The 57,671-nt window shown below is 43.5% G+C and carries 46 protein-coding genes, 1 tRNA gene, 3 pseudogenes and 1 riboswitch (1 of these 51 running past the window's edge); of the genes and pseudogenes, 42 read left to right on the top strand and 8 right to left on the bottom strand.

What is annotated here, in order from left to right; genetic code table 11:
- The 9 genes from ACTNC6_RS05345 to ACTNC6_RS05305 form a co-directional block, all read left to right on the top strand.
- Window positions 1-420 carry the 3' end of an ABC transporter ATP-binding protein gene (locus tag ACTNC6_RS05345; RefSeq protein ID WP_441043393.1) on the top strand. It extends 780 nt beyond the left edge of the window, so the window shows 420 of its 1,200 coding nt (coding positions 781-1,200); the start codon falls outside the window, past its left edge; the stop codon is at window positions 418-420.
- A complete protein-coding gene (locus tag ACTNC6_RS05340) occupies window positions 407-1,270 on the top strand; it encodes an ABC transporter permease (protein ID WP_441043392.1) in 864 nt (287 codons plus the stop codon). Before ACTNC6_RS05345 ends, ACTNC6_RS05340 begins: the two co-directional genes overlap by 14 nt.
- Window positions 1,267-2,040 (top strand): ABC transporter permease, encoded by a 774-nt coding sequence (locus tag ACTNC6_RS05335; RefSeq protein ID WP_008703473.1) that lies wholly within the window; start codon window positions 1,267-1,269, stop codon window positions 2,038-2,040. The genes ACTNC6_RS05340 and ACTNC6_RS05335 overlap by 4 nt, the downstream gene beginning before the upstream one ends.
- A gap of 99 nt (window positions 2,041-2,139) precedes the next feature.
- Complete coding sequence (gene potA / locus ACTNC6_RS05330; protein ID WP_020993963.1) at window positions 2,140-3,186, top strand: spermidine/putrescine ABC transporter ATP-binding protein; 1,047 nt, start codon at window positions 2,140-2,142, stop codon at window positions 3,184-3,186.
- Complete coding sequence (locus tag ACTNC6_RS05325; protein WP_441043391.1) at window positions 3,186-4,001, top strand: ABC transporter permease; 816 nt, start codon at window positions 3,186-3,188, stop codon at window positions 3,999-4,001. The genes potA and ACTNC6_RS05325 overlap by 1 nt, the downstream gene beginning before the upstream one ends.
- Window positions 4,002-4,012: 11 nt before the next feature.
- Window positions 4,013-5,857, top strand: coding sequence for an extracellular solute-binding protein (locus ACTNC6_RS05320; protein WP_441043390.1), 1,845 nt, complete (start codon window positions 4,013-4,015; stop codon window positions 5,855-5,857).
- Between the two features lie 24 nt (window positions 5,858-5,881).
- Window positions 5,882-6,916: a polyamine ABC transporter substrate-binding protein gene (locus ACTNC6_RS05315; protein ID WP_441043389.1), complete on the top strand. Its 1,035-nt coding sequence runs from the start codon at window positions 5,882-5,884 to the stop codon at window positions 6,914-6,916.
- Between the two features lie 11 nt (window positions 6,917-6,927).
- Window positions 6,928-8,556, top strand: a complete 1,629-nt coding sequence (gene ptsP / locus ACTNC6_RS05310) for a phosphoenolpyruvate--protein phosphotransferase (protein WP_441034312.1) — start codon at window positions 6,928-6,930, stop codon at window positions 8,554-8,556.
- A gap of 7 nt (window positions 8,557-8,563) precedes the next feature.
- Window positions 8,564-9,703: a DUF362 domain-containing protein gene (locus ACTNC6_RS05305; protein WP_441043388.1), complete on the top strand. Its 1,140-nt coding sequence runs from the start codon at window positions 8,564-8,566 to the stop codon at window positions 9,701-9,703.
- Between the two features lie 120 nt (window positions 9,704-9,823).
- Here ACTNC6_RS05305 and ACTNC6_RS05300 read toward each other — a convergent pair whose 3' ends face one another.
- Both ACTNC6_RS05300 and ACTNC6_RS05295 read right to left on the bottom strand, forming a co-directional pair.
- Entirely contained in the window at window positions 9,824-10,696 is an 873-nt protein-coding gene (locus ACTNC6_RS05300; protein ID WP_441043387.1) for a homocysteine S-methyltransferase family protein, read from the bottom strand.
- A 120-nt stretch (window positions 10,697-10,816) separates the two neighbouring features.
- Complete coding sequence (locus ACTNC6_RS05295; RefSeq protein ID WP_441043386.1) at window positions 10,817-11,695, bottom strand: aldose 1-epimerase family protein; 879 nt, start codon at window positions 11,693-11,695, stop codon at window positions 10,817-10,819.
- 325 nt (window positions 11,696-12,020) lie between these two features.
- On the opposite strand from ACTNC6_RS05295, the gene ACTNC6_RS05290 reads away from it, so the two are divergent.
- Both ACTNC6_RS05290 and ppdK read left to right on the top strand, forming a co-directional pair.
- Window positions 12,021-13,277, top strand: a complete 1,257-nt coding sequence (locus tag ACTNC6_RS05290) for a 6-phosphofructokinase (RefSeq protein ID WP_303243260.1) — start codon at window positions 12,021-12,023, stop codon at window positions 13,275-13,277.
- Window positions 13,278-13,543: 266 nt separating this feature from the next.
- Window positions 13,544-16,174 (top strand): pyruvate, phosphate dikinase, encoded by a 2,631-nt coding sequence (gene ppdK, locus ACTNC6_RS05285; RefSeq protein ID WP_441043385.1) that lies wholly within the window; start codon window positions 13,544-13,546, stop codon window positions 16,172-16,174.
- A 143-nt stretch (window positions 16,175-16,317) separates the two neighbouring features.
- Here ppdK and ACTNC6_RS05280 read toward each other — a convergent pair whose 3' ends face one another.
- A complete protein-coding gene (locus tag ACTNC6_RS05280; RefSeq protein ID WP_441043384.1) occupies window positions 16,318-16,989 on the bottom strand; it encodes a restriction endonuclease in 672 nt (223 codons plus the stop codon).
- 231 nt (window positions 16,990-17,220) lie between these two features.
- Between ACTNC6_RS05280 and ACTNC6_RS05275 the strand changes: the two genes are divergently transcribed.
- The 12 genes and pseudogenes from ACTNC6_RS05275 to rsmH all read left to right on the top strand — a co-directional run bounded on the left by ACTNC6_RS05275 (window position 17,221) and on the right by rsmH (window position 31,019).
- Complete coding sequence (locus ACTNC6_RS05275) at window positions 17,221-17,898, top strand: DUF4317 family protein (protein ID WP_441043479.1); 678 nt, start codon at window positions 17,221-17,223, stop codon at window positions 17,896-17,898.
- Window positions 17,899-18,068: 170 nt separating this feature from the next.
- Window positions 18,069-19,124, top strand: a complete 1,056-nt coding sequence (locus ACTNC6_RS05270) for a Fic family protein (RefSeq protein WP_441043383.1) — start codon at window positions 18,069-18,071, stop codon at window positions 19,122-19,124.
- 1 nt (window position 19,125) lies between these two features.
- Window positions 19,126-20,631, top strand: a complete 1,506-nt coding sequence (locus ACTNC6_RS05265) for an N-6 DNA methylase (protein WP_441043478.1) — start codon at window positions 19,126-19,128, stop codon at window positions 20,629-20,631.
- A gap of 21 nt (window positions 20,632-20,652) precedes the next feature.
- A complete protein-coding gene (locus tag ACTNC6_RS05260) occupies window positions 20,653-21,822 on the top strand; it encodes a restriction endonuclease subunit S (protein ID WP_441043382.1) in 1,170 nt (389 codons plus the stop codon).
- A 12-nt stretch (window positions 21,823-21,834) separates the two neighbouring features.
- Window positions 21,835-22,566 carry a Fic family protein gene (locus ACTNC6_RS05255; RefSeq protein WP_441043381.1) on the top strand — a complete coding sequence of 244 codons (732 nt, stop codon included), beginning with the start codon at window positions 21,835-21,837 and terminating at the stop codon, window positions 22,564-22,566.
- A 25-nt stretch (window positions 22,567-22,591) separates the two neighbouring features.
- A pseudogene (locus ACTNC6_RS05250) lies at window positions 22,592-22,858 on the top strand (hypothetical protein); the annotation flags it as partial.
- A 233-nt stretch (window positions 22,859-23,091) separates the two neighbouring features.
- On the top strand, window positions 23,092-26,421 hold the full coding sequence (locus ACTNC6_RS05245) for a DEAD/DEAH box helicase family protein (RefSeq protein WP_441043380.1): 3,330 nt from the start codon (window positions 23,092-23,094) through the stop codon (window positions 26,419-26,421).
- Window positions 26,422-26,674: 253 nt separating this feature from the next.
- The gene (gene thiS, locus ACTNC6_RS05240) at window positions 26,675-26,869 is read left to right on the top strand and encodes a sulfur carrier protein ThiS (RefSeq protein WP_019161955.1); all 195 of its coding nucleotides are present in this window, start codon (window positions 26,675-26,677) and stop codon (window positions 26,867-26,869) included.
- A gap of 43 nt (window positions 26,870-26,912) precedes the next feature.
- Window positions 26,913-27,677, top strand: coding sequence for a thiazole synthase (locus ACTNC6_RS05235; RefSeq protein ID WP_019161954.1), 765 nt, complete (start codon window positions 26,913-26,915; stop codon window positions 27,675-27,677).
- 14 nt (window positions 27,678-27,691) lie between these two features.
- The gene (gene thiH / locus ACTNC6_RS05230; RefSeq protein ID WP_441034295.1) at window positions 27,692-28,951 is read left to right on the top strand and encodes a 2-iminoacetate synthase ThiH; all 1,260 of its coding nucleotides are present in this window, start codon (window positions 27,692-27,694) and stop codon (window positions 28,949-28,951) included.
- Window positions 28,952-29,186: 235 nt separating this feature from the next.
- The gene (locus tag ACTNC6_RS05225) at window positions 29,187-29,894 is read left to right on the top strand and encodes a GTP pyrophosphokinase (protein ID WP_441043477.1); all 708 of its coding nucleotides are present in this window, start codon (window positions 29,187-29,189) and stop codon (window positions 29,892-29,894) included.
- 72 nt (window positions 29,895-29,966) lie between these two features.
- Entirely contained in the window at window positions 29,967-31,019 is a 1,053-nt protein-coding gene (gene rsmH, locus ACTNC6_RS05220) for a 16S rRNA (cytosine(1402)-N(4))-methyltransferase RsmH (RefSeq protein ID WP_441043379.1), read from the top strand.
- 15 nt (window positions 31,020-31,034) lie between these two features.
- On the opposite strand, the gene ACTNC6_RS05215 is transcribed toward rsmH, so the two are convergent.
- Both ACTNC6_RS05215 and ACTNC6_RS05210 read right to left on the bottom strand, forming a co-directional pair.
- The gene (locus ACTNC6_RS05215) at window positions 31,035-32,414 is read right to left on the bottom strand and encodes an aldehyde dehydrogenase (RefSeq protein WP_441043378.1); all 1,380 of its coding nucleotides are present in this window, start codon (window positions 32,412-32,414) and stop codon (window positions 31,035-31,037) included.
- Window positions 32,411-33,640 (bottom strand): iron-containing alcohol dehydrogenase, encoded by a 1,230-nt coding sequence (locus ACTNC6_RS05210; RefSeq protein ID WP_441043376.1) that lies wholly within the window; start codon window positions 33,638-33,640, stop codon window positions 32,411-32,413. Before ACTNC6_RS05210 ends, ACTNC6_RS05215 begins: the two co-directional genes overlap by 4 nt.
- Before the next feature lie 253 nt (window positions 33,641-33,893).
- On the opposite strand from ACTNC6_RS05210, the pseudogene ACTNC6_RS05205 reads away from it, so the two are divergent.
- Window positions 33,894-34,506: pseudogene (locus ACTNC6_RS05205) on the top strand (ABC transporter ATP-binding protein).
- 11 nt (window positions 34,507-34,517) lie between these two features.
- Window positions 34,518-34,688 carry a hypothetical protein gene (locus ACTNC6_RS05200; protein ID WP_441043375.1) on the top strand — a complete coding sequence of 57 codons (171 nt, stop codon included), beginning with the start codon at window positions 34,518-34,520 and terminating at the stop codon, window positions 34,686-34,688.
- A 114-nt stretch (window positions 34,689-34,802) separates the two neighbouring features.
- Here ACTNC6_RS05200 and ACTNC6_RS05195 read toward each other — a convergent pair whose 3' ends face one another.
- Together ACTNC6_RS05195 and ACTNC6_RS05190 are read right to left on the bottom strand one after the other, a co-directional pair.
- Window positions 34,803-36,167, bottom strand: a complete 1,365-nt coding sequence (locus ACTNC6_RS05195) for an MATE family efflux transporter (protein ID WP_441043374.1) — start codon at window positions 36,165-36,167, stop codon at window positions 34,803-34,805.
- A 121-nt stretch (window positions 36,168-36,288) separates the two neighbouring features.
- Entirely contained in the window at window positions 36,289-36,702 is a 414-nt protein-coding gene (locus tag ACTNC6_RS05190) for a DUF6465 family protein (RefSeq protein ID WP_433844549.1), read from the bottom strand.
- Window positions 36,703-36,988: 286 nt separating this feature from the next.
- Here ACTNC6_RS05190 and ACTNC6_RS05185 point away from each other — a divergent pair, with 286 nt between their 5' ends.
- From ACTNC6_RS05185 to ACTNC6_RS05145, 9 genes are all read left to right on the top strand, one after another.
- Entirely contained in the window at window positions 36,989-38,089 is a 1,101-nt protein-coding gene (locus ACTNC6_RS05185) for a DUF362 domain-containing protein (protein ID WP_441034283.1), read from the top strand.
- Between the two features lie 74 nt (window positions 38,090-38,163).
- Window positions 38,164-38,982 carry an FAD binding domain-containing protein gene (locus tag ACTNC6_RS05180; protein WP_441043373.1) on the top strand — a complete coding sequence of 273 codons (819 nt, stop codon included), beginning with the start codon at window positions 38,164-38,166 and terminating at the stop codon, window positions 38,980-38,982.
- Window positions 38,972-39,439 (top strand): (2Fe-2S)-binding protein, encoded by a 468-nt coding sequence (locus ACTNC6_RS05175; protein ID WP_173743419.1) that lies wholly within the window; start codon window positions 38,972-38,974, stop codon window positions 39,437-39,439. The genes ACTNC6_RS05180 and ACTNC6_RS05175 overlap by 11 nt, the downstream gene beginning before the upstream one ends.
- Before the next feature lies 1 nt (window position 39,440).
- On the top strand, window positions 39,441-41,735 hold the full coding sequence (locus tag ACTNC6_RS05170) for a xanthine dehydrogenase family protein molybdopterin-binding subunit (RefSeq protein ID WP_433844545.1): 2,295 nt from the start codon (window positions 39,441-39,443) through the stop codon (window positions 41,733-41,735).
- 3 nt (window positions 41,736-41,738) lie between these two features.
- Window positions 41,739-42,773, top strand: a complete 1,035-nt coding sequence (locus tag ACTNC6_RS05165; RefSeq protein WP_441043372.1) for a DUF6077 domain-containing protein — start codon at window positions 41,739-41,741, stop codon at window positions 42,771-42,773.
- A 67-nt stretch (window positions 42,774-42,840) separates the two neighbouring features.
- Window positions 42,841-43,635, top strand: coding sequence for a hypothetical protein (locus tag ACTNC6_RS05160; RefSeq protein WP_441043371.1), 795 nt, complete (start codon window positions 42,841-42,843; stop codon window positions 43,633-43,635).
- Window positions 43,636-43,712: 77 nt separating this feature from the next.
- Window positions 43,713-43,879, top strand: a riboswitch (Lysine riboswitch).
- A 176-nt stretch (window positions 43,880-44,055) separates the two neighbouring features.
- Complete coding sequence (locus ACTNC6_RS05155) at window positions 44,056-45,681, top strand: Na+/H+ antiporter NhaC family protein (RefSeq protein ID WP_441043370.1); 1,626 nt, start codon at window positions 44,056-44,058, stop codon at window positions 45,679-45,681.
- Window positions 45,682-45,896: 215 nt separating this feature from the next.
- Window positions 45,897-45,968 (top strand) — tRNA-Arg (locus ACTNC6_RS05150).
- Between the two features lie 54 nt (window positions 45,969-46,022).
- Window positions 46,023-47,039 (top strand): SH3 domain-containing protein, encoded by a 1,017-nt coding sequence (locus tag ACTNC6_RS05145; RefSeq protein WP_441043369.1) that lies wholly within the window; start codon window positions 46,023-46,025, stop codon window positions 47,037-47,039.
- A gap of 135 nt (window positions 47,040-47,174) precedes the next feature.
- Here ACTNC6_RS05145 and ACTNC6_RS05140 read toward each other — a convergent pair whose 3' ends face one another.
- The gene (locus tag ACTNC6_RS05140; protein WP_441043368.1) at window positions 47,175-48,434 is read right to left on the bottom strand and encodes a polysaccharide deacetylase family protein; all 1,260 of its coding nucleotides are present in this window, start codon (window positions 48,432-48,434) and stop codon (window positions 47,175-47,177) included.
- A gap of 114 nt (window positions 48,435-48,548) precedes the next feature.
- Here ACTNC6_RS05140 and ACTNC6_RS05135 point away from each other — a divergent pair.
- The 8 genes and pseudogenes from ACTNC6_RS05135 to ACTNC6_RS05100 all read left to right on the top strand — a co-directional run.
- Window positions 48,549-49,277 (top strand): annotated as a pseudogene (locus tag ACTNC6_RS05135) (pseudouridine synthase); the annotation flags it as partial.
- A 13-nt stretch (window positions 49,278-49,290) separates the two neighbouring features.
- Window positions 49,291-51,249 (top strand): NAD-dependent DNA ligase LigA, encoded by a 1,959-nt coding sequence (gene ligA / locus ACTNC6_RS05130; protein WP_441043367.1) that lies wholly within the window; start codon window positions 49,291-49,293, stop codon window positions 51,247-51,249.
- Between the two features lie 30 nt (window positions 51,250-51,279).
- The gene (gene metA / locus ACTNC6_RS05125) at window positions 51,280-52,212 is read left to right on the top strand and encodes a homoserine O-acetyltransferase MetA (RefSeq protein WP_019161931.1); all 933 of its coding nucleotides are present in this window, start codon (window positions 51,280-51,282) and stop codon (window positions 52,210-52,212) included.
- A gap of 87 nt (window positions 52,213-52,299) precedes the next feature.
- Window positions 52,300-53,712, top strand: a complete 1,413-nt coding sequence (locus ACTNC6_RS05120) for an amidophosphoribosyltransferase (RefSeq protein WP_173743385.1) — start codon at window positions 52,300-52,302, stop codon at window positions 53,710-53,712.
- Window positions 53,713-53,936: 224 nt separating this feature from the next.
- Window positions 53,937-54,194, top strand: coding sequence for a hypothetical protein (locus ACTNC6_RS05115; RefSeq protein WP_441034265.1), 258 nt, complete (start codon window positions 53,937-53,939; stop codon window positions 54,192-54,194).
- 55 nt (window positions 54,195-54,249) lie between these two features.
- Window positions 54,250-54,480, top strand: coding sequence for a hypothetical protein (locus ACTNC6_RS05110; protein WP_441043366.1), 231 nt, complete (start codon window positions 54,250-54,252; stop codon window positions 54,478-54,480).
- 157 nt (window positions 54,481-54,637) lie between these two features.
- The gene (locus ACTNC6_RS05105) at window positions 54,638-55,213 is read left to right on the top strand and encodes a zinc dependent phospholipase C family protein (RefSeq protein WP_303243181.1); all 576 of its coding nucleotides are present in this window, start codon (window positions 54,638-54,640) and stop codon (window positions 55,211-55,213) included.
- Between the two features lie 298 nt (window positions 55,214-55,511).
- The gene (locus tag ACTNC6_RS05100; RefSeq protein ID WP_441043365.1) at window positions 55,512-57,419 is read left to right on the top strand and encodes a C40 family peptidase; all 1,908 of its coding nucleotides are present in this window, start codon (window positions 55,512-55,514) and stop codon (window positions 57,417-57,419) included.
- Window positions 57,420-57,671: the final 252 nt, after the last annotated feature.

Below are 57,671 nucleotides of genomic sequence, written 5' to 3'. Positions count from 1 at the left end.
AATGACAGGGTAATTGTAAAGCTTGAAACAAGTCAGCAGGATACAGGGGGAAAACAATACCTGTCAGCAGGAGAGAAAGTAACTCTGGCTGTGAGAAGCGAAAATATATTGTTACAGGAAACTGTTGTAATCGGTGATACCGGTACAGATTACAGAGACGCTGTTGATATAAGTGTGGCAGACGGAAGTCTGGATGCACATAATAAGAATAGTGTATCAGGTTTACAGGCGACTGTTACAGAGAAGAATTTCGCAGGAGGTCAGCTTCGTGTAACTCTGAAGCTGAGTGATGGTACACAGTTGATCGCCAGCAGATACGGAATCGACGCATCCGTCGCAGAAGGCCAGACAGTAAGATGCAGTTTTCTGCCGACAGATGCAGTACTGGTAGACAGGGAGGATATTCATGAAGAAGCGTAGAAACCGTTCTGACAGTTCTGCATGGATGGCACTTCCACTGTATATTTTTACCATTGTGTTTGTGGTATGCCCCCTTATCTATATGGTGGCGCTTAGTTTTGCTACGCCCTCCAGAGGATTTGGGGTGACCTGGAAATTTACGCTGGACAATTACAGAAATATTCTGGAACCTGTATACCTGAATACATTTGTGGAATCACTGAAGCTGGCATTTACCAGTACGATAGTGATCGCTTTGATCGGCTATCCGTTCGGGTATTTCATGGCGAGGCTGCCGGAGCACAGAAAGAAAAAGGCACAGCTTCTGTTGTCTACGCCGTTCTGGGTAAATTCCCTGATCCGTCTGTATGGCTGGATTATTATTCTGCAGAAAAAAGGACTTTTGAACTTTGTATTGATGAAACTTGGGATCATTGAGAAACCTCTGTCTATCCTGTACAGCTACCCGGCAATTGTAATCGGTATGATTTATGTACTTCTCCCGTTTATGATCATGTCTGTATACTCCAGCGCAGAGAAGCTGGACTGGTCTTATGTGGAGGCTGCCAGAGATCTTGGGGCATCCAGACTGCAGGCATTTTTTACCATAACACTGAAACTTACACTGCCCGGGCTGCTTTCGGGTGTGATTCTGACTTTCGTGCCATCCATGGGACTGTTTTTTATTGCAGATATCCTGGGCGGAAATAAAGTGGTACTTGTGGGAAGTCTGATCCAGGATCAGATGACAAGAGGAAGTAACTGGCCCTTTGCAGCAGCACTTGCTGTGGTGATGATGGTACTTACAACTATACTGATCATGATCTACAGGAAAGTGACAAATGCCAGAGAACTGGAGGGAATCGGATGAAAAAGAATTCAAGATTTGCCGGATTTTATATGGGGCTGATTTTCTTTCTGATGTATCTCCCTATCGCGGTAGTGATCGTTTTCTCCTTTAATGAATCCAAACTGCCGGTGAAATTTACGGGCTTTTCCCTGAAATGGTATCAGGAACTGATCCATGACAGGGCAATGCTGGAAGCGTTGGTGAACAGTCTGATCCTTGGGGTATTAAGCTGTCTGGTTAGTGCAGTGATCGGTACTCTGGGTGCAGTTGGGTTATCAAGGATTCACTGGAAGTCAAAAGGGGCGCTGGAATACATTTCCATATTGCCGTTAATGATACCGGAGATCATCCTTGGTATGGTGCTGATGGCGTTCTTTTATATGCTGAACCTGCCCTTTGGCATGCTGACACTGTTAATAGGTCATACGGTATTCTGTGTGCCTTATATTCTGATGGAAGTGAAGGCAAGACTGGCAGGCATGGATCCGGCACTGGAAGAGGCAGCCAGAGATCTGGGTGCAGGACCTTTTCGGGCTTTCCGGGATATTACGCTGCCCTTAATTATGCCGGCGGTAATTTCAGGTTCGCTGCTTGCGTTTGCCATGTCTATGGATGATGTGGTAATAAGTATCTTTGTAAACGGACCCCGTCTGTCTACGCTGCCGATCAAGGTGTACACACAGCTGAAAACAGGGGTGACGCCGGAGATCAATGCGTTATGTACCATTCTGCTGGCAGCTACACTGGTTATTTTTATTGTTTATTCACTGATAACAAAGAAGAAAAAATAAATGATATAGCTTTTAGGAACATTCTGAACAGCCGGTCAATGCTTTTGGAACAGCCGGATTATAAAAAACAGAGAAAAATACATTCAGAGGAAGGAAAAGATGATGAACAAACTGATTGAGTTAAAAAATCTGACCAAGAATTTTGATGATCAGCAGGTTTTGCGCGGCATCAATCTGGATATTTACGAAAAGGAATTCCTGACGCTTTTGGGACCCAGCGGATGTGGAAAGACAACCACCCTTCGAATCATTGCAGGCTTTGAAGAACCAAGTGACGGAGAAGTACTGTTTAACGGGATTGAGATTTCCAAGCTTCCCCCGTACAAGAGAGAGGTTAACACTGTGTTTCAGAAGTATGCTCTTTTTCCTCATTTAAATGTGGCGGAGAATATCGGCTTCGGGCTGAATCTAAAGAAGGTCGATAAAACTGTCATCGCCCAGAAGGTGGAGCGTATGCTGAAGATGGTTGGTCTGGAAGGCTTTGGGAAAAGAGATGTAACTCTGCTCTCCGGTGGACAGCAGCAGCGAGTGGCCATTGCCAGAGCTTTGGTAAATGAGCCGAAGGTTCTGCTTTTAGATGAGCCCCTGGGTGCACTGGATGCAAAGATCCGTAAACAGATGCAGGTAGAATTAAAGAAGATCCAGCAGGAAGTTGGCATCACTTTCATTTATGTTACCCATGACCAGGAAGAAGCCCTGTCCATGTCAGATACGGTTGTTGTTATGAATAACGGTGAGATTCAGCAGATTGGCTCTCCTACAGATATCTACAATGAGCCGGAAAACCGTTTTGTTGCAGGCTTTATCGGTGAATCTAATATTATCGAGGGAACCATGATCCGTGATTATCTGGTTGCTTTTGACGGATTTGAGTTTGAATGTGTGGATAAGGGATTTGAAGATAATGAAGAGATTGAAGTTGTATTAAGACCTGAGGATCTGGATATCGTAGATCCCGGTCAGGCAAAGATCAGGGGAATCGTGCGCAATATTACCTTCAAGGGCGTGCATTATGAGATCCTGATCGAGACAGAGCTTCGTACTTATATGGTTCATACCACAGATTATGCGGAAGTCGGAAGGGAAGTGGGACTGAAATTCGGGCCTGAAGACATCCATGTTATGTGTAAGATGGGAAGCTACTGATGAAACAGTACAGAAATCTTATCAAACCATATCTTGTGTGGGCATTTGTGATCATTGTCATCCCGCTGATACTGATCGCATTATATGCATTTACAGAAGATGGAAACGAGGTGCTGACGTTCTCCTTTACCCTGGAGAATTTCCGCAAATTCCTGGAAGCTACGTATATGAGCGTTATTTTCAAGTCCTTTAAGCTTGGAATCCTGACGACGGTCATCTGTCTGGGACTTGGCTATCCGCTGGCATATATTATTTCCAAATGTCCGGAGAAATCCCAGGGTCTTCTGATTCTGCTGGTAACTATTCCGGAATGGATCAATATGCTTCTGCGTACCTATGCATGGATGAACCTGCTGTCAGACAATGGTATCATCAACCATTTGCTTGGATTATTGGGGATTTCCCCGGTGACAATGATGTATACGGATTTTTCCGTAGTGGTTGGTCTGGTCTGTAACTTTATGCCGTTTATGATCATCCCGATCCATACATCCCTGAGCAAAATGGATAAATCCTTTATCGAGGCTGCCTATGACCTGGGGGCAAATAAATTCCAGACCTTCACAAAGGTTATCTGGAAATTGTCCATCCCCGGCGTACTTAATGGAATCATGATGGTATTTCTGCTGTCTATTTCCACATTCGTTATTCCGAAACTTCTCGGAGGCGGACAGTACATGCTGATCGGTAACCTGATCGAGTCTCAGTTTATCTCAGTTGGTGACTGGAACTTCGGAAGTGCGATTTCTCTGATTCTGGCTGTGCTCATTCTGATCTTTATGAGCCTGATGAAGAAGATGGATAAAGATGAATAAGGGAGGACGGCATGAAACGTAATAATAAATTTTTCTCAATGTTATATGTAGTACTCTGCCTTGCTTTCTTTTACCTGCCGATTCTGGTGACGATGATCTTTTCCTTTAACTCATCTAAGTCACTGACCAGATTTACAGGCTTTTCTCTGCGCTGGTATCAGGAACTTCTCGGTAACGGGGAAGTAATTAAGGCAGTTTATGTATCTGTTACCATTGCGATCATTGCGACCATTGTTTCTACAATACTTGGAACCATTACAGCGATCGGTTTATCCAAATCAAAGAAGGTAATCAAGGAACTGCTTTTGAATATTAATAATATCCCGATCCTGAATCCTGAGATCGTAACAGCCATCAGTCTGATGCTCTTGTTCTCTTCTCTGGGATTTCGAAAAGGATATCTGACTATGCTGCTGGCACATATTGCGTTCTGTACCCCGTATGTAATTACCAGCGTTTATCCGAAGGTAAGGGCTCTGGATCCGAATATGGCAAATGCAGCCATGGACCTTGGGGCAACACCTTTTCAGGCTCTGACAAAGGTTATCGTGCCCATGATCAAAGAGGGTATTTTTGCAGGCGCGCTGCTTGCATTTACCATGTCATTTGATGATTTCGTTATTTCCTATTTCGTATCAGGAAATGGTGTAAAGAATATCTCTATTGTTGTATATAATATGACAAAACGTATCAATCCGACGATCAATGCTTTGTCAACTATCGTGATCGTAGTCATTATCGTGGTACTGCTTTTGGCCAATCTGCTTCCGAAGTTTAAGAATAAAGCCAGGAAGCTGAACAGGAAAGCAGTAAAAATTGTCTCTGCAGTTCTGGTTGTTGCTGTTACGGCAGGGCTGATTAAATGGGGATTCGTGGCACAGTCCACTCATGTGCTGAAAGTTTACAATGCAGGAGAGTACATGGATCTTTCCCTGCTGGAGGATTTCGAAAAAGAATATGATTGTACCATCGTATACGAGACTTTTGAGTCAAATGAGATGATGTATACCAAGCTTTCCAGCGGTGAGACCTATGATGTGCTTATTCCTTCAGATTATATGATCCAGAGACTGATCAAAGAAGAGTATCTTCAGGCTCTTGACTGGAAAAAACTGCCCAACCGGAAAAATCTGCTGAAGGATGTGACCAATAAGAGCTATGATCCGGGCAACCGGTATTCCTGCCCTTATTTCTGGGGAACTGTGGGAATCCTTTATGATAAAACAGTGGTGGATCCACAGGATCTGAAGGATGGCTGGAACCTTCTCTGTAATCCGAAATACAAGGGAAATATTTACATGTATGATTCAGAGAGAGATTCCTTTATGATTGCTCTGAAGGCTCTGGGATATTCCATGAATACTACAAATATGGATGAAATCCAGGAAGCCTATCAGTGGCTGATCAATCAGAGAGATGCTATGGATCCTATTTATGCAGGGGATGATGTAATCGACAATATGATTTCAGGAAATAAAGCCCTGGCTGTAGTTTATTCGGGAGATGCTTCTTATATCATCAGTGAAAATCCAAATCTGGATTATTTCACACCGGATCAGGGAACTAATATTTGGTATGATGCAATGGTAATTACCAAAGACTGCAGTGAGGTAGATCTGGCTCATGAATTTATTAATTTTATGATCAACGATGAATCTGCTCTTTCCAATACTGAGGAAGTAGGGTATACTTCTACTGTAAAGAGTGCTTATGAAGAGATGAAGGATGGAACCTATGCAGGGGTTAGTTCTTATATTCCTGACATCAGGAATCCGAAAAATGAGATTTTTGCATACCAGAAGCCAAAGATTAAGCAAAAATTTGCAGAGCTGTGGACCAAGGTAAAAGCAAAGTGATCATAAATCTGAAAGGAGATTGACATGAAGAAAAGAATACTGGCGGTTCTTTTGTGCGCATTAGTGACAGGAAGTACATTGACAGGATTTAAAAGTGCGGGAGATGACAAGGAGCTTGTTCTTTTTACCTGGGAGGGAATGTTTCCCCAGGAAGTTCTGGATGATTTTGAGAAAGAGACAGGCGTGAAGGTAATCTATTCCAATTTTGATACAGATGAAACCATGCTTGAGAAGCTTGCTATGGCAAAAGGGGGCGATTATGATATTGTGATCGCCGATGACTATATACTGGAAACAGCTATTAAAGAGGGACTTGCAGAAAAGCTTGATAAAAAATCACTGGAAAATATCGGAAATATTAATTCCTTATATCAGGGACAGTTTTATGATCCGGATGATGAATATACAGTTCCCTATGGTGCGGGAATTCCGTTGATTGTCTATGATCCAGATCAGGTAGATATAGAGATTAAAGGTTATAGTGATCTGTGGGATCCTTCTTTGGAGGACAGTATTGCGCTGATAGCCAATTATCGTGTGATCAATGGTATCACTCAGCTTTCCATGGGAGGGAGCATGAATGAGGAGGATGTTGACACCATCAAAAAGACTGGGGAAAAGCTTCTCGAGCTGGCTCCCAATGTGCGCCTGATCCAGGATGACAACACGCAGAATGCTTTGCTCAACGGTGAGGCAAGTGTGGCATTTCTCTATACTTCCCAGGTAACGGCTGCTCTGGCTGAGAATCCGGATCTGAAGGTGGTTTATCCTGAGGAAGGGCTTGGATTTGGAATTATGGGAATGTTTATCCCCAGCCAGGCACCGGATAAGGAGGCAGCTTATTCCTTTATGGATTATATTATGGAGCCTGAGGTTGCAGCCAAGTGTATGGATTACATAGGCTTTTATAATACCAATAAGGCTGCAGATGAACTGGTGAATCCGGATCTGGTAGTACCGGACAGTGTGGAGAAGGGTGAGATTATCCAGAATGTAAGTCAGGAAGCAGATGAACAGTATCAGAAAAACTGGACAGAATTTAAGGCTGCCTGCGACTAAGGAGAGAAAAAATGGATATTTACAAGGGCACTGTGGCTTTTTCCGGAATTGCCATAGGTAAGATACTTTATTATCATAAAAGTGAATATCAGATACGGCAGTATGAAATTACAGATATAAAAGCTGAGATGGAGTTTTTCCGTCAGTCCCGTACAAAAGTCATTGACCAGCTGAAGGAATTGTATGAGAAAAACTGCTCTGTGCAGGGATCCCGGGCTGAGGTTTTTCTGAAACAAAAGAACCTGCTGGAGGGAAAAAGCTTCCAGCGGGCGATTGAAAGTATTATTCAGAATGAAAAGGTAAATGCTGCCTATGCAGTGATGACTACCAGAGATGAGATCATATCTACCTTCCGTAATCTGGAAGAGCCGGCAATCAAAGAGAGGCTGGATAATATCAGGGAGATATCAGAACGGCTTATCGGGATTCTGGGAGGGATTTCTCCCAGGATCGATCTGGGGGAGGAACCGGTGATCGTTGTAACAGAAAGTATTACTCCTACAGAGCTGATGGAGATGGACAAGGAGAAAATACTGGCCATTGTAACTCATCATGGCTCTGATATTTCCCATGCTGCCATTCTTGCAAAAACCATGAATATTCCGGCTCTGGTGGAAATTGATACAGATACGGAGTGGGACGGACAGCTGGCCATCGTGGACGGTTATACAGGCTCCCTGTATATTCATCCTGACGAAGAGATCAAGAAGGAATATGAAATCCGCAGACAGGCAGATCTGGAGGAAAGAGAGGAGCTTCTGAAGTTCAGGGAAAAACCGGATCTTACCAGGGATGGTATGAGAGTTGAAATATATGCCAATATCGGAAATATGGATGACCTGAACAGTGTATTGTATTACGGAGCAGCGGGAATTGGACTTCTGCGAAGTGAATTTCAGTATCTGGGCAGGGAGAATTATCCCAGAGAGAACGAGCTGTTTCATGCATATAAAAAGATTGCAGAGACTATGGGTGACCGGCTGGCAGTGATCCGTACTGCAGATCTGGGAGCAGATAAGCAGGCCGCATATCTGAATATTCCGGATGAGACCAATCCCATCATGGGCAACAGAGGAATACGGCTTAGTCTGGACCGCAAAAAAATGTTCAAGGCTCAGCTGCGGGCTATTTTCAGGGCAAGTGAATATGGAAATCTGGCTATTATGTTTCCCATGATCAGCTCTGAGGAAGAGATGGATGAGATCGAGGCTATGATCGAAGAGGTTACCAATGGGCTGGATGAGAGAGGAATTCCCTATAAAAATATCCGAACAGGAATTATGATCGAGACTCCGGCAGCAGTGATGATCAGCAGAGAACTGGCCAGAAGAGTTGATTTTCTCAGTCTGGGAACCAATGACCTCAGCCAGTATACCCTGGCTATGGACAGACAGAATCCCCTGCTTCGCAAGAAATATAATGATCATCATCCGGCAGTTCTGCGGATGATAAAAATGGTGATCGATGCAGGACATGCGGAGAACAAACGAGTATGTATCTGCGGAGAGCTGGCGGCAGACACTGCCCTTACAGAGGAATTCCTGAAAATGGGAGTGGACTGTCTCTCTGTAGTGCCTGCATGTATTCTGCCGGTTCGCAGGGCCCTGCGTCAGGTGGACTTATCGGATATGAGGAGATAGCGGCGAAATGATTAAAAAAAGTAAGGTAGTGCTTCTTCCCTGTGCAGAATATGACGAAGAGAAAATATATGCGCTTTTGAAGGAAGGGCTTTCTCTTCTGGGTGGGATAGAGTCCTTGATTTCTATGGATAAAAAAATCCTGCTGAAGCCTAATCTGCTGAAAAAGGCGGAAGTGGAGAAGGCAGTGATCACACATCCGGTGGTAGTAGGGGCATTTGCCAGAATCCTCAGGGAAAAGGGATACGAAAATATTGTACTTGCGGATTCCTGTGGACATGGAAGCACAAAATCGGTGATCCGTGGGACCGGAATGGATACTTATCTGGAAAAATATCAGATTCCGGCCATTGATTATACAGAGGGAATCAAGGTGGATTATCCTCAGGGAATCCAGGCAAGGGAATTTATTCTGCCAAAGGAACTGCTGGAGCAGGATTGTGTGATTTCCCTGAGCAAAATGAAAACTCACGCACTTGAGAGAATTACCGGGGCTGTGAAAAACAGCTATGGCTTTGTCTATGGCCTTCATAAAGCCAAAGGACATACCCAGTACCCAAGCGCCGACAGCTTTGCAAGAATGCTGATCGATCTGAACCGGTGTGTAGCACCGAAGCTGTATGTGATGGATGGGATTGTGGCCATGGAAGGAAACGGACCGGGATCCGGTGATCCTGTTTCCATGAATGTAATATTAATGTCTACAGATCCAGTGGCTCTGGACAGCGTTTTTGCCAGGTTGGTTCATCTGAAACCGGAATTGGTACCTACCAATTATCATGGCGAAAAGATGGGGCTGGGAACTTGGAAGGAAGAGGAGATCACACTGGTAACTCCGGAGGGAGAGATTTCCATGGCAGAGGCTGTAGAGAGATATGGAAATCGTGAATTTCATGTTGATCGGACAGAGGTGCGCAAGAATATCTGGACAAGAATGGCAGGAGCTTTAAATATTTTTCAGAAGAAGCCTTATATAGAACCGGATAAGTGTGTCCGCTGTGGAATCTGCGTCCAGAGCTGTCCGGTTCCGGGAAAGGCAGTAGATTTCCGGAATGGAAAAAATAAAGCGCCTGTGTACGATTATAAAAAATGTATCCGGTGTTTCTGCTGCCAGGAGATGTGCCCGAAGAAGGCAATAAAAGTGAAATAGATTTGATAAATAAAAAGCACATGACAGAAGATTTTTTTCTTCTGTCATGTGCTTTTTTGCAGTAAAAATTATTTGTCCAGGTGTAGATATGTTACTGTTTACCTGCCTGGCCGCAAATAATCATCTTCTGAGAATTTTACTTATTTCACGGATAAAGTCCGGAGTGGTGCCGCAGCATCCTCCGATCACAGATGCACCATTTTCAATCAGAACTTTCATATGTTCTGCGAAATTCTGTGCATTCATGTTGTAAACAGCGTTGCCCTGGTCGTCAATTACAGGCATACCTGCGTTGGGTTTGGCGATGACAGGAATAGATACGTTCTCTTTGATATTGCGGACAACGGATACCAGCTGGTCAGGACCTACAGAACAGTTGATACCAACTGCAGCAGCGCCTGCGCCCTCAAGGGCAATCGCAGCCTCCACAGCATTTCCTCCGCTGAAAATGCTTCCGTCAGCTTCTACGGTCATTGTACACATTACAGGAAGAGAACTTACAGATGCGGCAGCATCCAGTGCAGCCAGTGTTTCTTCAATATTGATCATAGTTTCCGCAGCGATCAGATCAACACCTGCATCTTCGAGAACCTGGATCTGTTCACAGTATGCTTCGTAGGCCATCTCATAGGTAAGGTCACCGGCAGGTTCCATCATCTTGCCTGTAGTGGTAATATCACCTGCAACATAAACCTGATGTCCCACTGCTTCTCTGGAAATATTTACAAGTGCATGATTCATTTCCGCAAGCTTATCCTGAAGTCCGTGAAGCCCAAGACTGTAACGGTTTCCGCCGAAAGTAGGCGCGTATACGATCTGACTTCCTGCTTCCACATAAGCCTTCTGTAGATTCTGCAGAATTTCTTTGTGATCCATGATCCATGCCTCTGTGCAGATTCCCCTCGGCATTCCGGCAGCCATAAGGTTAGAACCGGTAGCTCCGTCCAGCAGTACAACATTCTGTGTCAGTTTCTGAAATTCTTCTTTTGTCATGGGAATTTCCTCCTGTGTTGTCGGTTTGATATCTACCAATTATTCTGCTGCGCTACAGCTTTACAATTGTAAATATCATTTTGCCATTATAGCACAGGTCTGGGTATAAATGAAGAAGAATTAATAAATTTTTATTTCGTAAGATGCATTGAAAATTTCATCTTTATTCAGGACGTTGATATATTTTTTCTCAGACAGGTCACCGGTAAATCCAGAGTCATCACAGCGTCCGATCCATGGCTCCAGACACACAAAGGAAGAACCGGGTACAGACCAGATGCCGAAGCTTGGAAATCCGTGACAGGTCAGCTCCAGATAAGGAGATCCGTCCGGGAAAGCAAAGCCGGCTTTTTCTACCTGCTCATCAAAGATAAGAGCATCCTTGTCAAACATATGCGCATCAATGAGACAGGTGCCGTGATCCAGTTCCAGTGTGTAAAGCTTGTCTGCAGCAGCAGTTCCTGATGCATCGTCAGTTATCAGGAGATAAGAAAGGGAATCCTGACCGTCAAAGGTAAGATGATACTCTTCCTTGGAACCGATACCTTCTGCCGGTACATTGAAAGCAGGATGTCCGCCGATGGTAAAGTACATGGGCTCCTCGCTGTGGCTGGTTACTTCCCAGCAGACGCAGACCTGATTTTTGTCCAGTACATGTTTAACCTTTAATTCGAAATCAAACGGATAAATTTCCATGGTGGCATCGGAAGCCTTCAGTACATGGGTGATGGAATCTGCTGTCATATCCAGGCAGGTGAATTCGCTGTCTCTGGCAAATCCATGCTGCTTTGCAGGATATTCCCTGTCGTTAATGCGGTAGTGGTCTTTATAAAAACGTCCCACATTTGGGAAAAGAATCGGTGCGTGGCGATTCCAGTAAGCCGGGTCTGCCTGCCAGAGCACTTCTCTGTTATGTATCTTGTCATAGATACTGCAGAGCTCAGCACCATGGTCGTCTACAGAAATTTTCAGATAATCATTTTCTATGGAATGAATCATTTGTAAATCCTCCTTAATTTGATATCCACGAATTGCTCCGCGATTTGCTGACCTCACAATTCTACAAAAAAGTATAGCACAGGAAAACAGGAAGCACAAACAGAATCTGCCGGAATTATAAAATTTACAAAAATAATGCTGAAAAATGCAGAAGCTTACAGTGCTTATTGCTGATAAATAATGTGGAACGAATTACAAAATATGTATAAAATGATAGAATATATTGACGAAAACGAATATATTTGTTACAATCTACCAAAATGCACTAGCCCATACCGTCAAAAATACCATCGGAAATGGGGCGAAAGAACAGGAGGTCATTATTATGGCGAAAAAAAGAAATATCATTGTCGGACAATCCGGAGGTCCTACAGCAGTTATCAATTCAAGTCTTGCAGGAGTATATAAAAATGCTATTGAGCGTGGATTTGATAAAGTATATGGCATGCTTCACGGAATCCAGGGACTTCTGGATGAACAGTATATTGATCTTTCCACACAGATACATTCAGAACTGGATATTGAGCTTCTGAAGCGTACACCATCTGCATTCTTAGGCTCCTGCCGCTACAAACTTCCTGAGATTCATGAAGATAAAGCAATCTATGAGAAAATCTTCGAAATTTTGAATAAACTGGATATTTACGCATTTATCTATATCGGCGGAAATGATTCCATGGATACCATCAAAAAGCTGTCCGACTATGCAATCCTTACAGGGCAAACCCAGAAATTCCTGGGTGTTCCGAAAACAATCGACAATGATCTGGCGCTGACAGACCATACACCCGGATTCGGAAGTGCAGCCAAATATATCGGCGCATCCACAAAAGAAGTGATCCGCGATGCACTGGGACTTACCTATAAGAAAAATATGATCACGATCATGGAAATTATGGGACGTAATGCCGGATGGCTTACAGGTGCCACGGCACTGGCAAAATCTGAGGACTGCGACGGACCGGATCTGATCTATCTGCCGGAAGTTCCTTTTGATGTTGACAAATTCCTTGCAAAAGTAAAAGATCTTCTGAATAAAAAAGCATCTATTGTAATCGCAGTTTCCGAGGGAATCAAGCTGGCAGATGGAAGATATGTATGTGAGCTTGGAAGCGTGGGAGACTATGTGGATGCATTCGGACATAAACAGCTTCAGGGAACAGCCACTTATCTGGCAAACTTTCTGGCAGCAGAGTGCGGATGCAAGACAAGAGCTGTTGAACTTTCCACATTACAGAGAAGTGCTTCCCATATGGCATCCAGAGTAGATATTGATGAAGCATTTATGGTAGGCGGTGCTGCAGTAAAGGCTGCTGACGAAGGAGATACAGGCAAGATGGTTGTTATCGATCGTGTTTCCGATGATCCGTACATGGCGGCTACAGGTATCTACGATGTACACAGAATCGCAAATGAGGAGAAACTTGTTCCGAGAGAATGGATGAATAAAGATGCTACAAATGTAACCAAAGATTTTGTGGATTACATCAAACCACTGATCCAGGGAGATTATCAGCCTATTATGGTAAATGGTATGCCGAGACATCTGGTACTGAACGTGAAAAAGGGAAGAAAAAAATAACAGACAGACCATAATAAAGGACAGTGAAAAACCGGACAAAGATAAGAATGATAAAATAAATCATATTATGCAGAATGTATAAAAAAATTAACTAATTTTAGCAGAATAACCTTGACGAAATGACACAAACTCTATAAAATAATTATGTGCGTATAAGAAACATATTTTTTATATTTACTTATGTGTGAAAGAACGTAACTGTTCCGTGCTGGATAACAGAATATCGGACAGTTGCAAAAGAACAATAATTAGGAGGAAAATGTAAAATGGCAAAATGGGTTTACATGTTTACAGAAGGTAACGCTAATATGAGAAACCTTCTGGGTGGTAAAGGTGCTAACCTTGCTGAAATGACAAACCTTGGTCTTCCTGTACCGCAGGGCTTCACAATCACAACTGAAGCTTGTACTCAGTACTATGAAGACGGAAGACAGATCAATGATGAGATCATGGCTCAGATCATGGAAGCAATCACCAAAATGGAAGGAGTTACCGGAAAGAAATTCGGTGACAAAGAAAATCCTCTGCTTGTTTCCGTTCGTTCTGGTGCGAGAGCTTCTATGCCAGGTATGATGGATACTATCCTGAACCTTGGTTTAAACGAAGACGTTGTTAACGTACTTGCTGAAAAATCCGGCAATGCTCGTTGGGCATGGGACTGCTACAGAAGATTCATCCAGATGTACTCTGACGTAGTTATGGAAGTCGGAAAGAAATATTTCGAAGAACTTATCGATAAGATGAAAGCTGACAGAGGTGTTAAGCTGGACGTTGAACTTACAGCAGAAGACCTTCACGAGTTAGCAGAACAGTTCAAAGCTGAATATAAAGCAAAAATCGGTGCTGATTTCCCAACTGATCCTAAGGAACAGTTAATGGGTGCTATCAAAGCCGTATTCCGTTCATGGGACAACCCACGTGCAAATGTATATCGTCGTGACAACGATATCCCATATTCCTGGGGTACTGCAGTTAACGTACAGATGATGGCATTTGGTAACATGGGTGATGACTGTGGTACAGGTGTTGCCTTCACACGTGACCCTGCTACAGGAGCTAACGGTCTGTTTGGTGAATTCCTTACAAATGCTCAGGGTGAAGACGTTGTTGCCGGTGTTCGTACACCTATGCACATCTCCGAAATGGAACAGAAATTCCCGGAAGCATTCGTACAGTTCAAACAGGTTTGCGAAACACTTGAAAAACACTACAGAGATATGCAGGATATGGAGTTTACTGTAGAGCATGGTAAACTGTATATGCTTCAGACACGTAATGGTAAGAGAACAGCTCAGGCTGCTTTAAAGATCGCTTGTGACCTTGTTGATGAGGGAATGAGAACAGAAGAAGAAGCTGTAGCTATGATCGACCCACGTAACCTTGATACTCTTCTTCACCCACAGTTTGATGCTACTGCTCTGAAAGCTGCTACACCAATGGGTAAAGGCCTTGGCGCTTCTCCTGGAGCTGCTTGCGGTAAGATCGTATTCACAGCTGATGACGCTGTTGAATGGGCTGAAAGAGGAGAAAAAGTCGTACTTGTACGTCTTGAGACATCTCCAGAAGACATCACAGGTATGAAATCTGCTCAGGGTATCCTGACAGTTCGTGGTGGTATGACATCTCACGCAGCAGTTGTTGCCCGTGGTATGGGTGAGTGCTGTGTATCCGGATGCGGTGATATCGCTATGGACGAAGAAAACAAGAAATTCACACTTGCTGGTAAAGAATTCCACGAAGGAGACTTCATCTCCATCGATGGTACAACCGGTAACATCTACGACGGAATCATCCCGACTGTAGACGCTACAATCGCTGGTGAGTTCGGACGCATCATGGCATGGGCTGACAAGTACAGAACAATGAAAGTTCGTACAAACGCAGATACTCCTGCAGATGCTAAGAAAGCTGTAGAGCTTGGTGCAGAAGGTATCGGTCTTTGCCGTACAGAGCATATGTTCTTCGGTGAGGGACGTATCGATGCATTCCGTGAAATGATCTGCTCCGAAACAGCAGAAGAGAGAGAGAAAGCACTTGAAAAAGTTCTTCCATATCAGCAGGATGACTTCAAAGGTCTCTTTGAAGCTCTGGAAGGTAACCCTGTTACTATCCGTTTCCTGGATCCGCCTCTTCATGAGTTCGTTCCTACAGATGAAGCTGACATCAAGAAACTTGCAGATGCTCAGGGCAAAACTGTAGAGCAGATCAAGACTATCATCGCTTCTCTTCATGAGTTCAACCCGATGATGGGACATCGTGGATGCCGTCTTGCTGTAACATATCCTGAAATCGCTAAGATGCAGACAACAGCAGTTATCCGCGCAGCAATCGAAGTTAAGAAAGCTCATCCGGACTGGACAATCAAACCGGAAATCATGATTCCACTTGTTGGCGATGTAAAAGAGCTTAAATATGTTAAGAAATTCGTAGTTGAGACAGCTGATGCTGAGATCAAAGCCGCTGGTTCTGACCTTCAGTATGAAGTTGGTACAATGATCGAGATCCCGAGAGCAGCTCTTACAGCTGATGAGATCGCTAAAGAAGCAGACTTCTTCTGCTTCGGTACAAACGACCTTACTCAGATGACATACGGCTTCTCCCGTGATGATGCAGGTAAATTCCTCAACGCATACTATGACGCTAAGATCTTCGAGAACGATCCATTTGCAAAACTGGATCAGGTTGGCGTTGGCAAGCTGATGAAGATGGCTATCGAACTCGGCAAACCGGTTAACCCGAACCTTCACGTAGGTATCTGCGGCGAGCATGGTGGAGATCCGTCTTCTGTAGAATTCTGCCACAAGATTGGTCTTAACTATGTATCCTGCTCACCATTCCGTGTACCGATCGCTCGTCTTGCAGCAGCACAGGCAGCTATCGCTGAGAAGAATGCATAATTAGCATAAAAATATAGATTCATGCACAGGCATGAAAGTGTCCAAACGTAAAATCAGACCTTGGAGAATTGTAGAAATACAATTCTTCAAGGTCTTTTTTGTGACATTATTGATATGAGGAATTCAGGACAGTATTCTTTTGCTCAGGGCTTATGTATCTTTACCCATTCTGCGTGAAGCAGATACACGCAGGCGGGAATCAGGGAAAGCAGATGTGTGTAGGTGTAGCTGCCTGTTTTTGCATATACCGGCAGAATAAACATATGGAGTGCAAGATAAAAATATGCTCCGGCAGTGATCAGATTACACAGAGAGAAACGCCAGCCGAAGATTCCCAAGGCAGAGGCAGTAAGGACAACCATCAGTGTTATGGTATCCAGGGTAACCGGAAGATGAATAAAATCGAATTCAGGCTTCGAAGCAAGGAGGGTCAGCATTGCATAAAGAAAAAGAACTGTATTTAATAATCTTATGATTTTAAACAGTAGCCCATAAAAAGGAGTAGTAGGGCAGTTGGGCCATAATTCTACTTCCAGCTTTTCTGCAAGCTGGGTAGCAGACCGTGTAAAGGTTGTATTTGTCATTACCATAGCCTTATCACAGTCATAAAAATTGGCACCTGCATAGGCCTCCTGTACTGCCTTGTTTCCAACCGGGTATGTATAATATTTGCATTGGATGCCATATTTTTTTCTATGCTTAAAAGCAATAATATCCACACCCTGATCGCCAGAGCTTCTGGTTACTTCTATTTTTGAAAAATGTTTCTGTCTTAATATTTTTGCACACTGATACTCGAACTCATATCCATCCATGTGTTAGTCTCCTGTATGTTGTATAGAATCTTAAGTGCATTATACTCAAAATATGTGGGAATATATTGTGACATGTCAACTTAAGTACTTAAGCAGAGTTAAGAATAGCATGTCGGAAAGAAAAGAACAAGTGTTTATTGTATTTTTATCTGTGTGGCAGATGGGAATTGGGACAGAAGTATGATATACTGACCATACAAGAAAAGCTTTTGGGAGGATGGAACCATTTTGATGAATAAAAAAGATACAAAGATCAACCGAAATGATATGCTGGAATTAACCCGCAGGATGACATTATCCAGAAACTGCTTTGTGCGTGCAGCAGGAGCATATATAGATGACGAGGGATACATAGATAATACCTTCAATGTAAGCTTCAAAAATATGAGCAAACATGATCAGCAGGTAAATCTGGATCTTGCGAAAACCATTCCTTTTTCCAAAACAAATGAACAGTTAAAGTGTTATAAATTCCCTGAAGGAGATATGGCATATGACAGCATCCATAAACTTCTGATGGCATTATCGCAATACGGATTAAAAGATGATCTTCTGGTTCAGACTCTCTGTGAACAGCTTGCAGAGGGAATCTGCAGTACAAGAGATTCATCAAATAAAATAAACTGTCTGCAGGGACAGGAGTTTGGAATTTATATTTATCATGGAATATATGATATCCCAAAGAAAGGCTCAGACCATAGTGAACAGTGGGAGTCAGAAGAAATATACAGTTTCCTGATCTGTGTGGTGGCTCCGGTTGATAAAGATTACAATGCCGGAACTCCAAAATGCGGCTTTATTTTCCCGGCCTTTGAAGACCGTTCCGCAGAACCTGGGAAAATAGATGTATTCTTCGAAATTCCGGAGTATCCGGACGAAGGATTTTTGAACAGGATAATAGGGCAATAATCTGAACAAGGTGCTTATTTATGAGGAATGCGATAGATAAATCTTAATTAGACCATACGCAATTTAATTTAGTCATTTTGTGTATGAATGACTAAATTAAATTGCGTGATGACTAAATTAATGATAAAATGGGAGCAAGACAATGATATTACATGCGGAGAGGATAATTGATGAGAAGTTTTGATTTTGAGAAAGAATACAGCAAATTGCTTACTCCTGATATTGTATCATATATTGCTCAGATACATGAATACAGAGGCCGGTATTCCGCAGATAATATACAAAAGGAATTACTGTCAGAACTGCTGGAGATTGCCAGAATACAAAGTACGGAAGCGTCTAACAGAATCGAGGGAATTATAACAACGGATGATCGGCTGAAGAAAATTGTCCGTGAGAAAACATTGCCAAAGACAAGGAGTGAAAAAGAAATCGCCGGATACAGGGATGTTCTGGCAACGATTCATGAAAACTATGAATATATTCCTGTCAGTTCAAATATGATTCTGCAGCTGCACAGAGATTTGTATAAATTTAGTGGCAATGGATACGGTGGGAATTTTAAGTCTGTGGATAATGTGATCGCAGAAGAACTTCCGGATGGAACGAAAAGAGTGAGATTTCAGCCGGTTCCGGCATGGGAAACAGCAGAAACAGTCAATGATTTATGCAATGCATTTAAGGATGCTGTCAATAAGCAGTTTATGGATATACTGCTGTTGCTTCCAATGTTTATATTGGATTTTCTTTGCATTCATCCATTTAATGGTGGAAACGGAAGAATGAGCCGTCTCCTGACTTTATTGATTTTGTATAAGTCGGAATATTATGTTGGTCAGTATATTAGTATTGAAAGACTGATATCAGACACAAAAGAGAATTATTATGAAGCTTTGCAGGAAAGCTCATGGGAATGGCATGAAGGCAGAAATGATTATGCTCCTTTTGTGAAATATATGTTAGGGGTTATAGTTGCTGCTTACCGGGAGTTTGCGGACAGGGTGGAGATTCTTACGGACAAAACAATTTCAAAATCTGATCGTATTGGAAAAATTATCAGAAACTCCTATGGCAGGATTACAAAAGCGGAAATTGCAGCTCAATGCCCGGAAATCAGTCAGACAACCATACAGCGAACACTGAACGAATTACTAAAGAACAATCAGATAATAAAAATAGGCGGGGGAAGATATACTTCTTATGTCTGGAACAGGGAGAACGAATGATATGGTTACCGGAGAATTAAAAAGTAAAATTGATAATTTATGGGAAATATTCTGGACAGGAGGACTGACTAATCCGTTGGATGTAGTTGAGCAGATGACCTATCTGATGTTTATCCGCGATCTGGATGATGCAGACAATGTCCATGCAAAAGAGGCGGCAATGCTTGGTCTGCCACATAAGAGTATATTTGCCGGAGAAATACAGATCGGAGACCGGAAAATTGATGGAAGCCAGTTAAAATGGAGTACTTTTCATGATTTTCCTGCTGCAAAAATGTACAGCACTATGCAGGAGTGGGTATTTCCTTTCATAAAAAATCTCCATGGAGATAAGGAAAGTGCCTATTCCAAATATATGGGAGATGCCATTTTTAAAGTACCGACTCCTTTGATGCTGGATAAGATTGTGACGACTATGGATGCTATTTATGAGCAGATGGAACAGATTAAGTCAGCAGACACCCGGGGAGATGTATATGAATATCTGCTTTCTAAACTTGCTACGGCAGGTGTAAATGGTCAGTTCCGTACACCGAGGCACATTATCCGAATGATGGTGGAAATGATGGACCCTAAGGCAGATGAAATCATCTGTGATCCGGCATGTGGTACGTCTGGTTTTTTGGTTGCTGCAAGTGAATATCTGAGAGATAGAAAAAAGCAGGAAGTTCTTTTTGACAGACAGAACAAGGAACATTATATGAATCACATGTTCCATGGTTATGATATGGACAGAACCATGCTTCGAATCGGTGCAATGAACATGATGACCCATGGTGTGGAAAATCCATATATTGAGTACAGAGACAGCCTGTCGGATCAGAATACGGATAAGGAAAAATACAGCCTGATTCTGGCTAATCCGCCATTTAAGGGAAGTTTGGATTACGATATTGTAAGTACAGATTTATTGAAAGTATGTAAAACAAAGAAAACAGAATTACTGTTTCTTGCACTGTTTATCCGTATGCTGAAAATTGGTGGGAGATGTGCATGTATTGTACCGGACGGAGTGCTGTTTGGGTCCTCAACTGCCCATAAAGCCATAAGAAAAGCCCTGGTAGAAGAAAACCGTCTGGAAGCAGTGATTTCCATGCCCTCCGGCGTGTTTAAACCATATGCAGGAGTATCTACAGCTATTTTGATTTTTACTAAAACAGGACATGGTGGAACTGATAAAGTCTGGTTTTATGATATGAAAGCGGATGGTTTTAGCCTTGATGATAAGAGAACAGAAACGAAGGAAAATGACATTCCGGATATCATAGAGCGTTTCAGAAACCTGGATAAAGAGACTGACCGTAAACGCACAGATCAGAGTTTCTTTGTGCTAAAAGAAGAAATTGCAGAAAATGGCTATGACCTGAGCATTAACAAATACAAAGAAATCGAATATGTACCAGTAGAATACCCATCAACACAGGAAATCATGACAGAACTGCATGAAATTGAGATGAAAATTGGCGAAGATATGCAGGCGTTGGAAGAGTTGTTGGGTATAAAATGACATTTGTGGAGATTGATATAGGTGAGAGTAAAATTAAAAGATATTTTTGAGTTACAAATGGGTAAAACACCATCAAGAAATAACTCTGAATATTGGAATAAGAAAGATTATAAATGGATTTCAATAGCAGATTTGACAAAAACTGGAAAATACATTTCTGATACAAAAGAATTTCTTTCTCAGAAGGCAGTTGAAGAAAGTGGAATCAAAGTTATTCCTGCTAATACAGTTGTCATGAGTTTTAAATTATCAATTGGAAAAATTGCTATTACTATGGAGAATATGTACTCAAACGAGGCAATAATGGCTTTTAATGACAAGCATGTTATGGAAATTCTTCCGGAATATATTTTTTATTTATTCAAATATAAAAATTGGGATATAGGTAGCAACAAAGCAGTTATGGGAAAGACTTTGAACAAAACAACATTGTCTGAAATGGAAGTTGAAATTTGTCCCATTGAAAAACAAAAAGAAATTGTAAATATTTTAAATAAGGTGATGTCGGTTTTAGATAGTAGAAAATTAGAATTGCAACACCTAGATGAGTTAGTGAATGCCCGATTTGTCGAGATGTTTGGAGACATGTATTTGAATTCCAAAGGATGGCCAGAAGCAAAATTGGAGAGCATGGCAGATGTTGTTTCTGGCATCACGAAAGGAAGAAAAACAAAGGCTGAAGATTTGACCGAAGTTCCATACATGGCTGTATCCAATGTAAAAGATGGTTATATAGACTGGACAACGGTGAAAACAATAGAAGCAACACAACAGGAGATTGAGAAATATCGATTGCTTGCGGACGATGTACTTATGACTGAGGGTGGCGATCCAGATAAAGTGGGACGCGGCGCGATTATAAAAGAGCCGCTTGAGAACTGTATACACCAGAACCATATTTTTCGAGTGAGATTGGATGAATCTATGATGCGTCCTGAATTCTTTGCAGAGTACCTTCAGCATCAACGATCAAAACGCTATTTTCTGGGATGTGCAAAACAGACAACGGGAATCGCAAGTATTAATATGACGCAGCTGCGGGCATTGCCGGTATTGATGCCGCCGTTATCCAGACAAGAGGAGTTTGTTTTATTTAAGGCACAGGTCAACAAATCTAAAGTTGCAATTCAAAAAGCACTGGATAAAACCCAGATGCTATTTGATTCGTTAATGCAGGAATATTTCGGGTAGGAGGGAAGATTTGTGAAGGATTACAAACAATGGTTGGTTGAGAGATTTATAATTGAACGGAAACGCTTTGACAGATCTGGTGTATATGCTTACACACAGCGTGCCATGGCATATAATTCCAATAAAATTGAAGGAAGCACACTTACTCCGGAACAGACAGCCTCTCTCTTTGACAATGGAACATTACCTCAAAGTGATGACTATTACAGAGCCAAAGATGTTGAAGAAATGAATGGCCATTTTCTTATGTTCAATTACATGCTTGATACCCTTGATGAAGAGTTGACACCGGAACTAATCAAACATCTGCATTATGAATTAAAGACCGGAGTATTCGAAGACAGAGCGAATGGATATGCAATTGGTGATTATAAAAAGCGTCCAAATATGGTAGGGATGTATCGAACAACGTTGCCACAGGATGTTGAGATGGAAATGAACCAATTACTAAAGTGGTATAGAGAACAGAATAAAAATATGGAAACTCTTGCAGAATTTCACGCCAGATATGAGGCGATTCATCCTTTTCAGGATGGAAATGGAAGAACCGGAAGGATGATCATGTTTCGGGAAAGTCTAAAGAACCCGGATATTCTTCCGTTCATTGTATTGGATGAGAATCGAAGTCAATATATTGATGGACTTAAACAATACAGAGAAGAGCAGAAAGTAGACAAGCTTGTCTCATTAATGCAGAAAGAAGCTGAGGAATATTATCAGCAATGTAAATATTTTATGGGATAATGCATTTTGTACGAAAAATGCATTAAAACGTCTGGAGAAAATCTATGATCTGGCAGATGTGTATCATTGTGATAATATTGATCAGGTTAGTGAAGATTTTATTGCAGAGGCGCACATACCAACAGGGACGTTCGATAATGTAAAGGAATGTAAATATTCAATTCCTTCTCATTGGGATATTGGAAAAGTATATAAACGCTTGATAAAACAGGTAGCTGCCAGCGAGAAAATTGAGATAGTTGATGCACTGATCAAGGTTTATAATTCTTTTATCAGCGAAAAAATAGATGATTAGTCAGTTTATATATGATCAGATTGTTAATCATGCAAAAAAATCTGTAAACCAAGCAAGCATTAATCAGAAAGATGTATTAGATTTTAACATATATCAGCCTCCACTTGATTTACAGAATGAATTTGCAGATTTTGTCCACCAAGTCAACAAATCTAAATTGTATAAAATTTCAACCCTACAATTCCCCTGCATCCCAGGGTGAAAACACATAAGATTCGGGAGGTGTCAGTATGACTAATTTTGATTTCCTGAAAAATGAACCAAAGTTTAAAGATTTTGCAGATGTAGCAATCTCTGCGGAAAGGATTTTTCAGTTGGATTATGCTGCATCTGTGCTTAACTGCAGACGGGCAATGGAATTTGCTGTTAAATGGATGTATTCTGTGGACAGTGCCCTTGTCATGCCATGGGATGACAGACTGGTTAGTCTGATGAGTACAGATGAATTCAGGGATATTATTGATGCAGATCTTTTGAAACGTATGGAATTTATACGCAAAACAGGTAATTTTGCAGCCCATACCGGTCAGAAAGTAAAGAAGGAACAGGCAGAATTGTGTCTGCAAAATCTATATATTTTTCTGGATTTTATTGCTTATTGTTACGCAGATCATTACACTGCCAGCAATTATGATTCTACATTATTGCAGGAAAACTCTGCTCATACAGCGGATCAGTCAGTTAGTCAGCCGGTCGGCGATCAGGCTGGTCAGTCAGAAACTGATCTGAAACTGGAACAATTGTTAAAGGAAAATGCGGCTCTGAAGGAAGAACTGACTGCCCGTCGTGAAGAACAGCAGCAGACATACGTGACTAAACCACTGGATATTTCAGAATATGAAACCAGAAAGATCTACATTGATTCTATGCTGCAGGATGCAGGATGGATTGAGGGACAGAACTGGATAAATGAATACAGGATTCCGGGTATGCCAAATAAGTCACAGGTCGGATATGCAGATTATGTTCTCCTTGGTGATGATGGTAAGATCCTGGCTGTGATAGAAGCCAAGAGAACCTGTGCAGATGTGGCAAAGGGCAGGCAGCAGGCGAAGCTTTATGCTGATCTGATTGAGCAGAAACAAGGCATAAGACCGGTGGTATTTCTTACCAATGGTTTTGATGTTCGTATCTGTGATAACCAGTATCCGGAGAGAAAAATTGCAGCAATTTATTCCAAACGGGATCTGGAAAAATTGTTTAATCTCAGACAGATGCGCTCAGGTCTGGGACAGATTTCCATAGACAAAAATATAGCAGGACGATATTATCAGGAGGCTGCGATTAAGGCTGTCTGTGACAGTTTTGACACCAGAAATCGCAGAAAAGCTCTCCTTGTTATGGCTACAGGTTCGGGAAAGACACGTACAGTTATTGCACTTTGCAAGGTATTGTCAGAGCAGGGATGGGTAAAAAATATTCTTTTCCTGGCAGATCGTAATTCACTGGTAACACAGGCTAAGCGAAGCTTTGTCAATTTGCTGCCGGATTTATCTGTTACAAATTTGTGCGAAGAGAAAGATAACTATGCAGCTCATTGTGTTTTTTCTACTTATCAGACCATGATAAACTGTATAGATACGATTCAGGACAAAGAGGGAAAATTGTTTACCTGCGGACATTTTGATCTGGTGATCTGTGATGAAGCACATCGTTCCATTTACAATAAATACAGGGATATTTTTAATTATTATGACGCTCCGCTGATTGGGCTGACAGCTACTCCAAAAGATGAAATTGATAAAAATACCTATGAAATCTTTGAACTGGAGAACGGTGTCCCTACTTATGGCTATGAGCTTGCGCAGGCAGTAAAGGATGGTTATCTGGTTGACTTTATGTCTGTGGAGACTACACTGAAATTTATAGAGCATGGAATTGTATATGATGAATTATCTCCAGAAGATAAGGAAGCCTATGAGGATACCTTTGAGGATGAAAACGGTGAAATGCCAGACAGTATTGGCTCGGCAGCATTAAATGAATGGCTTTTTAATGAGGACACCATAAAGAAGGTTTTACATATCCTGATGACGAACGGATTAAAGATAGATTATGGAAACAAGATTGGAAAGACCATTATTTTTGCGAAAAATCACCGTCATGCAGAGAAAATATATGAGGTGTTCGGAAAAGAATATCCACATTTGACAGGATATGCCATGGTGATTGATAATCGCCTGAAGTATGCACAGAGTGCGATTGATGAGTTTTCGGATCCGAAGAAGCTTCCTCAGATAGCAATCTCTGTAGATATGCTGGACACGGGAATTGATGTGCCGGAAGTTTTGAATCTGGTATTTTTTAAAAAGGTTATGAGTAAAGCAAAATTCTGGCAGATGATTGGGCGAGGTACCCGTTTGTGCCCGGCTCTGATGGATGGAGAGGATAAGCAGAAATTCTATATTTTTGATTTCTGTGGAAATTTTGAGTTCTTCCGTATGAATAAGGGACGTGCCACTGCAAATATGATCGCACTTCAGGGAGCAATTTTTCAACTGGAATTTGAGATTGCCTATAAATTGCAGGGAGCCGCTTATCAGACAGAACGATTGATTACCTATCGTAAATCTCTGGTAGAGCATATGGCTGGAAAGGTGCAGGAGTTAAACCGAGAAAATTTTGCGGTGCGTCAGCACTTAAAATATGTGGATATTTATGCTGTTGAAGAAAATTATAAGGTTCTTACTTATGAGGACACTCTGGCAGTGCGGGACGAATTATCTCCATTGATCAGACCTGAAAATGATGATGCGAAAGCTTTGCGTTTTGATGCTCTTCTGTATGGAATTGAACTGGCGTATCTGGCAGAAAAGAAATATGGACGTGGTCGAAAGGACCTGCTGAAGAAGGTTTCTGCACTGGCAGGAATTTCTAATATTCCGGAAATTATGATGCAGGCAGAACTGATAGATAAAATCCTTCACGGAGGATATCTGGACAATGCAGGGATTTCTGAATTTGAGCACATCAGAGAAAATCTTCGCAATCTGATGAAATATATTCCGGATGCAGACAGAATGATCTATGACACAAACTTTGATGATGAGATTCTCAACATGGAGTGGAAGGATTCAGAACTGGAAAATGATGATCTGAAAAATTATAAGGCAAAAGCTGAATATTATGTACGTCAACATCAGGACAATGCAGTGATAGCGAAGCTAAAAACCAATATTCCTTTAGACAGTAATGACGTAAGAACACTGGAAAAAATTCTGTGGAGCGAAGTGGGAACTAAGCAGGATTATGAGGCAGAATACGGAAAAAAACCACTTGGAGAATTTGTGCGTGAGATTGTAGGACTTGACATGAATGCTGCTAAGGCTGCCTTTGCACAATATCTGGATGATACCTGCCTGGACAGCAGACAGATTTATTTTGTGAATCAGATTGTGGAATATATTGTACATAATGGGATGCTGAAGGATCTCTCGGTTCTTCAGGAATCACCTTTTACGGACCAGGGCAGTATTGTGGACATATTTACGGATTTAAATGTATGGCTGGGAATCAGAAAAATCATAGAGCAGGTTAATGCTAATGCTCTTGCTGCGTAAATTTGTCAGTAGATTTGTCTGCAAATCAACCCTCAAAGTTATTCTTTACAACCAACTAAAAATATGATACCCTATTCTTTGTGAACTGGGGGCACCACTTTTCGCAGAATATTTCAGGCGCCGGATGATACTGGGATTGTATCGTCCGGCGCTTTTTTGACGTTTATTATAAATATTCCGGACAGCAGCTGCACAGATAAAGAGGGAGGCTGTCGGGAAGAAGGTGTCAGACCAAAGAAAGGAGACTTGCACATTGGTAAGGATCAACGGAGAAGAGAAAGCGATTGCCGGAAGAAATCTTCTGGAATATCTAAAAACTTCAGGATTTGAGCCGGATAAGGTAGTCGTGGAACGAAATCTGGAGATTGTTCCCAGGGATGAACTTGGAAATGTGACAATTCAGGAAGAGGATTCCATTGAAGTGCTGAGATTTGTAGGCGGAGGCTGAAAAGGACAAAAAATAACAATGACTAAATAACGAGGAGAACAAAATGGAAGATAAACTGATATTAGGTGGGAAAGAATTTAAGAGCCGTTTTATTCTGGGCTCAGGAAAATATAATCTGAATCTGATCAAAGCTGCTGTAGAACAGGGTGGGGCAGAGATTATCACTCTTGCGCTGCGCCGTGCAAATACAAGTGAAAGTGAAAATATACTGGACTATATTCCCAAGGGAGTTACACTGCTTCCTAACACCTCAGGTGCCAGAAATGCAGAGGAGGCTGTGAGGATCGCGCGACTGAGCAGAGCAATGGGATGTGGCGACTTTGTTAAAATAGAGATCATGCGTGATGCAAAATATCTGTTTCCGGATAACCAGGAAACCATAAAGGCAACAGAAATTCTGGCAAAGGAAGGCTTTGTAGTGCTGCCGTATATGAATCCGGACCTGAATGTGGCGAGAGATCTGCAGAATGCAGGAGCAGCTGCTGTAATGCCTCTTGCTTCTCCTATTGGAAGCAATAAGGGACTGGCAACAAAAGCAATGATCCAGATCCTGATCGATGAAATTGATCTGCCGATCATCGTGGATGCAGGAATCGGAAAGCCTTCCCAGGCATGTGAAGCAATGGAAATGGGAGCTGCTGCGATCATGGCCAATACAGCCATTGCCACTGCAGGAAATATACCGGATATGGCGGAAGCCTTTAAGCTTGCAATTCAGGCAGGAAGAAAAGCATATCTTACAGGAATGGGAAGAGTGCTTGCGAGAGGCGGAAGTGCGTCAGATCCGCTGACAGGCTTTTTGCGATAGGAGGGAAGAAAGTCATGAACGAAGAAAATCAGGTATATTTTGTAGACAGTGACAAGCTTCCGCCTGCAGCCCTGGAAAGAAAACACCGTTTGGAACAGGATCCGTCCTTCCGTACAGACCATATGAAATATATGGACGGAATGCAGGTAATAGAATCGGATATCAAAGATAAGGTGCTGAAGGCTATGGATGAGTATGATTATAATCTGTATACAGCCAATGATGTTGAGAGAGCACTTTCTCATGAAACATGCACCATAGAGGATTTTAAGGCATTGTTATCTCCGGCGGCTGCACCCTATCTGGAACAGATGGCAAGAAAGGCAGAGGAACTGACAAAGAATCATTTTGGAAATACAGTTTACATTTTTACTCCTATTTATATTGCCAATTACTGTCAGAATTACTGTATTTATTGTGGCTTCAACTGCTACAACAATATACGCAGAAAAAAACTGACCTATGAAGAAATTGAACATGAGATGCAGGTCATTGCAGAGACAGGAATGGAAGAAATACTTATCCTTACCGGTGAGAGCAGGGCATATTCAGATGTTTCTTATATTGGAGAGGCGGTTAAGATCGCACGGAAATATTTCAAAAATATAGGGATCGAAATTTATCCGGTCAATGTAGAGGAATACAGATATCTCCATGAATGTGGTGTGGATTATGTAACTGTTTTTCAGGAAACCTATAATACAGATAAATACGAAACACTGCATCTGATGGGGCACAAGCGTGTATGGCCATATCGGTTTGATTCCCAGGAACGTGCACTGATGGGAGGAATGAGAGGTGCAGGCTTTTCTGCTCTTCTGGGACTGGATGATTTCCGGAAGGATGCACTGGCAACTGCCCTCCATGTATATTACATCAACCGAAAATATCCTCATGCAGAGCTTTCTTTAAGCTGTCCCCGTCTGCGTCCTATTGTAAATAATGATAAGATCAATCCCAGGGATGTGGGAGAGAAAGAGCTTTGCCAGGTGTTATGTGCCTACAGGCTGTTTCTTCCGTTTGCAGGAATTACCGTGTCCAGCCGTGAAAGTGCTGTTTTTCGAAATGGCATTACAAAAATCTGTGCTACGAAAGTATCGGCAGGGGTATCTACCGGCATTGGCGATCATGAAGAAAAATATGAGGGTAAGGAAGATGCAGATGCAGGGGATGAACAGTTCGAGATCAATGATTCCCGGTCCTTTGCTTCTATGTACCAGGATATGGAACAGGGAGGTCTGCAGCCGGTTCTGAACGATTATATATATGTGTAACAAGACTATCAGACAGATAGATTAAAAATTATAAGAACAGCAGGATGATCTGGCATTTAGCCGATGATACTGCTGTTTTTTGAATGAAATCCGGAGATTGGCTGTGAACAGTGACATTGGGACAAAAATATGGTATACTGATACCTATGATGTCAGAGAGAAAATAAGATGTTAAAATATATGGAAATACTTAATTGTAAGAGAGGACAATCATTTGAAGAATTTTGAAGAGTTAATGACAGAGGGAAAGAGCCGGATGGAAGCCAGGAGAGATGAACTGATCAGGAAAAATCTGCTGTCGGATGAGTTTTTGGAATTAATTCAAAAGAATAAAAAACCCTTTGATCTGCTCATGTCTTATTATCAGTGTGCGATTATGGAGATTGAGACAAAATTCAGGGTATTGAACCAGGAATATTCTCTGGAATACGATAAAAATCCTATTGAAGGCATTAAAACAAGGATCAAATCCTATGACAGTCTGGTGCGTAAGATCAGGAGAAAAAATATCCCCATGTCTCTGGCTTCCATAGAAGAAAATATTAAAGACATTGCAGGTGTCCGGGTGATCTGTTCTTTCCCGGAGGATATCTATGAGCTGGCAGACAGTTTCCTGAAGCAGGATGATATTGTACTGATCGAGAAGAAAGATTATATAAAAAATCCTAAACCAAGTGGCTACCGCAGTCTTCATCTGATCGTACAGGTACCGATCTTTCTGCAGAAAAATAAAAAGATGGTAAATGTGGAGGTACAGTTCCGCACGATTGCCATGGATTTCTGGGCGAGTCTGGAGCATAAGCTGCGTTACAAAAAAGATATCCCCGAGGATCAGGCACAGCAGCTGCAGGAAGAGCTTCTTGCCTGCGCTACCCAAAGTGCCCAGCTGGATGAACGGATGCAGGAGATCAGAAATCAGCTGGTCAGTAAATTCGGAGAGTAGCCCTAAAAGTACAGACTGCTGAATATTTGCAAAGAAATACAAAATAAAAGAGAGTACGTTGAAAGGAAAATTATGGAAAATCAATCACAGACCCCACACAAGAGGCGCGTTCGCTACAAAGGAAAATATCCCAGAAAATTTGAGGAAAAGTATAAGGAGCTTCAGCCTGAGAAATATAAAGATACCATTGAACATGTGATCCAGAAGGGAAATACTCCGGCAGGAATGCATATCTCCATTATGGTACAGGAAATTCTTGATTTCCTGAAAATCCAACCGGGGGAAATCGGCTTTGATGCAACCTTAGGGTATGGTGGCCATACTAAAGCCATGCTCCAGTGTCTGGAGGGCAAAGGCCACATTTATGCTACAGATGTGGATCCTGAGGAATCTGCCAAAACAAAAAAACGTCTGGCAGAGCTGGGCTTTGGTGAGGATCTGCTTACTGTGCGCCTTCAGAATTTCTGCACAATTGATGAAATTGCCAGAGAGGTAGGAGGTTTTGATTTTATTCTGGCTGACCTGGGTGTTTCTTCTATGCAGATTGATAATCCCAAAAGAGGTTTTTCTTTTAAAGTGGATGGGCCGCTGGATTTGAGACTGAATCAGGAGAGCGGAATCAGTGCTGCCCAGCGTCTGGGTACTATCACCAGAGATGAGCTGGCAGGGATGCTTTATGAGAATTCCGATGAACCTTATTGCGAAGAGATTGCTAAGGCTATTACAGATGAAATCCGCAAGGGAAACCGTATAGACACAACCACAAAGCTTCGCCAGGTAATTGAGAAAACTCTGGATTTTCTTCCGGAAAAGGAGAAAAAGGATACAGTTAAAAAGACCTGTCAGAGAGTTTTTCAGGCACTGCGTATTGATGTAAACCATGAGTTTGAAGTTCTTTATGAATTTATGGAGAAGCTTCCGGATGCTTTGAAACCAGGCGGACGAGTGGCAATCCTTACCTTCCATTCCGGAGAGGACAAGCTGGTAAAGAAAGCTCTGAAGGAAGGATACAGAGAGGGAATTTACTCAGATTATGCAAAAGATGTAGTTCGTCCATCCGCCCGGGAATGTGCCCAGAATGGCAGGGCCAGATCTACAAAAATGCGTTGGGCAGTGAAGTGCTGACATAGAGAAAGTTCCTTATTTCAGGAACTTCCTCAATAATTTTTCATAAATTTTTTTATATGGCTGGTATCTCATTGGCAGATCCAGCCATGTTTTTTTGTCTACAATACTCTTATAGTGGGAGAAAGTATGAAAACCGTCTTTGCCATGGTAGGAACCCATACCGCTTTCGCCAAAGCCGCCAAATCCCATCTCACTGGTTGCCAGATGGATGATGGTATCATTGATGCATCCGCCTCCGAATCCGCAGCGGGAAGTAACTTTTTCCGCAGCTTCTTTGTCGGAGGTGAAGATATATAATGCCAGAGGATGTGCCATGGAGTTGACCTTTTCGATGGCCTCATCCAGGGAATCATAGGTTAGCACAGGAAGCACAGGACCGAAGATTTCCTCCTGCATTACTGCATCCCCGAAGGTTACATTGTCCATAACAGTAGGAGCAATCTGAAGAGTTTCCGGATTGCTGTCACCGCCGCAGACTACCTTGTCGGGATCGATTAGAGTGCAGATACGAGTAAAGTGCTTTTCATTAATAATCTTTCCATAATTTTTATTATTCAGAGGTGCGGAACCAAACTGTTTTCTGATCTGTTTCTGAATCTGGCGGATCAGTTCATCCTTGATTTCTCTGTGGCAGTAAATATAATCAGGTGCTACACAGGTCTGACCACAGTTAAGATATTTTCCAAATACAATTCTTCTGGCCGCAAGTTTCAGGTTGGCACTTTTCTCCACAATGCAGGGGCTTTTTCCGCCCAGCTCCAGGGTAACCGGAGTCAGATGTACAGATGCTTTTGCCATTACTTCCCTGCCAACATGCTGGCTTCCTGTAAAGAAAATATAGTCAAAATGTTCATTGAGAAGAGTGTTATTTTCCGCACGTCCGCCGTTTACCACAGCCACATACTGGGGATCAAAACATTCGGTGATAATGGTTTCAATCACCCGGCTGGTGTGAGGAGAGTAGGCACTTGGCTTCAGCACAACTGTATTTCCGGCTGCAATCGCATCGATCAGCGGATCAATGGTGAGCAGGAAGGGATAATTCCATGGGCTCATAACCAGGACTACACCATAAGGAGATGGCTTCTTATAGCTTCTGGAAGCGAACTGGGCAAGGGGTGTCAGTACTGCTTTTTCTTTTGCATAGGAAGGTGTATGGCGGATCATATAGCTGAGTTCTGAGAGCACAAGTCCCACTTCGCACATATAGGATTCAAAGTTACTTTTTCCAAGATCACGTTTCAGTGCTTCATTGATCAGTGGTTCATATTTCTGAATACAGGTCTTTAAGTTTTTTAAGGCATCCAGCCTTTTTTCTATCGGTAGGGAGGCACCTGTGTAAAAATAGCTGCGCTGTTTCTGAACGATTTCTTTAATTTCTGTTTCTGTCATAATACACAATCTCCTTTTTTAGAAGTCAGAGACATCAGCATGTAATAAAATTTCTCCAGTTCAGAGGCATCCATAAGCTTCGGCACAGGATACAGAGGATTGGCCTCTTTATCTGCATAATGGGCAAGCTTGGGGATATCTGTTTCCTGAATTTCATTTACAATATTTACGATTCCAAATCGCTCTTTCATTTCTTCAATTGCCTGGATAAAAAGCTCTGCTGCTTCATGGTCCGGTGTATTTTTATCTGCAAGTCCTGCTGCAATGGCAAGTTTATGGAGCTTTTTGTCAATGCAGGAGCCATATTCCCTAAGCACCAGCGGCAGCAGAATGGCATTGGCAAGTCCATGAGGAACGTTGTACTGTCCGCCCAGGGAATGAGCCACTGCATGAACATATCCTACATAGGATTTGGTAAAAGCACAGCCTGCATAGAAGGAGGCGTGGAGCATATTTCGTCTTGCCTGAATATTATCGCCATGCTCATAGGCAATATCTATATTTTCAAAAATCAGTTTTACCGCTTTTAATGCATCCCTGCGTGTATCAATGGTGGTGGAATTGCCGATGTATGCCTCCACTGCGTGAGTCAGGGCATCCATACCTGTAGTTGCGGTGATAAATGGGGGCAGGCTTAAGGTAACCTTGGGATCCAACACTGCATAGCGGGGAATCAGCGGGAAATCGTTGATTGCGTATTTATATCTGGTGTCTGCATCTGTGATCACAGCGGCGAGCGTAGTCTCACTTCCTGTTCCGGCAGTGGTTGGAACTGCCATGAGAAGGGGAAGCTTCTTATGCACCTTCAGGATTCCCTTCATTTGAGCCAGAGACTGATTAGGTTTGACCGAACAGGCACCGACTGCCTTGGCACAGTCCATGCTGGAACCGCCGCCGAAACCGATGATGGCATCACAGCCTTCCCTATGGTAAAGCTCCAGGGCTTCGCGGACATTGACAGTAGTAGGGTTGGCAACTGTTTTATCATAAATAGTATAGGGAATGCCAGCCTCCTTTAAAGCTTTTTCCAGTCTTCTGGTAAGTCCAAGTTTCCTGATACCGCCATCTGTAATGATCAGTACATGAGTGCATTTGTGGCGCATGATGATTTCAGGGAGTTCTTTGACGCTTCCTGCGATTTTAGGTTTTCTGTAAGGTAAAAAGGGAATTGCAATGTGAAAAGCTTTCTGAAAAGCCCTGCAATATATTTTTCTGAGAGTGTTCATGGATAATTCCTTTCCTGGGGGGCAGCCTGCTGTTTTGCAGACTGCCGGACAGCAGTTACTTCAGAAAAATATAACAAGGTAAAAAAGAAAAGTCAATATATTTTGATAATCAAAATTATAAACAGGACAAGACATACCAATGAAGTAAGTTTATACTAAGCTTAAGTTAGCGCTGTATAACAATACTGTAAAACAGCAGTGTTATATTAAAAAAATTTGCTCCACAGCAAGTGATATGAGGGAGGAATGAAAAATGTTTCTGCAGATACAGGGTATTAAGAAGTCTTTTGGTGCAGGGGACAGCCGGGTGGATGTGCTGAAGGGGCTGGATCTTGACATTGAGAGAGGAGAGTTTTGTGTGCTTCTGGGGCCGTCCGGCAGATATGTCAGAGAAGAAACTGTCTTTGTACAGACGTAAGCATCTGGGATATATTTTTCAGATGTATAATCTGATTCCCAATCTCACAGTGCGGGAAAATATAGAGGTGGGAGCCTATCTCAGTGATAAGCCTCTGGATGTAGGTGAACTGCTCCATACGCTGGGAATCTATGAGCACCAGAGAAAGCTTCCCAATCAGCTTTCCGGCGGTCAGCGGCAGAGGACTGCTATCGGCAGAGCCATTGTGAAGAATCCGGACATTCTTCTCTGTGATGAGCCTACAGGAGCCCTGGATTATAATACCTCCAAGGAAATCCTGAAGCTGATCGAGACGGTAAACCAGAAATACGGCAACACCATCGTCATGGTAACACACAACGATGCCATCAAGGATATGGCTGACCGGGTGGTGAAGCTTCGCGATGGGATGATTCGTAAAAATTACATGAATGAACATAAGATCCCGGCAGCAGAGTTGGACTGGTAAGGAGGCATATGATGAAAAATCCTTTACGCAAACGTCTGCCCAGAGAACTGAAGGGGGAACTGGGAAAATATCAGTATATGCTTCATATTCCGGCCAGCGCAGTAAGCGGAAATAAATTTGACGGTCTGATCTCTCTGCTGGAGTTTCAAAGAATAAAAAAGTGCCTATGGATGAGGCACTGAAGAATGTATAATAATGGAAAATACTGTGATATCAGATTATAAAACAGGTGCGGCAGGCAATGAAAAATTGTCTGCCACACTTGTTTTTGGAATAAAGCGGATCATCGAAGCTTATCAGGAAATGTCGTCCCTGGTAATGTTTTTGGCCCATTCACCCTTGCGGTAGTGTCCGATCACCCAGGGCCATTTCACAAATTCGTCTGTGCACAGCAGGAAATATACCCACAATACAGGCAGCTTCAGGACAAAGGCAGCCAGAAATCCCAGAGGCACTCCATACAGCCACATATCAATGGTATCGCAGATCAGGCCGAATTTTGTATCTCCCCCTGCCCGGAAAATCCCGGCGATCAGAGCTGTGTTTACTGCAGAGCCTGTAATATAGTAGCTGTTGATAAGAAGCATATATTTCAGGTAATGCATGGCAGTATCATTCAGAGAGGCAAATCGCATGATCAAAGGAGAAGCAGCCAATACAGCCAGACCACCGAAGATACTTGCAACCACAGTTGCCTTCAGCATGCGGGAAGCATATTCCTTTGACTGAGCAAGCTTTCCTTCGCCCATTGTTTTTCCAAGCATGATCGTACCTGCACTGGCAATCCCATAACAAAATACGGAACCGATATTGCGCACTACAGTTACCAGTGAGTTGGCAGCTACAGCGTCTGAACCCAGATGACCCAGGATTACAGAATACATGGCAAAGCCTACACCCCAGCTTACATCATTGCCAAGCGCAGGCAGGGATAGGCGAATAAAATCCTTCAGAAGGGATTTGCTGCGGACAAATATAAATCTGGGGTTCAGCCGCACATCTTTACTGAAGAAGGAAATAATAAAGCATCCCAGTAATTCCACAAGTCTTGAGGATGCAGTGGCAATGGCAACACCTGCAGCCCCAAGTTTGGGTGCGCCAAACAGCCCGAAGATAAAGACTGCATTAAGGATGATATTCAATACAAAGGCCAGGAGATTCAGGATCATACAGACAGTTACCCGTCCGATGCTGCGCAGGATAGACAGATATACTTCTGTAATACTCCAGCACAGATAGGTGATTCCCATGATCCGCAGATAGGAGGCTCCGATCCTGATAAGCTCAGGATCTGAGGTGAAAATCTGCATCATTTTGTCCGGCATGGTAAAGGCAATCAGGGCCACCAGCAGAGAAATTACCAGGGAAAAACGCAGGGCAATTCCCTCGATAATATGTATGGCTTTCAGATCCTTTTTGCCAAAATACTGGGCACACAGAAGGGAAGCCCCGGTGCCCACTCCGTAATATACCATAAAGAGTACATTGGAATAGTTGGCAGCCAGTGACACTGCGGAAATAGAAGACTGTCCCACGTAATTGAGCATGACAACATCGCAGGAACTTACTGCAGCGCTAAGCAGATTCTGGATAATAATTGGAATAGATAATTTCAGCAGCTGCCGGTTAAAATTATTATGGTTGATATTTGTATCGTTCATGTTGCTTCTCCTGAATAATTATGAGAACTGTAAATATCTGTGCGCAAAAAAACCATATCTGCAGATAATAGACAGATATGGCTTTTCCAGACAGTTAAAATTGTAAACTGTACAGATCTCCTTACAGGCTGGTAAGGTCGATTCTGTAGTTGTCAGCACCTTCGCCGTCAACTGTATAATATGCAGCTTTCTGATCTGCATTGATGTATACGTTGATCTCCTTGCCGGAAATTTCCTTTGCATCCATATCTTTTTTCACTGCTTCTTCAATAGCTGTCATGGTAACTGCACAGCCAGGTAACTCAATTGTTGTTTCTGCGATTTTCTTTGTTTCCATTTTCTGTGCAACTTCCTTTACTGTTTTGTTTACTGTAGCTTTTGCTTCTTCGATCACTTCAGGAGCTTTATCGATAGCTTTTTCAACAGTTTCTTTTGCCAGCTCGGTAGCTTTTGTGGTAGCTTCTTTGATAGTAGCAGTTGTTTTTGCAGCAGTTGTTTTAGCGGCATTGGTTCTTGTAGTTGATTTTTTTCTCATAAAATTCCTCTCCTCGATTCTAACTGTGCGGTAACCATTCATCAGTCAGCCATTCTCTAAAGTCGCTGAACAGTTACGGTAGTGTCAATATTTTCCTGTCAACCGTACCACAAAAAACTCATATTGTCAAATTTTAACTAAACTGCGGAGCAGTTATTCGGTGTAGAGCTACGTAGCGAAGCGGATTGCGAATATCCGCTTGATTGTGAAGCATCAGAACCTGTGTTATACTGAAATAAAATACAATAATTGACAGCCTGGAAAACAGGCTTTGACAGAGGTGCATATGAAAAAAAATGAAATCTATATTAAAAGTGGAACAGAATACAAAGAAATGACAAAAGAACTTCTGGAGCAGTGTGATCTGGCAGAACAGATCTTATCTCCGGATTTGCAGATCGGGATCAAGCCCAACCTGGTTTCACCTACAGAAGCTTCCTGGGGAGCTACCACTCATCCGGAGATAGTGGCAGGTATCATTGAATATCTTCAGGAAAAAGGATTCGCTAAAATTGCCATGCTGGAAGGTTCCTGGGTGGGAGACAAAACCACAGAAGCCTATGAACTTTGTGGTTACAGGGAGCTTTCCGAAAAATATCAGGTTCCTTTCTGGGATATGCAGAAGGACACAGGCGTGGACAGAGACTGCGGCGGCATGGATCTGAAAATCTGCAGCAGTGTAGAGAAAATTGATTTCCTGATCAATGTTCCTGTTCTGAAAGGACATTGCCAGACAAAAATCACCTGTGCACTAAAAAATATGAAGGGTCTGATCCCCAATACAGAAAAGAGGAGATTTCATGCCCTTGGCCTCCATAAACCTATCGCTCACCTGAACATGGGAATCCATCAGGATTTTATTGTGGTAGATAATATCTGCGGAGATCTTGATTTTGAGGACGGAGGAAATCCGGTAGTGATGAACCGTATCTGGGCAGGGATGGATCCGGTTCTCATAGATGCCTATGTATGTCAGGTTATGCATTATCAGACAAGTGATGTGCCATATGTAAAACTGGCGGAGGAGCTGGGAGCAGGAAGTGCAGATCTGGCACAGGCGGAAATTATTTTCTGCGAAGAAACTGCAAAAAAGACTCTGCCTAAATCCAGAAAAGTGGTGGAATTACAGGATGCAGTGGAAGAAGTGGAATCCTGCAGTGCCTGCTATGGCTATCTGATCCCGGCTCTGGAAATGTTGAAAAATGACGGTCTTTTTGAAAAACTGGATACCAAGATATGCATCGGCCAGGGATACCGTGGCAAAACAGGAAAACTGGGTGTGGGTGCCTGCACCTGCAGGTTTGAGCATAATCTGAATGGATGCCCGCCTACAGAAAATCAGATTTATGAATTTCTGAAGGAATATATCGAGAATTTTTTACAGTAGACAGTTGCTTTTGACCTATGATAGAATCAAAATAGTAATCTGTTTCTGAAGATAATGAAAGAAAGGGTTCTATCATGCTGAAAATTAAAAATTATGTAAAGGTAAACAGTCTGGAAGAAGCTTATGAGCTGAACCAGAAAAAAACGGCGAAAATCCTGGGAGGAATGGTGTGGATGAAAATGGGAAACCGAAATCTGACCACTGCCATTGACCTGTCCGGGCTGAGGCTGGATCAGATTACAGAGAATGATCAGGAATTTGTGATCGGATGTATGACTTCTCTTCGTGACCTGGAGACAAATGAGGCTCTGAATACATACACTGGCGGAGCTATGAGGGAAAGTCTGCGTCATATTGTGGGAGTACAGTTCCGTAACTGTGCCACTGTAGGCGGCAGTATTTACGGAAGATTTGGTTTCTCCGATGTACTGACCATGTTTCTTGGCATGGACAGCTATGTGGAGCTTTTCCATGGAGGACGTATCCCGCTGACTGAATTTGTGAATATGAAAAAGGACAATGACATTCTGGTAAATATGATTATAAAAAAGGTTCCTCTTACAGTCTGCTATCTGAGTCAGAGAAATACGAAGACAGATTTTCCTGTGCTCACCTGTACCGCATCTCTGATCAACGGATGTCCCCGTACAGTCATCGGGGCAAGACCTGCCAGAGCTATGGTTGTGGAGGATACACAGGGGATTTTGTCCGGCTTTGATACAATGAACAGAGAAGAAAAGATACAGGCCATCCACGGCTTTGCTGAATATGCGGCAAAGAGCGTGCCTGTTTCCGGCAACATGAGAGCTTCTCAGGAATATCGTAGTCTGCTTGTGCAGGTTCTCACAAGAAGAGCCTGGGAGACTGTAGGAGGTGTAAGTGATGAAAATTGAATTCTGGCTCAATGGAGTAAAGCGTCAGGAGGAAATCCAGCCGGATACCCTTCTGCTGGACTTTCTCAGGGAAAAGGGCTGCTATAGTGTAAAGAGAGGCTGTGAAACAGCGAACTGCGGATTGTGTACAGTACTGATGGATGAGAAACCGGTTCTTTCCTGTTCCACACTGGCTGCCCGGGCAGATGGCAAAAAGGTTGTAACACTGGAGGGAATGCAGAAGGAAGCCCAAGAGCTGGGAACCTTTATTGCAAATGAAGGCGCAGAGCAGTGTGGTTTCTGCAATCCGGGATTTATCATGAACACCTTTGCCATGTTAAAGGAGCTTACAGATCCCACAGAGGAGCAGATCAAGGAATATCTTTCCGGTAATCTGTGTCGCTGTTCCGGATTTGTTTCACAGACAAGAGGAATACTGAAATTCCTTCAGTATAAAAAAGCACAGGAGGAAGCATAAAATGAAATATGTAAATCAGCCTGTCCCCAAAATAGATGCCATGGCTCTGGTGACCGGAAAACCTGTATATACAGATGACCTGGCACCAAAGGACTGCCTTATTATCAAGATATTAAGAAGCCCCCATGCAAATGCCTGGGTGGAGGAGATAAAGACAGAAAATGCTGCAAAGGTAGCGGGAATTGCCTGCATCCTTACCTGGCAGGACGTACCTCAGAAGCGTTTTACCCTGGCAGGACAGACCGCTCCGGAGATGAGCCCGGATGACCGTCTGATCCTGGACCGCCATGTGCGTTTTGTGGGAGATGCTGTTGCCATTGTAGCAGGTGAGACAGAGGCCGCAGTAGACCTGGCATTAAAGAGAATTAAAGTAAAATATAAAGTAGAGACTCCTGTTCTGGATATTCACCAGGCAAAGGATAATGCTATTCTGGTTCATCCTGAGGATGACTGGAAACTGAAAATCCCTCTGGGAGGAGACAATAAACGAAACCTCTGTGCTTTGGCTGTTGAGGAAGAGGGAAATGTAGATGAAGTGCTGGCGGAATGTAAATATACAGTAGAACAGACCTATCATACAAAAGCAAACCAGCAGACTATGATGGAGACCTTCCGCACAGCCTGCTACATGGATCATTTTGGCAGACTTACAGTTCTTTCTTCTACTCAGATTCCCTTCCATGTGCGCAGGATCGTGGGCAGGGCACTGGATATTCCGGCATCGAAGGTGCGTGTGATCAAGCCCAGGATCGGAGGAGGTTTTGGAGCAAAGCAGACCTCCATCAGTGATATTTATCCGGCTATTGTAACCTGGAAGACAGGCCGTCCTTCCAAGATCGTTTTCTCCAGATACGAATCCATGATCTGTTCTTCTCCACGCCATGAGATGGAAATCACAGTCCGTGTGGGAGCAGATGAGAATGGTATTGTTAAGGCCATTGATGTGCATACTCTGTCCAACACCGGTGCCTACGGTGAGCATAGCTCCACTACAGTAGGTTTAAGTGGGCATAAGTCCATTGCCCTGTACAGACATACAGCAGCCTATCGTTTTTCCTTTGATGTAGTGTATACCAATATGCAGGCTGCAGGTGCCTACAGAGGATATGGGGCTACACAGGGAATTTATGCAGTGGAGTCTGCAGTAAATGAACTGGCACACAAAATGGGAATGGATCCTGTAAAGATCAAGGAACTGAACATGCCTCTGGAGGGAGGACCCCTGCCAGGCTATCATGATGTTCCTTATGCTCAGAGCTGTACCATGGACCGCTGTATGGCCAGAGCAAAGGAAATGATGAACTGGGATGCCAAATATCCATGCCGGGATATGGGCAACGGCAAAGTCCGTGGAGTAGGTGTGGCCATGGCAATGCAGGGCTCATCAATTGCAGCGTTGGATGTAGGCGGTGCAGATATCAAGCTTAATGAGGATGGCTCTTATACTTTGGCACTGGGCTGTTCAGACATGGGTACCGGTTGTGACACGATTCTGTCCCAGATCGCTGCAGAATGTCTGGAAACACCTATGAACAATATTGTAGTATTCAGCGTGGATACTGATATTTCACCCTATGATTCCGGATCCTACGCCTCTGCTACTACCTACACGACAGGAATGGCAGTAGTCAAAGCCTGCCAGGATCTGCGGGCTAAAATCTGTGAGGTAGGCGCTGAGATGCTGGAAGCAGATAAGGCAGAGGTAGATTTTGACGGTTCCTTTGTTTACTGCACAGAGGAAGAGAGCAGACGAGTTTCTCTGGAAGCCATAGCACTGAAGGGAACCTGCTTTAACAATACAGAACTCCAGGTGGTCAGACAGCATTCCTCACCTCTTTCTCCTCCGCCCTTTATGGTTGGTATGGCAGAGGTGGAAGTGGATACGGAGACCGGAAGTGTAGAATTACTGGATTATGTGGCAGTGGTTGACTGCGGTACACCGATCAATCCAAACCTTGCTCGCGTGCAGACTGAGGGAGGTCTGGTACAGGGAATCGGAATGGCCTTAAGCGAGGATGTACAGTACACAGAGAAGGGAAAAATCCGCAATAACTCCTTCATGCAGTACAAGATCCCTACCAGAGAGGACATTGGGGATATCCGGGTAGACTTTGAATGCAGCTATGAAAAGACAGGACCTTTTGGTGCCAAGTCTATCGGAGAGCTGGTAATCGATACTCCATGCCCGGCTATTGCAGAAGCAGTCTATAATGCTACAGGAGTGCGCGTAAGGGAGCTTCCCATCCTGCCTGAGAAAATTGCCATGGGCATTCTGAAAAAGAAAGGCTTAAAATAAATCATGCAGATGATGGTAAAGGGAGTACTGGTAGGCTTCTGGCTCATTTTTGTGCCCGTAGCTGCCGGGATTCCATTTGTAAAGAAAAAGAAAGACTATACGCTGGGTGAAAGCTTTCTGGCAGGACTTCTGCTTATGCTGGCAGTGGCGCAGCTTCTCATCCTGCCGGGGATTTTCCGAAAATTATCCTTACATCTGGTGACCCTTTTGTTTGCTATAGTAATGGGGCTTTGTGCAGCCTATGGTCTGTATGGGTTTGCCGGCAGTGCAGGTTCTTATGGAAAAAGACTGAGAAAATCCATTCCGGAAATTTCTCCCTGGATGTGGATCGCAGCAGGAGTGATACTGGTGCAGATTGGTGTATGCGTATATTATGCCCATATGGACGCTGACGATGCCTTTTATGTGGCAACAGCCACGACCTCTGTGCATACAGATTCCATATTTGCATATAATCCCTATTCAGGGGCTGAATATGCAGTTTTGCCCAGAAGATATGTGCTCTCACCCTTTCCAGTGCTTCTGGCTGTGATCAGTCAGCTGTCCGGAGGTCTTCATCCGGCTGTGGCTGCACACACCATTTATCCTGTGGTATTTCTGCTGGCTGCCTATCTGGTGTATCACCAGTTTGGCAGACTGTGGTTTGCGGAAAAAAGAAGAGAGCAGGGGGTGTTTCTGCTTTTTTGTGCTGTGATCATCTGGTTTTCCGGATTTTCTGTATATACGGGAGGCAATTTTCTGCTGGTGCGTATCTGGCAGGGAAAAGCAGTGCTGGCAGCAGTGATTTTGCCCTTCCTTATCTATCTTGGGCTTGTTCTGATGCTGGAAGACCAGCCGGAATACCCGTGGCTTCTTCTGGCGATGGCCAATCTGGCAGCCTGCCATGTTTCCTCTATGGGGATTATGCTGGCCCCTGTTGTGACAGGGCTGTTTGTACTGCTGGCATTGGTGAAGAACCGTTCTCCTCGGAGATTTCTCTATGGGATTTTGTGCTGTATGCCATCCCTGCTTCTGGGCGGTGTATATTTATGCCTGTGAGCAGGGTAAATCCCGTGAATACAAAGGAACTGCTGTATGCAACAGCGGATAAAGGAGAACAGACACTATGGATAATGTAGTACATTATATAATTTTCTGGTGGGAGCAGTACTGGGGCAGCAGCTGGTACCCATATCTGTGGGCAGCAGCATTTTTGTATCTGCTGATTTTTGAGAGAAAGAGAAAAAATACAGGTTATCTGATCGCTTTTCAGTGTCTTCTGTGCTTTTTATATTTTTGCCCTGTGACAGCTGCCTTAATCCAGAAATGTATCGGAGGTCTGGTATACTGGAGAGTGATCTGGCTCTTTCCGGTAGTGCCTGCACTGGCGCTGGTGGTGACCTCCCTTCTGTCCAGGATCAGAAAAAAGGGCCTGCAGGCAGTTTTTGTAATTGCCTGTGTGGGAATTCTGGCTGTAAGTGGCACCAGTGTATGGAGTGCCGGAAATTATATGAAGGTGTCCAATCATCAGAAGGTTCCGGAGGAAGCAGCGCAGGTCGCTAATATACTTCTGGCTGAAAGAAGTGCAGAGGATTCACTGATCGCTGCGGATAACAGTATTGCACCTTATCTGAGAGTATATGACCCATCCTTTCAGCTTGCCTTCGGCAGAGATGGCAGGGGTGCCCGTTCCAGAAATGCCAGACATCTGTATACAAGGATGAGTGCAGAAGAACCTGATTATAAGGTAATAGGAAAGAGGGCAAGGAAAGAGAAGGTTCAGTTTCTCGTATTGCAGCTTTCGCAGGAACAGAAGGAAGAAGCCTTTGCAGCTATGGAACATTACGGATATAAATGGGTGACTGCTGTAAATGATTATAATATTTTCCGTTTTCCTATTGCCAAATCCGGAGAAAGCTGATAAAGTAAATAAATAGAGAGTTGTCTGGTGTCTCCCGGAGGAGAGTGTAGGCAGCTTCACATAACAACAGAATAATATGTAATGATAGAGGCGCGGGATTCATCAGTATGCCGGAAAATATGACATGACAGTCATCCGGTGAAAGGGGAGACCGCCGAAGGAATCAGGCCAGTCAGGAGGAGGATTCCTGGGATGACGCAGAATATGCGTTGTACTGTCACCCGGGTGAAGCGCTATCAAAGTAACTTAAGCAGAATAGTTGCCATGAATGTGTTTCGTACGCATTCATGGCTTTTTTAATCGAATCAAGTAAGTCCCCTGCTTCAATTGCGAATATCCGCTTGATCTCTGAAAGGATTGCCCTGTGGATCCGGAGAAATTTACATATTATCTCAAGGAAACAAAAAGAGGGAGGAAAAAATGAGAAACAATCTGAAAAAAGTATCACTTTTTCTGTCAATGGTCATGCTCTTTGTGCTGGCATCACCACTGACAGTACTTGCAGCAGAGGAATCATCCACTGCATCAGCAAAATTTTACGGCACATTCTGGTCACTGGTACCACCGCTGGTAGCAATCGCGCTGGCACTGATCACCAAAGAGGTATACAGCTCTTTGTTTGTGGGAATCCTGGTGGGCGCCCTGTTTTATTCAAATTTCAGCTTTGAAGGAACCGTTCTCCATGTTTTCCAGGGAGGGATGATCAGTGTCATTACAAGCGCTTATAACATGGGTATCCTGATCTTCCTGGTAATCCTGGGAGCAATGGTATGCCTGATGAACAGAGCAGGAGGTTCAGCAGCCTTTGGACGCTGGGCAAGTAAGAGGATCAAAACCAGAGCTGGAGCAGAGCTTGCTACAATTGTTCTGGGTGTCCTGATCTTTATTGATGATTATTTTAACTGCCTGACAGTAGGAAGCGTTATGCGTCCGGTAACAGATAAGCATAACGTATCCCGTGCAAAGCTGGCATATCTTATTGATGCCACAGCAGCGCCGGTTTGTATCATTGCCCCTATTTCTTCATGGGCAGCAGCAGTCAGCGGTTTTGTAGAAGGAGAGGATGGAATTTCTCTTTTTGTACGTGCTATTCCATACAACTTTTATGCATTGCTTACTATTTTCATGATGGTTGCCATGGTATTGATGAAGGTGGAATTCGGCCCTATGGGAGTTCATGAGACCAATGCATTAAAGGGAGATATTTATACCACTGCCTCCCGTCCATACGCCAATACGGAGGAGGATGCAAACGGCAATCCAAGAGGAAAGGTAATCGACCTGCTGATTCCGATTATCTGCCTTGTAGTGTGCTGTGTTATCGGAATGATCTACACAGGCGGCTTTTTCAGTGGAGTTGATTTTGTAACTGCTTTTTCCCAGAGTGATGCTTCTGTAGGCCTGGTACTGGGAAGCTTCTTTGCTCTGATTATTACAATTGTTCTTTATATGGTTCGCCGTGTTATGAATTTCAGAGATTGTCTGGCATGTCTGCCGGATGGATTTAAAGCAATGGTACCTGCTATTCTGATCCTGACCTTTGCATGGACACTGAAAGCAATGACAGACAGCCTGGGCGCATCTGAATTTGTAGCCGGAGTAGTACAGGCATCAGCAGGCGGATTTATGAATTTCCTGCCGGCAATTATCTTTGTGATCGGCGCAGTGATAGCTTTTGCTACAGGTACCTCCTGGGGAACCTTTGGTATCCTGATCCCTATTGTGGTAAATGTATTCTCAGGAACCAACCATGAGCTGATGATCATTTCTATTTCAGCATGTATGGCAGGTGCAGTATGCGGAGATCATTGTTCTCCTATTTCTGATACAACGATCATGGCTTCTGCAGGTGCTCAGTGTGATCATGTAAATCATGTATCCACCCAGCTTCCTTATGCAATAGTGGCAGCAGTGGTGTCCTTTCTGTCTTATATAGTAGCAGGCTTTGTGCAGACACCGTGGATCGCACTTCCGGTATCTGCAATTCTGATGATCATTACCCTGGTTATTATCAGAATCAAATTTGATGATTTGAAAACAGAATAATCTGATCTGTCAGGAGGCGCTTTCACCAGAAGGTGCCTCTTGATATAATATGAGAGAAGTTGTTTGCGAAAATGTACAAATAGTCTGGAAGTTTCATGCATTTGAGTATATTCGTAAAAAAAACTTTACATTTATCGGGCTCTGTGATAGAATCATGATAGCTGATTGAGAACATCTTTGACAAATAAAATTCAGATGATCAAATTATGTTACTTGCACCTGTAGCTCAGTGGATAGAGCAGTGGTTTCCGGTACCATGTGCGGGGGTTCGATTCCCTTCAGGTGTACTGCACGGGACGATGAACAGTTCCGATGCGTTGTATCATAAGGAGGACAAGAACTTGGATGATTTTAGAGAATGGTTATCAGATAACCTCCGGTATTTTATGCTGGGTGGAGCGATTCTGATAATTGTGCTTGTTCTGTTCTTTGGCGTTCGCGCCTGCGTTGGAAGTAATAAGGGGAATTCCGGCGATGGACAGAAGACGGCAGCAAAGGACCAGGGAAATGTTCCTTCTTCTCCGACAAATGAAGGGGAGTCTGACGAGAAGAAAGAAGACGCCAATTCCATGGAAAAAGCAGATGCAGATATTACTGCATTAATTAAGAGCTATTACAAAGCTCTGGGGGAAAAAGATATTGCAACGCTGAAGACTCTGGAAGATGATTTTACACCATCAGATGAGTCAAAGGTCACAAACTTGAAGGATTATATCGAAGGGTATGAAGTAGGAGACGTATATACAAAGAAAGGTATGACAGAGGATTCCTATGTGGTTTACGCCTGCTTCTCATACATCTGTCAGAATATTGAAACAAAGGCGCCGGCGCTGACACAGTTCTATGTGTACAAAAACAGCGATGGCAGCTGGATAATTGATAATGATGCCATGCAGGACCCGGATATTTCTGCATACCTGGAGAAGCAGCTCTCAGACAGTGATGTGGCAGAGCTGGTGACAAAGGTACAGAATGAACTGGATCAGGCACAGCAGAAGGATGAGGCACTGGCAGCATTCTTAAATGGTCTGGGTGATGAGTCTGATGTGTCTGTACAGGCACAGAATGGCACACTTCTCACTGTGGCAGAGGAATGTAATGTGCGCGCAGAGGCAAACACAGATTCTGAGATTCTTGGCGTGATCTCAGAAGGTGAGCAGGTTGAGAAGACTGGTACTGACGGGGAATGGGTTCAGATTGATTATGACGGTCAGACCGGATATATCAGAGGAGATCTCCTCACAGACGGATCAGAATCTGTTGATTCAGATTCAGATACTTCAGAGGATTCCGGCGATTCAGATTCGGAGGAATATGATTCACAGGATTCAGGCTCCGGTGAGGAAGAACAGGAATAATAAAAAATAATGGGTAAAAAATAAAAGCTGCGAATCATGCAGCTTTTATTTTTTACGCTGGTTTTAGTCAAGCGGATATTCGCAATCCGCTTCGCTACTTGCTCATAACCGAATAACTGCGGAGCAGTTATTCGGTTAGTTTGTGAATTCTCCGTATGTAATACCTGGATTCAGCTCTTTGCCGTGGGCGGCTGCCAGTTCATGGACTGTCACTAACTGATATCCGTCCTCGATCAGCTGTGGAATGAGAATCTCTGCAGCATCTACAGAAGTGCTGTAGATATCATGCATCAGAATAATAGAACCATCCTGTACGTTATTCATTACTTCCTCCACTGTAGCTTGGACATCCTGGGTTTTCCAGTCCAGCGTATCAATGGACCACAGGATCATAGGTGTGCCTACAGTAGCTTTGACTGTGTCATTTACAGAACCATAGGGCGGCCGTACCACAGTAGCGCCCTGTCCTGTAAGATTCACCAGCTCCTGATCTACCCTGGAAATCTGGGAACTGATATCAGAGGCAGATAAGGTGGCCAGATCTGTATGGTCATAGGTATGGTTGCCCAGTTCACAGCCGAGAGCTTTCATCCGTTTGACTTCATCAGGAAAGCTTAGGATCTCCTTACCTACCATAAAGAAGGTGGCCTTTGCATTGTTGGCTTCCAGACAATCCAGAAGTCTGTCTGTAAAAGAACTTGGGCCATCATCAAAGGTAAGGGCAATAGTCTTTGGAGTTGTTTTTTTCTTCTTTTTTGATTTCTTGCCAGAAGAATCTGACTGTGCTGTGGCAGTGGATGGCTCATAGCCCTGGAGAGAGCCGTCTGCATTTAAATGATAGGTTTTGCCGTCTACAGTAATATCACCTGTCTGCATGATCCCATCCAGATCCATATAATAACGCTTATTTTCCACATCAACCCATCCTGTCTGCATAATTCCTGCTTTATCAAAATAGTATCGCTTTCCATCTGTGTCTGTAAGCCAGCCTGTATAGGCGTTGCCGTCTATCAGAAAGATCCAGTCACTGCCGGAAGTCGTCCAGACTCCCTTCTTTGCCTCAGGAGAAACCTTGTTTCCTGTTTCCTGATTCTTGTCAGCAGAGGAATCCTCCTTTGCGCTGCTTTTTGCAGGAGTTGGAGTTATGGTTGCTTTTTTCTCAGTGTCTCCGGTATCTTTTGTACTTTTAGTTTTTTTGAGATCTGTTACTTTTTCAGTGGTTTGTGTACTTTTGTTGTCTTTGGTATTTTCTGCTATGAGCACTCCGGTGCTGTTCTCGGAATGATCCTGGGACGGTGCTGCGGCAGAGCGTGTAAAAAGCCCTCCGGATAATATGCACACAAGGACAGCAGCTGTCACCAGCCAGCGGTTTGTCCGGAAAAAATGGCCCGACATAAAATGCCTCCTTTGTATTTTATCTTTTGCTTTCTTATCATAACGTATCTTGGGGAAAAAGACAACGGCGAAAAATTAATTGCTAAAATATACAAATAACTATATAATAAAACAATGGACGAAAAAATCAGAATCAATAAATTTTTAAGTGATGCAGGAGTCTGTTCCCGCAGAGAGGCGGACAGAATGATCCTGGAAGGCAGGATCACAGTGAACGGGGAGGAAGCTGTGAGCGGCCAGAAGGTATCCGGGAAGGATGAAATCTGTATCGATCAGATTCCTGTAGAGAAAAATGAAAAAAAAGTACTTTTGTTATTTAACAAACCCAGGGGAATTGTCTGCAGTACAAAAAAGCAACGTCAGGAAACCACTGTGACAGAATACCTGGATTATCCCCTGCGGATCTATCCTGTAGGCAGACTGGACAAGGAATCTCAGGGCTTACTCCTTCTCACCAATGAGGGAGACCTGGTAAATAAGATCATGCGCGCCGGAAACCGCCATGAAAAAGAATACTTTGTGACAGTAAATAAACCGGTAGATGAAAGCTTTATCCGCCGGATGAGTGCAGGAGTACCTATCCTGGATACAGTGACAAGACCCTGTCAGGTGGTGCAGACCGGAGCATGCAGCTTCCGGATCATACTCACCCAGGGCCTGAACCGCCAGATCAGACGGATGTGTCAGTATCTGGGCTATGAGGTAAAGAAACTCAAACGTCTCCGGATCATGAACCTGACTCTGGAGGGAATCCCGGAGGGACAGTACCGGGAGATCACACCGGTAGAGTGGGAGGAGCTTCAGAGACTTCTTGCCTCCTCCACCAGTGAAACAGTAATAGAAACAGGAGGGCATCATGGAAACAGCCGCAATGAATCGAATGAAAGAGCTGGTAAAAAAACTGGACAGAGCAGCCAGGGCTTATTACCAGGAGGACATAGAGCTCATCAGCAACAGAGAATACGATCAGATGTACGACGAGCTTCAGGCTCTGGAAAAGGAAACAGGAACCGTACTGGCAAACAGCCCCACCGCAAAGGTAGGGTATGAGGCGGTAGATCAGCTTCCTAAGGAAGAACATGAATCTCCCATGTTGTCTCTGGACAAGACCAAGGACAGGGAAGTGCTTCGGGAATTTATAGGGGATCATGAGACCCTGCTCTCCTGGAAATTGGATGGACTGACGATTGTTCTTACCTATGAAAATGGAGAACTGGCAAAGGCTGTCACCAGAGGAAATGGTGTAGTAGGCGAGGTAGTTACCAACAATGCCAGGGTATTCCGGAATATTCCTTTAAAAATCCCTTATGCAGGCAGACTGGTGTTGCGTGGGGAGGCGATCATTACCTACTCTGATTTTGAACAGATCAATGAATCCATAGAGGATGTGGATGCCAGATATAAAAATCCGCGAAATCTGTGCAGCGGCTCTGTACGTCAGCTGAATAACCAGATCACAGCCAGGAGAAATGTAAGGTTCTATGCCTTTGGCCTGGTAAGTGCGGAGAATGTAGATTTTCATAATTCCCACGCAGAGCAGTTTGAATGGCTGAAAAACCAGGGATTTGAGGTGGTGGAATACCGCAAGGTAACGGCAGCTACCCTGGACCAGGCTATGGATTATTTTTCTGCAGCGATCACAGAGAATGATTTTCCATCAGATGGTCTGGTGGCACTTTATGACAATATCGCATACGGAGATTCCCTGGGGCGTACTGCCAAATTTCCCAGAAATGCCTTTGCTTTTAAATGGGCAGATGAGATCCGGGAGACAAGGCTGGAGAAGATTGAATGGAGCCCGTCCCGCACAGGTCTGATCAACCCGGTGGCAGTTTTTGATCCTGTGGAGCTGGAGGGTACCACTGTGAGCAGAGCCAGTGTGCATAACATCAGCATTATGCGGGAACTGCAGCTGGGAATCGGAGACAGGATCACCGTGTATAAAGCAAATATGATCATCCCCCAGATTGCTGAAAATCTTACAAAGAGCGGAGAGCTTCCTATTCCGGATACCTGTCCGGCCTGTGGACAGAGCACAGAGATCCGCAGGGTAAATGAGGTGGAATCCCTTTACTGCACCAACCCGGATTGCCCTGCCAAAAAGATTAAGGCTTTTGCTCTTTTTGCCAGCAGGGACGCCATGAATATTGATGGCCTTTCAGAAGCAACCCTGGAGAAATTTATTGCCAGAGGTTTTATCCATGATTTTGGTGATATTTTTGAGATCAGCAGACACAGAGAGGAAATCGTGACCATGGAGGGCTTTGGTGAGAAATCTTTCGAAAATCTTATGGCAAGTCTGGAAAAGGCCAGGGAAACAACTCTGGCAAAGGTGATCTACAGTCTGGGAATCGCCAACATCGGACTGGCCAATGCAAAGGTGATCTGCAGACACTTTGATGATGACCTGGAGAAAATCCGCCGCGCAGATGAGGAGGAAGTCAGCTCCATTGATACCATTGGTCCGGTGATCGCCAGAAGTCTGACAGAATACTTTGCAGACCCGGAGAACAACCGGAAGCTGGATCATCTTATGAGCCACCTTGCCATTAAGAAAGAAGAAAAAAAGGGAGAGCAGATTTTCCAGAACATGAATTTTGTTATTACCGGAAGTCTGGAGCATTTTGACAACCGGAATCAGGCAAAGGAACTGGTGGAGTCCCTTGGAGGCAAGGTTACCGGTTCTGTAACCAAAAAGACCAATTATCTGATTAACAATGATACCACTTCCAATTCTTCCAAGAATAAAAAGGCCAGGGAACTTGGAATTCCTGTAATATCCGAGGAAGAATTTTTGAAGCTTGCAGGGCATTAAATTTGACCCAAAAGGAAAGGAGACCATAAAATGCCGATTAAAATACAGAGTGATCTTCCAGTAAAAGAAATTCTGGAGAGAGAAAATATTTTCGTAATGGATGAGTCCAGGGCATCCCATCAGGATATCCGGCCTATCCAGATCCTGATTCTGAACCTGATGCCTCTGAAGGAGGAGACAGAGCTGCAGCTTCTGCGTTCTCTGTCCAATACCCCTCTTCAGGTAGATGTGACCTTTATGGCAGTACAGAGCCATGAGGCGAAAAATACCTCTGTGAGTCATCTGAATAAATTCTATCAGACCTTCCCGGAGCTGAAAGGAAATAAATACGATGGAATGATCATCACAGGTGCGCCGGTGGAACAGATGGAATTTGAAGAGGTAGACTACTGGAATGAACTGACAGAGATCATGGACTGGACAAATACCCATGTTACCTCCACTATTTATCTGTGCTGGGCTGCCCAGGCAGGGCTCTATCACCACTATGGACTGAAAAAACGCAAACTGGACAAAAAAATGTTTGGCCTTTTCTGGCATAAGGTGATGAACCGCAAGATTCCGCTGGTACGCGGTTTTGACGATATGTTCCTGGCACCCCATTCCAGACATACGGAAGTTCCCATCGAGGATATTCATAATTGCAAAGAGCTGACAGTGCTTGCTGAGTCAGACGAAGCAGGGCTTTTCCTTGCAATGGCAGACGGTGGCCGCAAAATCTTTGTGATGGGACACCCGGAATATGACCGTGTGACACTGGACGGGGAATACAAACGTGATGTGAGTAAAAACCTGCCTATCGAGATACCGGAAAACTATTACAAAGACAACAACCCTGAGAATCGCCCGCTCCTTATGTGGCGAGCTCACGCAAATAACTTGTATACCAACTGGCTGAATTATTACGTCTACCAGTCAACTCCATTCGACCTGTACGGAACACCGGATTTCAGTGAGATTTAAATTAAATAGGATTTCTTGCAGTGCTTGAAAATATCAGAAGCAGTATGCTATACTAATAAGGATTATGGAAGCAGAGAGGAGCACATTATGAGTGGATTTTTTGGAGTAGCATCAAAAGAAGATTGCGTACTGGAACTTTTTTACGGAGTGGATTATCATTCCCATCTGGGTACCCGCCGCGGCGGTATGGCTGTGTATGGAGAACAGGGTTTCGACCGCGCCATCCATAACATTGAGAATACACCATTCCGTACGAAATTTGACGGAGAAGTGGGAACTATGAAGGGAAACATGGGAATTGGATGTATTTCCGATTATGAACCCCAGCCACTTCTGTTTAATTCCAGGATCGGAAGCTTTGCCCTTACTTTTGTGGGAAAGATTAACAATTATGATGAACTTTTGCAGTGGATGTATGATAACACCAAGGTACATTTCCAGGAAATGACCAACGGAACTGTCAATGTAACAGAGCTAATCGCAGCCATGATCTGCGAAAAAGATAATTTTGTAGAAGGAATCCAGTATGTACAGGAGCGGATTGATGGTTCTATGTCACTGCTTCTTATGACAAAAGACGGAATCTATGCAGCCCGTGACAAAATGGGCAGAACTCCTATTGAGATCGGTCACAAAGAAGGTTCTTATTGTCTGTCCTTTGAAAGCCATGCCTATATTAATCTGGGATATGAAGATTATAAGGAACTGGGACCCGGAGAGATCGTTTTTGTTACAGCAGACGGTGTGAAGACTCTGGTAGAACCGGGAAAGAAAATGAAAATCTGTTCTTTCCTCTGGGTTTATTATGGATACCCAACAGCATCTTACGAGGGCGTGAACGTAGAAGATATGCGTTATCGCTGCGGAAGCATGCTTGCAAAAAGAGATGGCGATTCTGTTCATCCGGACATTATAGCAGGTGTTCCGGACTCCGGTATTGCACATGCCATCGGCTATGCCAATGAATCCGGCATTCCTTATGCAAGACCCTTTATTAAATATACACCTACCTGGCCAAGATCCTTTATGCCCACCAACCAGAACCAGCGAAACCTGATCGCCAGGATGAAGCTGATCCCTGTGCGCAAATTGATCAAGGACAAAAAACTTCTTCTTATTGATGATTCCATTGTGCGTGGAACTCAGCTCCGTGAGACAACAGAATTTCTCTATAGAAGCGGTGCAAAGGAAGTACATGTCCGCCCTGCCTGCCCTCCAATTATGTATGGCTGCAAATACCTGAATTTCTCCCGCTCCAAATCCGAAATGGAACTGATTGCCCGCCAGGTGATTGAGAAAAGAGAAGGTCCAAACTGTCCCCAGGAGATCCTGGATGAGTATGCAGACCCGCGTACAGAAAGATATGAGCAGATGGTACAGGATATCTGTAAAATGCAGAATTTTACAACTCTTCGCTATCACAGACTGGATGATCTTCTGGAAGCCATTGGAATTGAACCCTGCAATGTATGTACATATTGCTTTAATGGTAAGGAATAAGACATCTGAGAATGTAAAACAGATTTTTTTGAGCGAAAAAAGTCGAATTATGTCGATTTATCAACTATTATGTCGTACGGTTTTCGTTGACAATCTGAGTATCTCTTTATAAAATAATAGATGTTAACACACATACACACAATATAACTGCGCTTATTCATTGCCGGGAATTCTTTTCCGGACAAGCGCAGTTACCAATTTTCTATGAAACTAAGGAGACCGAAATGAACACACAGGATGTAAACCAACGCAAGGAGAACATTATGGATGAAAAAGCTGAAAAAATCATGGAACTGGCAAAAAAACTGGAGACAGAGGACGAATATATCTGTCAGGATAACAGAGATCTTCTGGAACTGGAACAAAGATATGAAAAGCTGGATATTCCCTATCAGGTGCGCAGGGTGATCGATGATTACATAGCATGTATGCGCACCAGAGATGAGAGATTTGCCCAGCTGTGCTGTATGGTAAGATCCTGACCATAAGCAGTATTCAAAGAGAAACTGCCTGACAGCAGGAAAGGACAAAAGAATTATGGATATAGGTAATATGATGAAGGCCGCCGGTGCCTGGAATACTTTTAAGAGAAACCATCCCAAGTTTCCGGCATTCTGCAGGGCAGTATCCCAGAGAGGAATCAGAGAGGATAGTGTGCTGGAGATTGCCTTTGTTACTCCGGAGGGTGAGAGACTGGAGACAAATCTGAAAGTAAAGGCCAGTGATCTGGAACTGCTGGGCCAGTTTATGGATCTGACCCAGAGATAATTTTAGAATATTTTAGAAATATTTTAGAAATAATTTTGGAAAACGGATTGAATAAACAATGGATATCTGCTATAGTGTATTCTGTTGGTTATAGATGATTGGCACTGTCACTATACATGACAGGACAGATCCTTTACAGAAAGAAAAGAGGAAAACATTGCGTAAAAAATCACATATTTTACTTGCAAGATATCTCGCAGACCAGATGTCAGCAGCTTCCAGCCTGCAGTCCCACAGAAAAGCATTCTGTCTGGGAAGTATCCTTCCGGATATCAGACCATCCTTTATAACGAAACGACATGAGTATTTTACAACCTTTGACCAGGTGAAGGAGAGCATGCGCCGGCTGGCTGCTACCACACCGGAGCAGAGCAATGAGAGAGTATACTGGCGGCGTTTCGGAGAAGTGATTCACTATATGGCGGATTATTTTACTTTTCCTCATAACAAAACATATACAGGCAGTCTTGCCCAGCACAATCATTATGAAAAGGTGCTGAAAAATGAACTCAAGTCCTGCATACAGGGAGGAGAGGCCTGCAGATACCTGCAGCCGGCAATTCGCTTCGATACCTTTGCCACACTGATCGATTATATCGAGGCAGCCCATGAACGGTATCTGAACAAGCTCCGCTGTGTGGAGGAGGATATCCGTTTTATTCTGAACATGTGCTTCCAGGTGATTCAGGGCCTGGTGCAGCTCGGTACAGGACGGCAATATCTTGCAGCATAAAAAACAGACAGCTTTCAGGGCAGAGAATGCCCGGGCTGTCTTTTTTGTTCCGGAAAAAATCTGAAGGAAATGTGAAGAAAAAATGAAATTTGAATAAAACCAAAAGATATCTTTTCGTCAAAGGTTGATTTACAAAAATGAATATGCTAGAATAAATCCGAATTAGTTGAACGTGATCGGACGTGATTGCGCTCATGAAGAAGTAGCGAAAGCGGATCTTTGGTCCGTTTTACACATGCCGAAGATAATGGGGGAAATAACAGACATGTTCGCGAAAAGAAGGGAGCCTTTTAAATATATGAAGAATAAATACCTAATGAAGTTCCTGTGCCTGACTCTGGCATCCGGTATGACTTTGTCAGGACCGGTCTCAGTTATGGCAGCAGAGGAGACAGTGACCGCTTATTCCGATGATTTTTCATCCGGTGATGATGGAGTGGATATCGGTTCACCGGAGACTCCGACACCGGAACCCCAGCCCGATCCTGTAACCCCGGAGCCTACAGTAACACCGGACACACCTACACCAGAGCCTACGGTAACGCCGGATACACCTACTCCGGAGCCCACAGTGACACCGGACACACCTACACCGGCACCATCCGTCACACCACTTCCGGATACGCCTACACCGGCGCCATCTGTGACGCCGCTTCCGAATACACCTACACCGGCACCGCTGATCACAGATAATGCCAAGGCAGTGATCGACCGTATCAATGAGCTTCATCTTCAGGCAATCACCCTGGAGAAGAAATCTCTGGTGCAGAGCGTACGTACTGCTTATGAAACTCTGACTGAAGACGAGAAGAAGGAAGTATCCAACTATAACCTTCTGGTGGAGATGGAAGCCCGCATTCAGACTCTGGAAACAGAGAAGAAAAAGGAAGAAGAAAATAAAGCCAGCAAGAAAAACGATTTTTCCGATAATAACAGCACCACAGCTACAGGTATTACCGGCACACCTGTATATTATGCATCCAATATCCATGCTGGTAAGGATTTCTATCTGGACAGCTTGAAGAAAAATTATAATCTCACCTTCTCCGATGATTTCTCAGCAGTTATGGACTCCATTGAAAAGGAATACAAGGAGAAAAATAAGCTTTCAGATGCCAGTGACCTGTCCGGTTCCGGAATCAGCACATCTGCAGACAGCCTTCTGGTGAGAAACTGGCAGGATATCCTGGCAGTCTACATCTATCAGCAGAGCAAGGCAGGCAAAACAGAATTTACCCTGGATGGTTCCTGTAAGGATGATCTGGCGAAGATTTTTGCAGAGATGAACCCGGTTGTCAGGGACAAGCAGAACATTACCCATGTTACATACGGCAACCGTAAGATTAATTACTATATTAAGAAGAATAAAATTTCCAAGAAGGACCGTAAGGTTCTGAAAAAATATGTGGAGACAGACTGTAAGCTTCTCTGTGCAGTAGTTACAGCAGCCAAGGGCTTTGTGCGTGAGAGTGTTGGGGATGATGTGTCCGAGGAACGTGTAAATGTAATTTCCGCAGCTTACTCTCTGGTAGGCAAGGTAGGATATTTCTGGGGCGGTAAGTCCACAAAGATCGGTACTGACCCAAGCTGGGGTACAGCTGAGAAGGTTTCTGCAGAAGGCAGCAAGAGTACAGGTACCATCCGTGCATACGGCCTGGACTGCAGCGGCTTTGTAACCTGGGCAGTGATCAATGGCTACCAGGATCAGACAATGCAGGCAGCAGTAGGAGACGGAACCTCTGACCAGTGGGAGAAGGCAAATGTGGTTACTGAGACAGATGCACAGCCCGGAGACCTGGTATTCCAGAAGGGACCGGAGGCAGGCAGCGATAACCATGTAGGTATCCTTTGCGGTAAGACAGATGCAGGTGACTGGATCGCAGTACACTGCTCCTCCAGCAAGAACGGAGTTACAGTAGGCGAGGCCTACAGCGCAAGCTTCCGTTACATCCGTCAGCCGTCTTTCTATCCTACAGAGGCGCAGATCCAGGAAATGCAGAACAGCAGCACAGCCATCAGTTCAGGCAGCGATATCTTTACTGCAGATGTAAAGGTAAGCAATACCCTGCAGGATGCCATTAATTCCAACACGATCTCTGGCGGAACTGCTACACTGACATCCGGCACAGTGGAGAAAAAGACCTCCATCCTGCCAAAGACTATTGACCTCTCCAAGAGTGATGTGACAGTATTTAAGGCAAAATAATGTTCGGCAGAGTATAAGGTAAAATATAAAAGACATTGATCAGGAATTCAGCAGAAAAGAAAAGGCTGGATTCTGGTCAGTGCCTTTTTTGCATTTGTTATTTTTGTTGTTTTTATTAACCATAACTGCTCTAATTGTGGTAAAAATATTGACAAATTGTACTGTTATTGACCTCTTAAAATAGCGTAATAATGATTACCTTGCGTGTCTCTGGATTGTTCTGTATACTGTCATCAGTTTACAGAAAGAAAA

Origin of the sequence: Blautia sp. HCP3S3_C4 (assembly GCF_052064095.1) — a bacterium.
Taxonomy (GTDB): domain Bacteria; phylum Bacillota; class Clostridia; order Lachnospirales; family Lachnospiraceae; genus Blautia_A.
This window is presented reverse-complemented; position numbering and strand designations above follow the sequence as displayed.

What these genes read in the sequence shown, in the direction of transcription:
- metA (WP_019161931.1), top strand. Translation starts at nt 51,280, where the DNA reads ATGCCGATTAAAATACAGAGTGATCTTCCAGTAAAAGAAATTCTGGAG.
- ACTNC6_RS05275 (WP_441043479.1), top strand. Translation starts at nt 17,221, where the DNA reads ATGAATAAAAAAGATACAAAGATCAACCGAAATGATATGCTGGAATTA.
- ACTNC6_RS05165 (WP_441043372.1), top strand. Translation starts at nt 41,739, where the DNA reads ATGCAGATGATGGTAAAGGGAGTACTGGTAGGCTTCTGGCTCATTTTT.
- ACTNC6_RS05195 (WP_441043374.1), bottom strand. Translation starts at nt 36,167, where the DNA reads ATGAACGATACAAATATCAACCATAATAATTTTAACCGGCAGCTGCTG.
- ACTNC6_RS05320 (WP_441043390.1), top strand. Translation starts at nt 4,013, where the DNA reads ATGAAACGTAATAATAAATTTTTCTCAATGTTATATGTAGTACTCTGC.
- ACTNC6_RS05315 (WP_441043389.1), top strand. Translation starts at nt 5,882, where the DNA reads ATGAAGAAAAGAATACTGGCGGTTCTTTTGTGCGCATTAGTGACAGGA.
- ACTNC6_RS05335 (WP_008703473.1), top strand. Translation starts at nt 1,267, where the DNA reads ATGAAAAAGAATTCAAGATTTGCCGGATTTTATATGGGGCTGATTTTC.
- ACTNC6_RS05110 (WP_441043366.1), top strand. Translation starts at nt 54,250, where the DNA reads ATGGATATAGGTAATATGATGAAGGCCGCCGGTGCCTGGAATACTTTT.
- ppdK (WP_441043385.1), top strand. Translation starts at nt 13,544, where the DNA reads ATGGCAAAATGGGTTTACATGTTTACAGAAGGTAACGCTAATATGAGA.
- ACTNC6_RS05100 (WP_441043365.1), top strand. Translation starts at nt 55,512, where the DNA reads ATGAAGAATAAATACCTAATGAAGTTCCTGTGCCTGACTCTGGCATCC.
- ACTNC6_RS05160 (WP_441043371.1), top strand. Translation starts at nt 42,841, where the DNA reads ATGGATAATGTAGTACATTATATAATTTTCTGGTGGGAGCAGTACTGG.
- ACTNC6_RS05270 (WP_441043383.1), top strand. Translation starts at nt 18,069, where the DNA reads ATGAGAAGTTTTGATTTTGAGAAAGAATACAGCAAATTGCTTACTCCT.
- ACTNC6_RS05340 (WP_441043392.1), top strand. Translation starts at nt 407, where the DNA reads ATGAAGAAGCGTAGAAACCGTTCTGACAGTTCTGCATGGATGGCACTT.
- ACTNC6_RS05245 (WP_441043380.1), top strand. Translation starts at nt 23,092, where the DNA reads ATGACTAATTTTGATTTCCTGAAAAATGAACCAAAGTTTAAAGATTTT.
- ACTNC6_RS05155 (WP_441043370.1), top strand. Translation starts at nt 44,056, where the DNA reads ATGAGAAACAATCTGAAAAAAGTATCACTTTTTCTGTCAATGGTCATG.
- ACTNC6_RS05120 (WP_173743385.1), top strand. Translation starts at nt 52,300, where the DNA reads ATGAGTGGATTTTTTGGAGTAGCATCAAAAGAAGATTGCGTACTGGAA.
- ACTNC6_RS05225 (WP_441043477.1), top strand. Translation starts at nt 29,187, where the DNA reads ATGACAGAGGGAAAGAGCCGGATGGAAGCCAGGAGAGATGAACTGATC.
- ACTNC6_RS05175 (WP_173743419.1), top strand. Translation starts at nt 38,972, where the DNA reads ATGAAAATTGAATTCTGGCTCAATGGAGTAAAGCGTCAGGAGGAAATC.
- ACTNC6_RS05265 (WP_441043478.1), top strand. Translation starts at nt 19,126, where the DNA reads ATGGTTACCGGAGAATTAAAAAGTAAAATTGATAATTTATGGGAAATA.
- ACTNC6_RS05235 (WP_019161954.1), top strand. Translation starts at nt 26,913, where the DNA reads ATGGAAGATAAACTGATATTAGGTGGGAAAGAATTTAAGAGCCGTTTT.
- ACTNC6_RS05180 (WP_441043373.1), top strand. Translation starts at nt 38,164, where the DNA reads ATGCTGAAAATTAAAAATTATGTAAAGGTAAACAGTCTGGAAGAAGCT.
- potA (WP_020993963.1), top strand. Translation starts at nt 2,140, where the DNA reads ATGATGAACAAACTGATTGAGTTAAAAAATCTGACCAAGAATTTTGAT.
- ACTNC6_RS05190 (WP_433844549.1), bottom strand. Translation starts at nt 36,702, where the DNA reads ATGAGAAAAAAATCAACTACAAGAACCAATGCCGCTAAAACAACTGCT.
- thiH (WP_441034295.1), top strand. Translation starts at nt 27,692, where the DNA reads ATGAACGAAGAAAATCAGGTATATTTTGTAGACAGTGACAAGCTTCCG.
- ACTNC6_RS05325 (WP_441043391.1), top strand. Translation starts at nt 3,186, where the DNA reads ATGAAACAGTACAGAAATCTTATCAAACCATATCTTGTGTGGGCATTT.
- ACTNC6_RS05115 (WP_441034265.1), top strand. Translation starts at nt 53,937, where the DNA reads ATGAACACACAGGATGTAAACCAACGCAAGGAGAACATTATGGATGAA.
- ACTNC6_RS05295 (WP_441043386.1), bottom strand. Translation starts at nt 11,695, where the DNA reads ATGATTCATTCCATAGAAAATGATTATCTGAAAATTTCTGTAGACGAC.
- ACTNC6_RS05200 (WP_441043375.1), top strand. Translation starts at nt 34,518, where the DNA reads ATGAAAAATCCTTTACGCAAACGTCTGCCCAGAGAACTGAAGGGGGAA.
- ACTNC6_RS05280 (WP_441043384.1), bottom strand. Translation starts at nt 16,989, where the DNA reads ATGGATGGATATGAGTTCGAGTATCAGTGTGCAAAAATATTAAGACAG.
- ptsP (WP_441034312.1), top strand. Translation starts at nt 6,928, where the DNA reads ATGGATATTTACAAGGGCACTGTGGCTTTTTCCGGAATTGCCATAGGT.
- ACTNC6_RS05305 (WP_441043388.1), top strand. Translation starts at nt 8,564, where the DNA reads ATGATTAAAAAAAGTAAGGTAGTGCTTCTTCCCTGTGCAGAATATGAC.
- ligA (WP_441043367.1), top strand. Translation starts at nt 49,291, where the DNA reads ATGGAAACAGCCGCAATGAATCGAATGAAAGAGCTGGTAAAAAAACTG.
- ACTNC6_RS05140 (WP_441043368.1), bottom strand. Translation starts at nt 48,434, where the DNA reads ATGTCGGGCCATTTTTTCCGGACAAACCGCTGGCTGGTGACAGCTGCT.
- ACTNC6_RS05290 (WP_303243260.1), top strand. Translation starts at nt 12,021, where the DNA reads ATGGCGAAAAAAAGAAATATCATTGTCGGACAATCCGGAGGTCCTACA.
- ACTNC6_RS05185 (WP_441034283.1), top strand. Translation starts at nt 36,989, where the DNA reads ATGAAAAAAAATGAAATCTATATTAAAAGTGGAACAGAATACAAAGAA.
- ACTNC6_RS05170 (WP_433844545.1), top strand. Translation starts at nt 39,441, where the DNA reads ATGAAATATGTAAATCAGCCTGTCCCCAAAATAGATGCCATGGCTCTG.
- ACTNC6_RS05215 (WP_441043378.1), bottom strand. Translation starts at nt 32,414, where the DNA reads ATGACAGAAACAGAAATTAAAGAAATCGTTCAGAAACAGCGCAGCTAT.
- ACTNC6_RS05210 (WP_441043376.1), bottom strand. Translation starts at nt 33,640, where the DNA reads ATGAACACTCTCAGAAAAATATATTGCAGGGCTTTTCAGAAAGCTTTT.
- rsmH (WP_441043379.1), top strand. Translation starts at nt 29,967, where the DNA reads ATGGAAAATCAATCACAGACCCCACACAAGAGGCGCGTTCGCTACAAA.
- ACTNC6_RS05300 (WP_441043387.1), bottom strand. Translation starts at nt 10,696, where the DNA reads ATGACAAAAGAAGAATTTCAGAAACTGACACAGAATGTTGTACTGCTG.